The sequence below is a fragment of the Chelativorans petroleitrophicus genome, assembly GCF_025398195.1.
In the GTDB taxonomy this organism is placed as follows: domain Bacteria; phylum Pseudomonadota; class Alphaproteobacteria; order Rhizobiales; family Rhizobiaceae; genus Chelativorans; species Chelativorans petroleitrophicus.
Map to the genome: position 1 here is coordinate 1 of NZ_JAODNV010000004.1, position 56,124 is coordinate 56,124.

55 protein-coding genes (1 of these 55 only partly in view) are annotated in these 56,124 nt (G+C 62.2%); 19 read left to right on the plus strand and 36 right to left on the minus strand.

All coding sequences use genetic code 11. From position 1 onward, the window contains the following. Nucleotides 1-217: 217 nt before the first annotated feature. The 6 genes from NYR54_RS01850 to NYR54_RS01875 all read right to left on the minus strand — a co-directional run bounded on the left by NYR54_RS01850 (nt 218) and on the right by NYR54_RS01875 (nt 4,946). Nucleotides 218-1,180, minus strand: a complete 963-nt coding sequence (locus NYR54_RS01850; RefSeq protein WP_261513715.1) for a DNA-methyltransferase — start codon at nt 1,178-1,180, stop codon at nt 218-220. A 76-nt stretch (nt 1,181-1,256) separates the two neighbouring features. Continuing rightward, on the minus strand, nt 1,257-2,090 hold the full coding sequence (locus NYR54_RS01855) for an EcoRI family type II restriction endonuclease (protein WP_261513716.1): 834 nt from the start codon (nt 2,088-2,090) through the stop codon (nt 1,257-1,259). A 215-nt stretch (nt 2,091-2,305) separates the two neighbouring features. Then, entirely contained in the window at nt 2,306-2,521 is a 216-nt protein-coding gene (locus NYR54_RS01860) for a helix-turn-helix transcriptional regulator (protein ID WP_261513717.1), read from the minus strand. Nucleotides 2,522-2,872: 351 nt separating this feature from the next. Beyond that, nucleotides 2,873-3,349, minus strand: a complete 477-nt coding sequence (locus tag NYR54_RS01865) for a nuclear transport factor 2 family protein (RefSeq protein WP_261513719.1) — start codon at nt 3,347-3,349, stop codon at nt 2,873-2,875. Between the two features lie 159 nt (nt 3,350-3,508). Next, a complete protein-coding gene (locus NYR54_RS01870) occupies nt 3,509-4,321 on the minus strand; it encodes a DNA-binding transcriptional regulator (RefSeq protein ID WP_261513721.1) in 813 nt (270 codons plus the stop codon). A 226-nt stretch (nt 4,322-4,547) separates the two neighbouring features. Then, nucleotides 4,548-4,946 carry a lipocalin-like domain-containing protein gene (locus tag NYR54_RS01875; RefSeq protein ID WP_261513723.1) on the minus strand — a complete coding sequence of 133 codons (399 nt, stop codon included), beginning with the start codon at nt 4,944-4,946 and terminating at the stop codon, nt 4,548-4,550. A gap of 418 nt (nt 4,947-5,364) precedes the next feature. On the opposite strand from NYR54_RS01875, the gene NYR54_RS01880 reads away from it, so the two are divergent. Beyond that, a complete protein-coding gene (locus NYR54_RS01880; protein WP_261513724.1) occupies nt 5,365-6,174 on the plus strand; it encodes an amidohydrolase family protein in 810 nt (269 codons plus the stop codon). Nucleotides 6,175-6,235: 61 nt separating this feature from the next. On the opposite strand, the gene NYR54_RS01885 is transcribed toward NYR54_RS01880, so the two are convergent. The 4 genes from NYR54_RS01885 to NYR54_RS01900 all read right to left on the minus strand — a co-directional run bounded on the left by NYR54_RS01885 (nt 6,236) and on the right by NYR54_RS01900 (nt 9,935). Beyond that, on the minus strand, nt 6,236-7,210 hold the full coding sequence (locus tag NYR54_RS01885; protein WP_261513725.1) for a Bug family tripartite tricarboxylate transporter substrate binding protein: 975 nt from the start codon (nt 7,208-7,210) through the stop codon (nt 6,236-6,238). 100 nt (nt 7,211-7,310) lie between these two features. Continuing rightward, nucleotides 7,311-8,222 (minus strand): DUF6282 family protein, encoded by a 912-nt coding sequence (locus NYR54_RS01890; protein ID WP_261513726.1) that lies wholly within the window; start codon nt 8,220-8,222, stop codon nt 7,311-7,313. Between the two features lie 18 nt (nt 8,223-8,240). Next, on the minus strand, nt 8,241-9,074 hold the full coding sequence (locus tag NYR54_RS01895; RefSeq protein ID WP_261513727.1) for a cupin domain-containing protein: 834 nt from the start codon (nt 9,072-9,074) through the stop codon (nt 8,241-8,243). 90 nt (nt 9,075-9,164) lie between these two features. Beyond that, nucleotides 9,165-9,935: an HpcH/HpaI aldolase family protein gene (locus tag NYR54_RS01900; protein ID WP_261513728.1), complete on the minus strand. Its 771-nt coding sequence runs from the start codon at nt 9,933-9,935 to the stop codon at nt 9,165-9,167. 252 nt (nt 9,936-10,187) lie between these two features. Between NYR54_RS01900 and NYR54_RS01905 the strand changes: the two genes are divergently transcribed. Further along, nucleotides 10,188-10,613, plus strand: a complete 426-nt coding sequence (locus NYR54_RS01905) for a tripartite tricarboxylate transporter TctB family protein (protein WP_261513730.1) — start codon at nt 10,188-10,190, stop codon at nt 10,611-10,613. Between the two features lie 4 nt (nt 10,614-10,617). Beyond that, complete coding sequence (locus NYR54_RS01910) at nt 10,618-12,123, plus strand: tripartite tricarboxylate transporter permease (RefSeq protein ID WP_261513731.1); 1,506 nt, start codon at nt 10,618-10,620, stop codon at nt 12,121-12,123. Nucleotides 12,124-12,398: 275 nt separating this feature from the next. Here the strand turns inward: NYR54_RS01910 and NYR54_RS01915 are convergent, their stop codons facing one another. The 5 genes from NYR54_RS01915 to NYR54_RS01935 form a co-directional block, all read right to left on the minus strand. After that, nucleotides 12,399-13,910, minus strand: coding sequence for a tripartite tricarboxylate transporter permease (locus NYR54_RS01915; RefSeq protein ID WP_261513732.1), 1,512 nt, complete (start codon nt 13,908-13,910; stop codon nt 12,399-12,401). A gap of 3 nt (nt 13,911-13,913) precedes the next feature. Beyond that, nucleotides 13,914-14,372 carry a tripartite tricarboxylate transporter TctB family protein gene (locus NYR54_RS01920; protein WP_261513733.1) on the minus strand — a complete coding sequence of 153 codons (459 nt, stop codon included), beginning with the start codon at nt 14,370-14,372 and terminating at the stop codon, nt 13,914-13,916. Between the two features lie 127 nt (nt 14,373-14,499). Further along, nucleotides 14,500-15,405, minus strand: a complete 906-nt coding sequence (locus NYR54_RS01925) for an SMP-30/gluconolactonase/LRE family protein (RefSeq protein WP_261513735.1) — start codon at nt 15,403-15,405, stop codon at nt 14,500-14,502. A gap of 55 nt (nt 15,406-15,460) precedes the next feature. Beyond that, nucleotides 15,461-16,444 carry a tripartite tricarboxylate transporter substrate binding protein gene (locus NYR54_RS01930; protein WP_261513736.1) on the minus strand — a complete coding sequence of 328 codons (984 nt, stop codon included), beginning with the start codon at nt 16,442-16,444 and terminating at the stop codon, nt 15,461-15,463. Between the two features lie 147 nt (nt 16,445-16,591). After that, nucleotides 16,592-17,584, minus strand: coding sequence for an alpha/beta hydrolase (locus tag NYR54_RS01935; protein ID WP_261513737.1), 993 nt, complete (start codon nt 17,582-17,584; stop codon nt 16,592-16,594). A 165-nt stretch (nt 17,585-17,749) separates the two neighbouring features. Here NYR54_RS01935 and NYR54_RS01940 point away from each other — a divergent pair, with 165 nt between their 5' ends. Further along, nucleotides 17,750-18,550 (plus strand): amidohydrolase family protein, encoded by an 801-nt coding sequence (locus tag NYR54_RS01940; RefSeq protein ID WP_261513739.1) that lies wholly within the window; start codon nt 17,750-17,752, stop codon nt 18,548-18,550. Nucleotides 18,551-18,569: 19 nt separating this feature from the next. On the opposite strand, the gene NYR54_RS01945 is transcribed toward NYR54_RS01940, so the two are convergent. Genes NYR54_RS01945 through NYR54_RS01955 form a run of 3 tightly spaced genes read right to left on the minus strand, consistent with a single transcriptional unit; the run spans nt 18,570 to nt 21,604 of the window. Next, the gene (locus tag NYR54_RS01945; RefSeq protein ID WP_261513740.1) at nt 18,570-19,883 is read right to left on the minus strand and encodes a TRAP transporter large permease; all 1,314 of its coding nucleotides are present in this window, start codon (nt 19,881-19,883) and stop codon (nt 18,570-18,572) included. Continuing rightward, nucleotides 19,880-20,419: a TRAP transporter small permease gene (locus NYR54_RS01950; protein ID WP_261513741.1), complete on the minus strand. Its 540-nt coding sequence runs from the start codon at nt 20,417-20,419 to the stop codon at nt 19,880-19,882. Before NYR54_RS01950 ends, NYR54_RS01945 begins: the two co-directional genes overlap by 4 nt. A gap of 54 nt (nt 20,420-20,473) precedes the next feature. Further along, the gene (locus NYR54_RS01955; RefSeq protein ID WP_261513742.1) at nt 20,474-21,604 is read right to left on the minus strand and encodes a C4-dicarboxylate TRAP transporter substrate-binding protein; all 1,131 of its coding nucleotides are present in this window, start codon (nt 21,602-21,604) and stop codon (nt 20,474-20,476) included. A 105-nt stretch (nt 21,605-21,709) separates the two neighbouring features. On the opposite strand from NYR54_RS01955, the gene NYR54_RS01960 reads away from it, so the two are divergent. Beyond that, nucleotides 21,710-22,447 (plus strand): SDR family NAD(P)-dependent oxidoreductase, encoded by a 738-nt coding sequence (locus NYR54_RS01960; RefSeq protein WP_261513743.1) that lies wholly within the window; start codon nt 21,710-21,712, stop codon nt 22,445-22,447. An 83-nt stretch (nt 22,448-22,530) separates the two neighbouring features. On the opposite strand, the gene NYR54_RS01965 is transcribed toward NYR54_RS01960, so the two are convergent. The 3 genes from NYR54_RS01965 to NYR54_RS01975 are packed head-to-tail and all read right to left on the minus strand — an operon-like array spanning nt 22,531 to nt 25,471. Then, on the minus strand, nt 22,531-23,877 hold the full coding sequence (locus NYR54_RS01965) for an MmgE/PrpD family protein (RefSeq protein ID WP_261513744.1): 1,347 nt from the start codon (nt 23,875-23,877) through the stop codon (nt 22,531-22,533). Next, nucleotides 23,874-24,656: an SDR family NAD(P)-dependent oxidoreductase gene (locus NYR54_RS01970; RefSeq protein WP_261513745.1), complete on the minus strand. Its 783-nt coding sequence runs from the start codon at nt 24,654-24,656 to the stop codon at nt 23,874-23,876. The genes NYR54_RS01965 and NYR54_RS01970 overlap by 4 nt, the downstream gene beginning before the upstream one ends. Then, complete coding sequence (locus NYR54_RS01975; RefSeq protein ID WP_261513746.1) at nt 24,653-25,471, minus strand: N-acyl homoserine lactonase family protein; 819 nt, start codon at nt 25,469-25,471, stop codon at nt 24,653-24,655. Before NYR54_RS01975 ends, NYR54_RS01970 begins: the two co-directional genes overlap by 4 nt. Nucleotides 25,472-25,653: 182 nt before the next feature. Between NYR54_RS01975 and NYR54_RS01980 the strand changes: the two genes are divergently transcribed. The 3 genes from NYR54_RS01980 (at nt 25,654) to NYR54_RS01990 (ending at nt 28,809) form a co-directional block, all read left to right on the plus strand. Next, entirely contained in the window at nt 25,654-27,546 is a 1,893-nt protein-coding gene (locus tag NYR54_RS01980) for a flavin-containing monooxygenase (protein WP_261513747.1), read from the plus strand. Nucleotides 27,547-27,626: 80 nt separating this feature from the next. Beyond that, entirely contained in the window at nt 27,627-28,376 is a 750-nt protein-coding gene (locus NYR54_RS01985) for an SDR family NAD(P)-dependent oxidoreductase (RefSeq protein WP_261513748.1), read from the plus strand. Between the two features lie 52 nt (nt 28,377-28,428). Continuing rightward, nucleotides 28,429-28,809 (plus strand): carboxymuconolactone decarboxylase family protein, encoded by a 381-nt coding sequence (locus tag NYR54_RS01990; RefSeq protein WP_261513749.1) that lies wholly within the window; start codon nt 28,429-28,431, stop codon nt 28,807-28,809. A gap of 117 nt (nt 28,810-28,926) precedes the next feature. Here NYR54_RS01990 and NYR54_RS01995 read toward each other — a convergent pair whose 3' ends face one another. The 6 genes from NYR54_RS01995 to NYR54_RS02020 all read right to left on the minus strand — a co-directional run bounded on the left by NYR54_RS01995 (nt 28,927) and on the right by NYR54_RS02020 (nt 35,604). Continuing rightward, nucleotides 28,927-29,574: a GntR family transcriptional regulator gene (locus tag NYR54_RS01995; RefSeq protein WP_261513750.1), complete on the minus strand. Its 648-nt coding sequence runs from the start codon at nt 29,572-29,574 to the stop codon at nt 28,927-28,929. A 164-nt stretch (nt 29,575-29,738) separates the two neighbouring features. Beyond that, the gene (locus NYR54_RS02000) at nt 29,739-30,446 is read right to left on the minus strand and encodes an ABC transporter ATP-binding protein (protein WP_261513751.1); all 708 of its coding nucleotides are present in this window, start codon (nt 30,444-30,446) and stop codon (nt 29,739-29,741) included. Continuing rightward, nucleotides 30,439-32,214, minus strand: coding sequence for a branched-chain amino acid ABC transporter ATP-binding protein/permease (locus NYR54_RS02005; RefSeq protein WP_261513752.1), 1,776 nt, complete (start codon nt 32,212-32,214; stop codon nt 30,439-30,441). Before NYR54_RS02005 ends, NYR54_RS02000 begins: the two co-directional genes overlap by 8 nt. Before the next feature lies 1 nt (nt 32,215). Beyond that, a complete protein-coding gene (locus NYR54_RS02010; RefSeq protein WP_261513753.1) occupies nt 32,216-33,175 on the minus strand; it encodes a branched-chain amino acid ABC transporter permease in 960 nt (319 codons plus the stop codon). Between the two features lie 112 nt (nt 33,176-33,287). Then, nucleotides 33,288-34,667, minus strand: a complete 1,380-nt coding sequence (locus NYR54_RS19250; RefSeq protein WP_261513754.1) for an MmgE/PrpD family protein — start codon at nt 34,665-34,667, stop codon at nt 33,288-33,290. A gap of 37 nt (nt 34,668-34,704) precedes the next feature. After that, nucleotides 34,705-35,604 (minus strand): NAD(P)-dependent oxidoreductase, encoded by a 900-nt coding sequence (locus NYR54_RS02020; protein WP_261514062.1) that lies wholly within the window; start codon nt 35,602-35,604, stop codon nt 34,705-34,707. Between the two features lie 240 nt (nt 35,605-35,844). On the opposite strand from NYR54_RS02020, the gene NYR54_RS02025 reads away from it, so the two are divergent. The 3 genes from NYR54_RS02025 to NYR54_RS02035 all read left to right on the plus strand — a co-directional run bounded on the left by NYR54_RS02025 (nt 35,845) and on the right by NYR54_RS02035 (nt 40,191). Further along, nucleotides 35,845-36,828, plus strand: a complete 984-nt coding sequence (locus NYR54_RS02025) for a LysR substrate-binding domain-containing protein (protein WP_261513755.1) — start codon at nt 35,845-35,847, stop codon at nt 36,826-36,828. A 200-nt stretch (nt 36,829-37,028) separates the two neighbouring features. Further along, nucleotides 37,029-38,918 (plus strand): flavin-containing monooxygenase, encoded by a 1,890-nt coding sequence (locus NYR54_RS02030; RefSeq protein ID WP_261513756.1) that lies wholly within the window; start codon nt 37,029-37,031, stop codon nt 38,916-38,918. A gap of 40 nt (nt 38,919-38,958) precedes the next feature. Then, nucleotides 38,959-40,191 carry an ABC transporter substrate-binding protein gene (locus NYR54_RS02035; protein WP_261513757.1) on the plus strand — a complete coding sequence of 411 codons (1,233 nt, stop codon included), beginning with the start codon at nt 38,959-38,961 and terminating at the stop codon, nt 40,189-40,191. 93 nt (nt 40,192-40,284) lie between these two features. Here NYR54_RS02035 and NYR54_RS02040 read toward each other — a convergent pair whose 3' ends face one another. Continuing rightward, a complete protein-coding gene (locus NYR54_RS02040; RefSeq protein WP_261513758.1) occupies nt 40,285-41,046 on the minus strand; it encodes an SDR family NAD(P)-dependent oxidoreductase in 762 nt (253 codons plus the stop codon). 175 nt (nt 41,047-41,221) lie between these two features. On the opposite strand from NYR54_RS02040, the gene NYR54_RS02045 reads away from it, so the two are divergent. Next, nucleotides 41,222-42,097, plus strand: a complete 876-nt coding sequence (locus tag NYR54_RS02045) for an IclR family transcriptional regulator (RefSeq protein WP_261513759.1) — start codon at nt 41,222-41,224, stop codon at nt 42,095-42,097. Nucleotides 42,098-42,118: 21 nt separating this feature from the next. Here NYR54_RS02045 and NYR54_RS02050 read toward each other — a convergent pair whose 3' ends face one another. Then, a complete protein-coding gene (locus NYR54_RS02050) occupies nt 42,119-42,766 on the minus strand; it encodes an FMN-dependent NADH-azoreductase (RefSeq protein ID WP_261513760.1) in 648 nt (215 codons plus the stop codon). A 131-nt stretch (nt 42,767-42,897) separates the two neighbouring features. Between NYR54_RS02050 and NYR54_RS02055 the strand changes: the two genes are divergently transcribed. Further along, nucleotides 42,898-43,857, plus strand: coding sequence for a LysR family transcriptional regulator (locus tag NYR54_RS02055; protein ID WP_261513761.1), 960 nt, complete (start codon nt 42,898-42,900; stop codon nt 43,855-43,857). 32 nt (nt 43,858-43,889) lie between these two features. Here NYR54_RS02055 and NYR54_RS02060 read toward each other — a convergent pair whose 3' ends face one another. After that, the gene (locus NYR54_RS02060) at nt 43,890-44,510 is read right to left on the minus strand and encodes a GNAT family acetyltransferase (RefSeq protein ID WP_261513762.1); all 621 of its coding nucleotides are present in this window, start codon (nt 44,508-44,510) and stop codon (nt 43,890-43,892) included. On the opposite strand from NYR54_RS02060, the gene NYR54_RS02065 reads away from it, so the two are divergent. The 3 genes from NYR54_RS02065 to NYR54_RS02075 all read left to right on the plus strand — a co-directional run bounded on the left by NYR54_RS02065 (nt 44,509) and on the right by NYR54_RS02075 (nt 48,048). Then, nucleotides 44,509-45,156 (plus strand): thiamine diphosphokinase, encoded by a 648-nt coding sequence (locus tag NYR54_RS02065; RefSeq protein ID WP_261513763.1) that lies wholly within the window; start codon nt 44,509-44,511, stop codon nt 45,154-45,156. The two genes, NYR54_RS02060 and NYR54_RS02065, sit on opposite strands and share 2 nt — an antisense overlap. A 1-nt stretch (nt 45,157) precedes the next feature. Next, nucleotides 45,158-46,987: an ABC-F family ATP-binding cassette domain-containing protein gene (locus tag NYR54_RS02070; protein WP_261513764.1), complete on the plus strand. Its 1,830-nt coding sequence runs from the start codon at nt 45,158-45,160 to the stop codon at nt 46,985-46,987. Nucleotides 46,988-47,097: 110 nt separating this feature from the next. After that, nucleotides 47,098-48,048, plus strand: a complete 951-nt coding sequence (locus NYR54_RS02075; protein ID WP_261514063.1) for a tyrosine recombinase XerC — start codon at nt 47,098-47,100, stop codon at nt 48,046-48,048. 246 nt (nt 48,049-48,294) lie between these two features. Here NYR54_RS02075 and NYR54_RS02080 read toward each other — a convergent pair whose 3' ends face one another. From NYR54_RS02080 to ccmA, 5 genes are all read right to left on the minus strand, one after another. Then, nucleotides 48,295-48,870, minus strand: coding sequence for a DsbE family thiol:disulfide interchange protein (locus NYR54_RS02080; protein ID WP_261513765.1), 576 nt, complete (start codon nt 48,868-48,870; stop codon nt 48,295-48,297). Next, nucleotides 48,867-49,043, minus strand: coding sequence for a heme exporter protein CcmD (ccmD, locus tag NYR54_RS02085; protein ID WP_261513766.1), 177 nt, complete (start codon nt 49,041-49,043; stop codon nt 48,867-48,869). Before ccmD ends, NYR54_RS02080 begins: the two co-directional genes overlap by 4 nt. Beyond that, nucleotides 49,040-49,819 carry a heme ABC transporter permease gene (locus tag NYR54_RS02090; protein WP_261513767.1) on the minus strand — a complete coding sequence of 260 codons (780 nt, stop codon included), beginning with the start codon at nt 49,817-49,819 and terminating at the stop codon, nt 49,040-49,042. The genes ccmD and NYR54_RS02090 overlap by 4 nt, the downstream gene beginning before the upstream one ends. A 113-nt stretch (nt 49,820-49,932) precedes the next feature. Further along, the gene (gene ccmB / locus NYR54_RS02095) at nt 49,933-50,595 is read right to left on the minus strand and encodes a heme exporter protein CcmB (RefSeq protein WP_261513768.1); all 663 of its coding nucleotides are present in this window, start codon (nt 50,593-50,595) and stop codon (nt 49,933-49,935) included. An 82-nt stretch (nt 50,596-50,677) separates the two neighbouring features. After that, a complete protein-coding gene (ccmA, locus tag NYR54_RS02100) occupies nt 50,678-51,286 on the minus strand; it encodes a heme ABC exporter ATP-binding protein CcmA (RefSeq protein ID WP_261513770.1) in 609 nt (202 codons plus the stop codon). A 269-nt stretch (nt 51,287-51,555) separates the two neighbouring features. Between ccmA and acnA the strand changes: the two genes are divergently transcribed. From acnA to NYR54_RS02115, 3 genes are all read left to right on the plus strand, one after another. Further along, complete coding sequence (acnA, locus tag NYR54_RS02105) at nt 51,556-54,246, plus strand: aconitate hydratase AcnA (protein ID WP_261513771.1); 2,691 nt, start codon at nt 51,556-51,558, stop codon at nt 54,244-54,246. 197 nt (nt 54,247-54,443) lie between these two features. Continuing rightward, nucleotides 54,444-55,181, plus strand: coding sequence for a DUF1223 domain-containing protein (locus tag NYR54_RS02110; RefSeq protein WP_261513773.1), 738 nt, complete (start codon nt 54,444-54,446; stop codon nt 55,179-55,181). A 375-nt stretch (nt 55,182-55,556) separates the two neighbouring features. Continuing rightward, nucleotides 55,557-55,943: a DUF2794 domain-containing protein gene (locus NYR54_RS02115; RefSeq protein ID WP_261513774.1), complete on the plus strand. Its 387-nt coding sequence runs from the start codon at nt 55,557-55,559 to the stop codon at nt 55,941-55,943. A gap of 23 nt (nt 55,944-55,966) precedes the next feature. Here NYR54_RS02115 and NYR54_RS02120 read toward each other — a convergent pair whose 3' ends face one another. Further along, nucleotides 55,967-56,124, minus strand: the end of a protein-coding gene (locus tag NYR54_RS02120; RefSeq protein WP_261513775.1) for a GNAT family N-acetyltransferase. 412 nt of this gene lie beyond the right edge of the window; only the last 158 of its 570 coding nucleotides appear in the window; its start codon lies off the right edge, out of view; the stop codon is at nt 55,967-55,969.

The window sequence follows — 56,124 nt, forward strand, 5'->3', positions numbered from 1 at the left end:
CGTGTCTTCATGCTGGATCGTCCTTTCCATCGGGCGATCCACCTTATGCCCCTGTCTCAGAAACCGGCACCACCTCTGTACGCGTTCTGCGCGTCCGTGAACTGCTATGCCTTCATCGCTTCCGCATCTCTTCCAGCCAGGAATGGCGCGGAAAACACTAACTCAATTCGCGGGCATTTGTGGGAGGCAGACCAGATAAAAAGAAGCTCCAATAAGCTTATTCGGCCGCCTTAAGCATGGGCTGCTGGAAGACCTCAAGGTGGCAAAGCCCTTCGAGCACCTTGTATTCGCGGATGCTGTCTAGCAGCCCATCATGCTGCAGAAACTGCATCTGCTTGGCTATGTAGCCACGGAAGGCGGGATCGGCGTCCGTGCAGATGCTGTTCCGCCCCTCCTGTATCGCGACGCGCGCCGTGACCCCGCTGCCTGCGAAGAAGTCCAGTACCGTCGACCCTGGGTAGGAGAGGGCGCGAACAAGGCGCTCGATCACCTGTGCGGGTTTCTGGGTCGGGTGGCCGACCCGTTCTAGCGAGTTGCCGTTCAAGCGAACCATCCTCCATACGTTCGTCGGGTTGCGACCCTTCGCCACGGATTCTGGATTGAGGCGCTTGTCCTTCATGTAGGCAGCCTTCGTCTCTTCATCGTAGGGCTCCCGGACCGAGTCAAGGTCGAAGTAGTATTTCTTCGTCTTCGCGAACCATGCGATCTCCTCATGCCTGTTGGCGAAGAAGCGTTGGGCGCTCATCCCATTCGGGTAGTTCCAGATGATGAGGTTGACGAGCAGCATCTTAGAGTGCTGCCGCATGTGCGAAATGATGGACAGCAGGTCGCCTGACCCTGCCTCGCCCTGATACTGCAGCCCACCGAAGATCGCAATGCTTCCGGTTGGCGCGAGGACGCGCTCCGCTTCCGCGAGCCACTTCGAGGCCCAGCGGATGTAATCCTGGTGGGAATCCCAGTCAGCCAGCAGGATGTTGTAGGGCGGGTCGCAGACTATCAGCTGGATGGACTCGTCGGGAATTCTTGCCAGCACGTCAAGGCAGTCGGCGACGTCGAACACGTGGTGGGTCTTGCCTGACACATCGGTCCTCAGCAGCGACTCCGAGGAGTGCTTCTGTCCCAACTTCCGGAGGGCGTTCATTGCCCGGTGGCCTGCGTTTCTATGAGATCTGTTAGCCATGTAATCTCTTCCAATTGCTAAAGCGGATCACACAATGGCCGGTTCGAATGCAGAAAGCCATAGCCCAAGCGCCTTTCTAACCGAAATCTAGGTCTTTGGAGATGATACTGATCGATGTCTTGGCCACGCCCAACATCACCTCGGCCATCTCCCCCGCCTTCCATGGCTCATGTTTACAGTAGAGAGAGGCGATTTGGCACATGTGCAGGATGTCGCCTGCAGTTATCACGATGTTCTCGCAATAGTTCTGGTTGATTTCCCGGGCCAGGCTGCTCGCCGTGACCCGGTCAATGCGGTTCAGCAGACCCGAGTTGTGGACGACCTTCACGATGCGCCCGTCCGGACGGACGACCTCGAATGACTCGGTCGCGAAGTTAGACCCCTGCAGGAAGACGACATATGGAAAGTGCCTCTCGTCGAGCATGAAGTTCCGGAGTTCCAGCACGTTCTTGTGCATCCGCTCGATGGCGTTCCCGGCCGCCATGAAGTCCTGGTCCTTGTTCTTACCCTGCATGATGCCAGCAACGATCTTTTCGATGTCGTTGCCCTGATGCTTCGATTCGCCGACGAGGACGATTCTCCACTTGCCGTGACGGTCCTTCACCTCGACTATACCGCCATCCGGCTTGATGCTGGCATTTTCGACGAAAAGGGTCTTGCCCAGTCGTTCGTCGAAGCTATTCAGCTTCTCGTTGATCTCCCGCTTCGTAATGGAGTCGCGCTTCCGGAACTCAAGGTTGGGGAACTCCTCGGCGAGCTTGGCCACAACGCCTGCGGTGACCTCACGTATCGACAGGTCGTGCTTCTGTGCGGCCTCGCCAAAGATGCTAAGCGGGCCACCGCCGAGTTCCTGCTGCATACTCAATCGAAGGGCCTGCCCTTTGCCCTTTAGTTCGACTTCCCCAGCCATTCCATTCCCCCACCGATTCGTCCGTCGGTAGGGTGGCAATTATTTGACGCCGGGAAAAGCCCTCGCGAGGTCTAGGCGGATCCGGTTTCCGAATTTTCCAATTAAGCCATCCGAGACGTGGAGTGGATTCAATCGAGATGGGTGTAGGGTCTGCAAGCAAGGGAGATGGCGGTATGGCGGCTGCGCTTCGGCCAACCGTTATTCTGGAGCTATAGTCACGCGCCCGCTTGCGCAGCCTGGCCAGGGTCAGAGGTGCTGGAGCGGACAATCGACTGCTCGTATTCCTCGACATCGGATAGGCGATAGACCACCCGGCCGCCGACCTTGAGGAACTTCGGCCCCTCACCGGTCAAACGCCACCGCTCAAGTGTGCGATGGCTGATCCTCCAGCGGACCGCCAGCTCAAGCTGGTTCAAATGCGTTTCCTTCATTTCCGTTTCCTTTCGTTCGTGCACGGCTGACTGCGACACGACGAAGGCGTGACCGGGAAACACTATCAAGGTAATAAATCCGGAGCACCAAAAACAGGGCGCGTTGCTTCCTGTGTTGGACAGAGAAGTTGTGCGGTCGCGAAGATTCACTTAAGAATACGGGGGCATTCTGGCCTTCTGTGAGGCATGCTTCGAGCGGGTTTGCCGAAGAGTCTACTCCCTCCGCCAAATTCCTACCGGTCCATTTTGATACCAATGCGCTGACTGCGAGGTCACCGCCTGCAGGGGCCATCAGCGCGGTGCAGCGTCGATGACGGTACAGCGATCCAGCAAGAATTAAGGCTCACAGCTTCAGCGCTGCCCCATTCGCTTCCGCATTTCTTCCCTATCCAGGCGCGTGACGGGAGTGTCTCCGCGAAAGAGCGTATGCCATCTGCGTCGGCGGCAGAGCCAGTTCCCGTCGTCCACACGCACGAAACTGTCCTCCACCCGGGAAATCGCGGCGGGGAGCGCCATGGGCTGCGGCGCCTCGCCATCGCGGGCGAAAAGCGTGCAGATCCATTCAGCCTCCGCGGTGTCTTGCGTCAGCGATTTCAGGTGGAAGTTTCCAACTAGATGAACGCACACGCGTGGGCCGCGCTGCTCCCTCCACGCATAGAATTCGCTGATCTGCTCGCGCCCTTCGTATCGCGCGTTCGCACTGACAAACACACCATCGGGCGTGTAATGCTCCGCCGCGTTGCGGCCCCAGTTGAAATCAACATCATGCCAGTAGGCGATGACCTTTTCCTCAAGGTGACGCCACAGGCGGCTATATGTTTCCGGCATATTTTGGTGGTCCTTTCTTAAGCGCCTTGGGCCCGCAGCCCGCAACCGTCAGTTGGCGAACCGATTCTTTTGTTCCCCCGGGGATTGTTTGAGTGCCTTTCGAAGAAAGTGTCGGGTACCCGCCCTGATCACCCAAACATTAGGAACTGTGCAGCCGGTTCACTGTACGCGAGTCGGCTGCGCATGCATGCTGGTGCGCAGGCGTTCCACATTCTCGCTTATGCCTTCCGCCGCGGCCTTAAGACTTGGAACGAAGCGTTCCAGAATGTCGCTTCGCTTCACCGCGGTGGCGTAATAGGTCATCCCGATTGTTGCGAGGACGCGGTTGCTTCCATTCTCATAGATCGGCACGGCAACGCTCGAAGACGCCTCGTCCTTGTAATGCTTGGTGCGCTCGGCAAACTGCTGGCGCCTCGTGATTTCGATCATGTGTTCTATGAGGTCGAGCGCGTACATCTGATCCGAATCAGGATGCTGGGTCGTTTGTAACAGCCTGAAAAGCAGGCGCCGTTCCTCTGGCGGGCAGAAGGCAAGATAGGCGCGCCCGAGCGCCTTGCTTACCAGTCCAAGGTGCTTGTAGGTCAGCGCGTGGTACGGCGCTATCGGACTTTCACCGCAAGTGGTGTAGCAAACCAGCATGGCGTTTCCATCCAGGACGGAGATTGCCACCGGCCAAGTATACATGCGGGTGAGCTCCTGCGCCCAAGCCCGTCCCGCCTCTACCACGAGGGGCGCTCCATGAAACCCGCAGGATAATGCGCTTACCTGAGAGGTAACCTGGTAGCCCTTTCCATCCGGAATGCGAGACACGAAACCCGCTGCTATGAGTGTTTCCAGCAGCCGCACAATTGTCGGCTTCGGCATACCCGTGGCCCGGTGAATATCATGTACCGTCGAGACGCATTGCTGGTTCAGTACGACCAGAACATCAAGCGATCGCATCACCGCGCTGACAGGTGCGTAAGACGCCATCATTTCCCTCCCGACTGACTGTCTGTCTGACAATATGTCATACGGAACCGGTTTCGTCACCTCCATGGACGAGGTGCATCATTTCCCCTTTGGCGGGCCCAGAAACAAACGATGGAAATGGCTTAACGCACCTAGATCAGACGCGAGAACCCGACGCATTCGGGAAGGCTCAACGGAATCCCGAAACAGGGCATCTGCTCGCAACAAGCGACAGGAATGCAGCGCCTTAAGCGATCTTTTCCCAGGTCAGCTCGCGATAATTCACCACACCGTTGATCTCCGCAGGAGGGGCGGTCAGAGTAACGCGATTGCCATCATGGAAGCGAGCGGGCCGCACCTGTCTGGTACCGATGCGCGACGGATTTGTGGGTGTGGAGCAGTCCACGTCCACATAAAGGGTCTTGCCATCGAAATGGTATGCGCCGGCATACGAAGTATATTCCCGCTCCCCCTCCTCCGGCGGGATTTCCGGACGCCCGTCGCACAGCACGACCATGCACCGGCCTTCCTCCGTGAACATGTAGATGCCCATCTTCTTGGGGCCATAGGATGAGCGCAGAAGATTGCCGTTCGCGTCCCTGTTGACTATGTCGACAAGGCGCCAGACGCCGACCAGATCATTCATACTTCTCTCCCAAGAGGTCGCTGTTGAGCCCGTCCCCGCGACGTCACCCCCGCGGGGGTATCGCCCATCGGCACTCGCTGCTCGACCCATAGCCACACCGTGAAAAAATCGCTTAAGGCATTGTGGCGCATTTCATAATGTGAAACGCACGAAGCGTGAGAAACTGCTCACCTGCGTCTGCCGACGCATATGCTGATTCTTGGTGCCGAAATGATAGAGGCGTTGGGCTCATTTTCGATCGGTTCTTGAGAACGGGCAGCTTCAGGCGATCCCAAGCAAAGCAGTATTGCATTTCAGATAATGAAAACCTGGAACGAAGTATTCGACGCAAGCAGATCACCTTCCCTAAGCGGGTCTGTCGACCGCAGTAAATGCTGCACAGGCTCGACATCGATGATCAACCGGAGAAGCAGCCCGTATGAACCTGGCGAACGCCCCGCTCGTTGATTCCCATTTCCATATCTATGAGCGGAGCATGCCGCTCACCGCTACTGCCTGGCACGAGCCGAAGGAAGATGCGTCCATCGAACGATGCCTGAAGACGCTGGACGAGCACGGCGTCAGCTTCGGCGTCATCTCCGCGGCCAGCCTCTACGGCACCTATAACGATTATGTCCGGCGCGCACTCCGCGCACACAAAAGGCTTCGCGGAACCGCGATGGTGGATCTCAACTGGGATCTGGACCAGCTCGAAAGACTTCGCGACGATGGCTTTGTCGGGATTCGGCTCCTGTGGCGCCCTCTCGACCAAACTCCCGATCTCGACGACGAAGCGTATCGGCGCCTGCTGCGCCGATGCGCTGACCTCGGCTGGCACATCCATCTGACCGACAGGGCGGAGCGGATCGAAAGGACGATCACCAAGATCGAAGCGGCGGGCGCCGCAGTGGTGATCGATCATCTGGGACTGATCGACACTGCGCAGGGCGTGAACGATCCCGGCTTCCAGGCCATTTTGAGGGCGATCGATCGCGGCCGCACTTGGGTGAAGCTTTCCGCAGGCTTTCGTTTCAAGACGCCCGGACTTGCCGATCTTTGCGCGCGCGCTCTTGTATCGGCCGGCGGCTGGGAGCGCCTGGTGTGGGCGAGTGACTGGCCGTTCGCGGGCTTCGAGGACAAGGTCACCTACGCGGACACCATCGACGCGCTTTTCCGCTGGGTACCGGATCCCGCCATGCGCTTCTGCATAACCGCGCGCACACCGATGCGGCTTTACTTCTTCTCCTGAATGAAAAGGGCGGCGCAGCGCACCGCCCGCACCGCCCTTTTTACGAGACCTTCGCCGGGAACTACTCCAGCTTGATGCCCGCCTTCTCGATGACGGGTCCCCAGGTCGCCAGTTCCTTCTCGATCGTCTCGGCGAGTCCCTCGGGCGTGGTCGGCTCTGGCGTAATGGAGAGCTTCGCCAGGGCCTCGGCAGTTTCCGGCAGGTTCAAATATTCGGTCACCGTCTGGTTGATGACCCTCACCGCCTCGGGGTCCATGCCCTTAGGGCCGAGAAGCGAGTACCAGATATAGGATTCGAAATCGATGCCGCTCTCCTTCAGCGTCGGCACGTCCTCGGGCATCAGCGGGTTGCGCTCGGCGCCGAGCTGCGCGAGGTAGCGGGCCTTGCCCTCCTGAACATAGGAAAGGTAGGACGGCATGCTGTCGCTCGATGCCTGGACATGGCCGGCAAGCAGGTCCGGAATGAGCGTGCCCGAACCCGTATAGGGAATGATCTTCAAATCGAGATCGAGCTCGTCCACCAGCCACTCCATGGCCACGTGCCCCAGCCCGCCGACGCCCGGATGCGCGACGGAAACTTCGCCAGGGTGCTCCTTGACGTAAGCGATGAACTCCTTGATGTCCTTGTAGGGCTGCTGCGCACCGGCGGCGATGACCATGGACGAGGTGCCGAGCTTCATGATCGGCGTCAACTCCTGAGGGTCGTAGGCCAGGTTGGGATAAAGCAGCTTGGCGTTCGCGGCATTGCCGTTCGTGGCAAACAGGATCGTGTAACCGTCAGGTTTCGCATTCGCCACGGCGGTGGCGCCGATCGTCCCCGATGCGCCCGGCCGGTTCTCCACGATGACCGGAACGCCGAGTTTCTTTTCCATATAATCGGCGATCATGCGCGTGAACACGTCGGCACCGCCGGGTGGAAAGCCGATCACGATGGTGATCTGGCGTTCCGGAAAGGCGGCGGACGCGTTGGCTGCCATCGACATGGCGCCCAGGCAAGCGACTGCGACGGTGGCCAGGAACTTTCTGACAGAGCTCATTGATTCCTCCCTGAGTTTCACAACAAACCGATCATGCTGGGGTACGCTCGCGTCTTTCTAATTCTCTCTGTGTGCATTCCACTGCTTGAAATCCTCGCCATCAGGAAAGATTCAGCATCCTGGAGCCGTTGGTGGAGATCATCGTGCGGATATCGGCCGCCTCCACTCCCAGATCGAGGAGATGGCCGACAAAGGTGCGATATCCCTCCACAGGCGGCAAGGCTCCCTGAAGTCCCAGATCTGAGCCAAATAAAGTGTTCTCCACACCGGCCACCTCGATGAGATGCAGTGCAAACTCCGGCTCGAACTTCTTGCCGCGTCCTTCGATGAACTGGGTGATGGAGTGCTCCATCTTCACCCCGATCGACACCATCTGCCGGATGTCTTCGTCCGTGCAGCCGACGACGTAAGTGGGATGGTTGACAAGCATCTTACGGACGCCGCGCCGCTTCGCCTCCTCGAAGAGCAGATGCAATTCGGCGGCGCCCAAATGGCCACTGGCCAAGATGATGTCGGCCGCCGCGATGATATCGAGTACTTTAAGCGTATCGTCGGTAAGCCGCCCGTTGGCATCCAGGACCGAGAGCGGTATCGCCTCCAGGGCTCCGGCAACTTTCGGAAACCCCTTCGCTTCCGTCGCCGTCTTGGCAATATGGTTTGCCGCGGAAAACGTCGGCATCCAGACGATCTTTGCGCCCAATTTGGCGGCATGATCGACCGCGTGAGGGTTGATGCCCCCGGAGGCATTGTTGAGCACAATGCCCGAATACATCCGCACCTTCAGGTCCGGGCACAGCTTATGCAGGATCATGCAGTGAGGTGTGCCCAGATAGTAATGATCCTTGGTCACAACTGCCTTAAATCCTGCCGCGTCGGCCGCAACCATCTGATCGTGATGGTCCAGAATACGAGGCATGACCGCCGGACCGCTATGGCAGTGCAGATCGACGGCTCCGACCAGCAGCTCGGCAATCTGCTGGTCGCGCACGTTCGTCGCTGAGCTTGAGCTCATAAGATATCTCCCATTCAATCAGGCCTGGGGCTCGGGATATTCGTCAGCATTGAGCACCCAACCCGGCTGGCGCGAGAAATCAGCTCTCGGAGGGCAGAATATGTCGATCAGCAGGTTGGTGCCGGTCCCCACGGCTTCAGACGTATGCAGCACTCCAGCCGGGATGATGGTGACCGAAGGCGCCCCGCAGGTCTCATGATCGTCCGAGCGCCATTCGTTAGCGTTCTTCGTCCAGGGCCAGCGCAGATGATGCACGTAGGTTCCTTCGAGACAAAGCGAGCATTGCTGAAAGTCGGCATGGGAATGCGGAGAAAGCTGGCTGCGATCGCGCGGCCCGTTGCGTGGGTAGATGTAATTGACCATGAAGTCGGACGAGCGGATCAACCGGCCGAACCTGCCTTCCTCCTGCGGCACGTCCATGGAATACCAGCGCACCTTGTGGCCTCCTACGGGATCGGGCCATGACACGAGAGGAGGAACATTCGGGTCGGCAGTGCCAATCTTGCAGCGAGCAACGATGTCGGAGACGCGGCGCGTGAACAGCCGTACCATGCGACCGCCCCTGTAAACCGTGATCCGGCTCGGCCCTGGTGGAACGATGACGACACTGTGACCGGCGCCTTCAGTCGTCGTTCCGTTCCATTCGATGGAAAGCCGTGTATCCGGATCGGGAAGGATGATGACGAATTCGTCCGGCTGCTCCGTTCGATCGAAAACGGCGCCGGCATCCATCTCGCTATACGCAACCACGAAGTTCGCCGCGCCGGCATACCAGGTACGCACGCTGTCCGAACGCTCGTCCGGGTCAGTCTCGTAGAACCGGGCATATGTGGCTGGCGCCGGAGCGCTCAAGACTTTCTTTCCGTCGTTCTCCGAGGGTACTTTCAGCCTGGAGCGTGGATCGGAATCGGGATACATTACCATGTCCTTCTGATATTCGGATTATTTCGGTCCGTGCGCCGTCAGCGCCTCCTGAGCTGCCCTGCGCAGAAATGCGAGATCGGAGCCGATCAAAAAGCTGGCAGCGCCGAGTTCGGCCATGGCGGCCTGGTCCGCAGGACTTTCGGCCAACATTATTAGCGTCTTGCCCACGGCCCGAGTGGCCCGTGCAACCGTCTCGACGGCGGCGCGCACGGCTGGCGCGGCGGTCGAAATCTCCCCCATAGCAACCGATAAATCGCCACGCCCGACGAAGACCGCATCGATACCTGGTACGGCAACAATGGCATCGATATTGTCGACACCGGCTGGCTCCTCGATCATTGCAATGCAGAGAATTTCCTCGTCCTGCCGAGCCAGATGCTCAGCGACACCAACCGCCCCGTAACCGCCAGCGCGGCCCGTCCGTGAAAAACCGCGCCGCCCGCCTCGATACCGACAGGCCATGGCTACCTCATGCGCCTTCTCAGGCGAGTCGACATGCGGGACCATGATGCCGGCCGCGCCGCAATCAAGCAGAGACAGGATATTGCCGTCCGACGCATCGCCAATGCGCACGATAGGCGCCACCCCATTGGCGCGCGCAGCCAGGATAACGACATCGATCGCACTCAGATCGAACGGTGCGTGTTCCTGATCGATGACAATGAAGTCAAACCCAATGCTGGACAGAACTTCCGTCGTATGGACCGTCGGAACCTTCACAAAGGTGCCGATGTGCCGTTCGCCTGCCCTGAGCCGGCTGGAAAAGCTGTTTGATCGTTCGGGCCCCATCCGTGCCGTCTCCGTGTATTCCAGTGGCTCGGGAGGCTAATGGGACAGGCTGTCTTAAAGGGACTTCTCTTTTGCTGCGTTTCACATCCTGAAACGCCACCAGTACGGGTTCGACATCGCTGTACAGCTTTCCTGTACTGCGCTGACCATAACTGTGAGAAGCTCACCACCGCATGGGAAATCGGCAGTGGGATTCACCGTGAAGGAGGGTATAACTTGACAGTTAGCCGCAAGGAAATCTCGGCAGGCGCGATGTTCATCGCATTTGGCCTCGCCTACGGATATCAATCGGCGTTCGGCCTGCAGGTGGGCACGGTAAGGAATATGGGACCAGGCCTGTTCCCACTTGCCCTGTCGATCATTCTCTTTGGGATCGGACTGGCGGTCGCGTTCAACGGATTGCAGGGAGATCGGCTCGCATCCAAGAGCGCAGGCATCCCCTGGCGGCCAATCTGTTTCATATCGGCAGCAACGGTCTGTTTCGCGCTGTTCGCCACGACGCTGGGCATGCTGCCGGTGACGTTTCTCATCACATTCATAGCCTCCTTCGCCCGCAAGCAGACGCGCGTCCTGCCGGCCTTGTTCATGTCGGCATGCATCGCGGTATTCTGCAGTCTGCTCTTCACCTATGGGTTGGGCCTGCCACTGCCGGTATTCGGCTCCCTGTTCAGGAGCTAGCACTATGGAATTTCTTTCCAACCTCGCCATCGGCTTCAGCGTCGTTGCACAGCCGACAAACCTTCTCTACTGCTTCATCGGAGTGTTCCTCGGAACTGCCATTGGCGTTCTTCCGGGAGTTGGGCCGCTTGCCACGATAGCAATGCTCCTTCCCATGACATTCGGGCTCTCGCCCGAGGGAGCGATCATCATGCTGGCCGGCATCTATTACGGTTCCCAATATGGCGGATCGACCACGGCCATTCTGATGAAGCTGCCCGGCGAGGCATCCTCGGTCGTCACCACGATAGACGGCTATCAGATGGCGCAGAAAGGCCGCGCGGGACCCGCACTTGCTGCCGCCGCTATCGGTTCCTTCGTTGCAGGGACGGTCGCGACGGTGTTGGTAGCCGTGGTGGCTACGCCGCTCACTCTGCTGGCTTTCCAATTCAGCCCTGCGGAGTATTTCTCCCTGATGGTCCTCGGCCTCGTCTTCTCGATCGCACTGGCTTCAGGCTCATTGCTGAAGGCGCTCGGAATGATCTGCCTTGGCCTGCTTCTCGGCCTGACAGGAACGGATATCTACACCGGAGCAACCCGCTTCACCTACGGCTTGCGAGAGCTCTTCGACGGCCTCGAATTCACGGCCGTTGCGGTCGGCATGTTCGGCATCAGCGAGATCATCCGGAACCTTGCCGGAAAAGACGAGCTCCGTGGGCCCGTGGCACGCATAGGCAGCCTTTGGCCGACGCGTGAGGACCGTCGCCGCATGATTGCACCAATCCTGCGCGGAACGGCGCTGGGTTCCTTGCTTGGCGTTCTCCCCGGGGGCGGCGCTTTGCTTGCCTCCTTCGTTTCCTACACGGTCGAGAAAAAGGTCTCCCCTCACGGGCATGAGATGGGCAATGGAGCCATCGAAGGCGTAGCCGCGCCGGAAGCAGCCAACAATGCCGGCGCGCAAACCTCCTTCATTCCCATGCTTTCGCTTGGAATTCCTTCGAATGTCGTCACCGCGCTCATCATCGGTGCGCTCATCATCCAGGGCATCGTGCCCGGGCCGGGAGTGATCTCGAAAAACCCGGAGCTGTTTTGGGGACTGATCGTGTCGATGTGGGTTGGCAATATGATGCTTCTTGCCCTCAACCTGCCCCTGATCGGAATGTGGGTGAAGCTGTTGCAAATACCCTACACCATATTGTTCCCGTTGATCATCGCCTTCTGCTGCATCGGCGTGTTCTCGATCGGCAACTCGTCCTTCCCGATCTACCAGCTGACGATCTTCGGCCTGCTCGGCTACGTGTTCGCGAGGCTTGATTGCGACCTGGCGCCGTTCATACTCGGTTTCATCCTCGGCCCGATGATCGAGGAGAATTTCAGGAGAGCTCTGCTGATATCCGGCGGCGATCTCAGCGTATTCGTCACACGACCGATCAGTGCAGGCCTCCTTGCCACTGCTGTCATAGCGCTCGTGGTGGTCTCCCTGCCTTTCATCAAGCGCAAGCGGGAAGACATTTTCGTAGAGGAGAGCTGACGCGACGTTCCCCAACCCGGCAGGACGGCGCGGAAACCGCACCGTCCTGCGCGAACTGCATCGAATCTTGTGGGGACCTCGAATTACCGTCGAGCTCAGACTTGAAAGACGGTACTCACCCCACCACGCCGCTGCGATGCGGTGAATGTGCTGAATTTGATAGGCGATGCCAGCCTTCTGCCCGGTCCCGCATCATGCAAGACATCGCTCTTCTCCCGTGGCAGATGCCTTGGTTCGAAACTTCTTCCTGCGTCCTTAGGGCGGCGGCAGACCGGTCACGAGGGCTGTTCGGACACAACGGCTCTGCGTGCCCTGTAGACGTTCCAGAGGCTCCACAGGAGCAGTGCAGCGGCCAGCAGCACAAACGCCGCGCTGACGGGGCGTGTCACGAAAATATCGAGGCTGCCACGTGACAGCAGCATGGCACGGCGGAACTGCTGCTCCATCATCGGCCCCAGGACAAATCCAAGGAGCAGTGGCGCTGCGGGGAAGCCCATCAGGCGCGCCCCGTAGCCGACGAGGCCGAAAAGCAGCGTCAGGAAGACATCGAACGTGCTGCCGCTAACGCTATACACACCGATGCAGATGAAGACCACGATGGCAGGATAAAGCACATGGTAGGGGATCGTCAGCAGCCTCACCCAGATCCCGATCATCGGAATGTTCAGGAGGACAAGGAGGATGTTGCCGATCCAGAAGCTCATTACCACGCCCCAGAAAAGGTCGGGCCTCTCCGCCATCATGGCCGGGCCGGGCGTGATGCCATGAATGATGAGCAGCCCCAGGATCAAGGCCATCGTGGCGCTGCCCGGAATGCCGAGCACCATGGTCGGGATGAAGGACGCCTGGTCAGAAGCATTGTTTGCGGTTTCGGGAGCGACCACGCCCTCGATCGCGCCTTTGCCGAAGCGCTCCGGCTCGCGCGAAACCTTCTTCTCGAGGGCATAGGAAAGAAAGGACGACACCGAAGGTCCCACGCCCGGCATGATACCAAAGAACGATCCGATTCCCGAAGCGCGGATCATCGGCATCCATGATCGGCGGATGTCTTCCCGTGTCGGCATCATCGATCGCAGCGAGACCCGGCCTATGTCGGTCACGGCAGCTTGGCGGACGCTCCACATCACTTCCGCGATGCCGAAGAAGCCCATTGCCAGCGCGACAAGACTTATACCGTCGACAAGCTCAACAATGCCGAAGATAAAACGGGCCTGGCCTGTCTGCACATCAAGCCCGACAACGCCTAGCAGAATACCGACCATCACCATCGCGATGCCTTTGATGGCCGATCCGTCCGAGATCACACAGGCGGCGATCAGCCCGACGATCATGAAGGAGAAGTACTCGGCTGGACCGAAGCTGAGGGCAACCTTCACCAGCGGCTGCGAGAACAACATCATCAGGACGATGCCGACGCTGGCTCCAAAGAAGCTCCCCGCAGTGGTCATGAACAGCGCCACGCCAGCACGGCCCTGCCGCGCCATCGGATAGCCGTCCAGGCAAACAACCGCGCTCGAGGGCGTGCCAGGCAGGTTGAGCAGGATGGCCGCTGTGGATCCTCCGTAAGAGCTTCCGTACCAGATGCCAGCAAGCATGATGATAGCCGTCGTGGGTTCGAGGTAAAACGTGATTGGGAAAAGCATCGACATGGTTGCCAGAGTCCCGAGTCCCGGCAGCACTCCGACAACCATTCCCAGCGTCACGCCGATCGCGCAGTAAATGAGATTCTCAACCGTGAGGGCGGTCGAAAGGCCCAGCGCGAGGTTGAGCAAAAGATCATTCAGCATGGTTCACCGCGGCCAATTGAAGGCGGACAGGGGTATGTTGAGTCCGACCTGGAAGATGAGGAATCCAATCATCGACAGGCTGCCGGCCAGCAGAACAATCCCCGCCAGCGATAACCTCGCGTCCGAACGGCTCGAGATGGCGACGACCGCGACTATTGCGGGCACGAAGCCGAAAGGCCTGATCAGGGCAGCAAACGCGATGACCGACAGGGAGATGAACAGCATCGAACGGTGATCGACCTCAATGCGCGGTCCGCTGCTGCGCAGGCCCCCGATCAGGATCACCGTTCCTAGAAGGGCTATGACGACGCCCACCGCTGCTGGAAACATGCCCGGCCCCATCTGCCAGACGGTACCGAGCCTGAGGGAGGTCACGGCATGGATCGCGGCAGAACTTCCAAGGACCAGAAGGAACCCCCCGCCGATGATGTCCCGGTATTCACGCATACCGATACCCGCCATCCCGGTCGTCAGAAGCGCACGTCACGACCAAGCCCACCCGGCTGCGGAAGTTACGGGCAAAATTCATGTTGGTCATTGGTGTCTCCCTCTGAATCGGGCCTGTCGCGTTTTCGTGCGGGCCAACGGTTCATCCTGCAAACGGTGGCTGAATAAAGCCGCTCACCGGTGAGTGGACGGCGAACAACGCTCCCGCCAGCGGTTGTTCGGCAAGCTGATGTTCCGTCAATTTTCCGGATGCCGTTGTGATGAACAGGGTACGCATGTCCGATCCCCCAAAAGCGACGCTAGTCACCTTTTCGACGGGCAGTTCGACGGACAGGTCGACCCGGCCTGTCGGATCGATCCGCACGACTCTCCAACCGCCAAAGCACGCGATCCATAGGCATCCTTCCACATCGATCGCCGCTCCGTCCGGCATGCCGGGGATGCCGTAAAAGTCGTGGAACCGACGCTGCGCCCCGAGGCCGCCCTCTATCGGATCCAGTTCTTGCGCCCATATGGTTCTGCGGCGGGAATCCGCAAAGTATACGGTGGTGTAGGAAGGGTCGAAGCAGATGCCGTTCGGGATCAGGAGTCCCCCCCGGACATTCCTGATGGTGCCGGCGGGATCAAGCAGATGTATCCCACCGGTCGGACTCTCACCGGAGCGTTCCATTGTCCCAATCCAGAGGCGACCCAGGCAATCGACCGCCGCTTCGTTTACGCGATGCGTCGCCTGACTTTCCGGCGGCGGAATTTCGGCGATCAGAGCGCCGACCCGCTCGAACCCGTATCGATGGAGGCCGCTGTCCAGAGCAACGACCGCTCCCCCTCCTTTCCGGGGGGCCCATCCGCCAACCGTCTTGCCGGGAAGCTGCCGAACCTCGTGCCGGCCAGTGGACATCTCAAGCGACTGCAGGCTGGCCCGCGAGACATCCAGCCACCAGATGCGGTCGCCCTCGGGGTCCCATACCGGCACCTCCCCCAGGATGTCTTTGCAGTTCAGGATGCACTCTGCCTTCACGCTTCGCGCCACATGCGGCAGGATCGCCACGTCGATGCTCCTCCGGCTTGGCGAGCGTAAAGTCCGCCCGCCACGCTCCGGGAAATCAATTGCTCTTGCTCTGATTGCCGCCCTCGAAGATGGCCCTGATCTGCTTGTCCCGCTGTTCGATCAGTTCGAGAACGCCCTCGGGGCCGCGGTTCAGAGCCCGGTTGTTGAACTGGACCATTAGCTCGGCGTAGCTTTCGGAGTTCACCGCTTCATCAATGACCTCCTCCAGACAGGTCCTGACCTCCGGATCAAGTTCCCGAGGTGCGATGAGCACCGTGACACTTTGGATCGGCAGGGCCGTCGCGCCCTGCTCCTCAAGTGTCGGGATGTCAGGGGCATAGGGGAGACGGTGCTCGGTCACCGACGCGATCAGCTTCATGTTGCCGGAGCGTAGCTCTCCAAGATGGGCAACACCCTGGATTGTCGCGTCCACATGCCCGCCAAGCGTCAGCATCATCGACTCTGATGATCCTTCGACAGGCACCGGCACGAGATTGATGTCGTACTGCTCCGCCAGCTGCTGGACGACTAGGGTTTGGTTGAAACCGGCAACGGCGACCGTCGCCATGCCCTTCTCACGCGTATATTCGACGAGGCCGGCGATATCGTCGAACGGCATCGATGAAAGAGCGGCAAAACTGTTCCAGCTGTCCATGGCGGAACCGAGGAAGTGGAACTCGCTATAGTGGAAACCCAGGTCGTCGGCTGTAGGGTTGTAGACCATCGTGTCACTGCTGCCGAGGCCGATGCTGTAGCCGTCAGGTTCGGCATTCAGCAGCGAGCGCGCCATAACAGCACTGGCGGCCCCCGGCCTGTTTTCGACGACGACGGTCCAGCCGTGCTGCTCCTCGATGGCCTTCGCCAGCATCCTCGCGATGGCATCCGTACCGCCGCCCGCGGCATAGCCGACGTAGAAGTTGACGGGCTTGCTTGGAAATCCGTCCGGACACGTCGCGGCCCGCGCATCCTGCATGTCCAGTGTCAGAACCGTTGCGGCCGACCAGAGAAGCACCCCCCTGAACGTTCCTCCCCTCGACATCTCCACATTCCTCCCTGGTGAGATTTCCGGACTGCCGAGCGGCGGTAATATCGCTGCAAGGCTGGCGCACTTTGTTGTGCGACCACCCCTGGCTCCAGACATTTCCCGCTGGTTTTCAATAGATGAAATGTCGAGGGCTGTGTGGGTTCACCGCAGAAATTCGTCGACGCGCGCCAAAAACTCGTTTCTGCCGCGTTCGGGACGGTCGAGCAGCAAATAGTGGGTGCAGTTGGCCGCCCGCCAGTGGATCACGCTTGGTGCATGATAGAGATCCTCACAGAAGACCTCCATGTCGGTATCGCGGCACAACGCATCGTATTCCGGATTGACGATGAAGACCGGGCAGTAGATCTGGCTGGCGTGGAACAGCTTCTGGCCCGTTGCGCCCATGATGTAGAGATCCTCCAGCATCCCGTTCGGACTGCGGTAGGTGGGCGGTGTGCGCGTCCGTGAGGTCGGATCGCCGTCAAGCAGGGCGTTCCTGAGGGCCGTCACCATTGCGGGATCCCGCCAGGCCGTCTTGTCCGCGATGGGGATCTGCTCGTCCCAGTGCTTTTCTAGGAGCTCGATCCCATTGAAAGTGTAGTTGCCAAACTTCTTCTGATTGAAACGTCCCGGGCGTTGCGGATCGTCCCACTGAGAGCCAATCCTGATGGTGGGGTGGTCGCCGGTGCCGCCATACACCATGCAATAGAGAACGAGGTGACTGACCTTCTCAGGATGAAGCGCGGCGTACATTGCCACACATGTAGCACCCACGCCCCAGCCCAGAAGGGCGACACGTCCACGGCCGGTCGCCCTGCGGAGGTGATCGACGGCGGCATCGACATCGCGCGTAATCTCGATCGTTCTGCACAGGGGACGCGTCGGCCGAGGAGGCAGATCCATTTCTGCAGGCCGGTCGGAGCGGCCATATCCCCGCGCATCGACGATGTAGCAGACATGACCCGCAGCGGCGAGGTCGGCGGCCAGCGAACCGTTCTCGACCGGCAGATCGAATTCGCTGAGGCCGGGGATGCGCGTCCCATGCATCAGAACCATGGGGACGCGCGCGGCATCGCCCCGCGGACGCACCTCTCTGATGGCGATCCTGACGCCGTCAGCCGTCCGAACGTGGAAATCGCGCCGCAAGATGTTCATGAGATGCCCTCCGCGGGGTGAAACCGTCGGAGGCCCCTACCGGATTGCTCCGGTTTTGTGAAAGGTAAACCCACCGGATTTCACTTTACGGAATGGAGCAAACGAGGCATTGCCCCACCGCGCGACAGCCTCACCCTTGTCCGGAAAGCACTCCGGAAAGAGATCATGGCGCCGCCGCTTGTAGATACGCATTTTCACATCTTCGACCGTTCCACCCCGCTCCTGAGCCACAGGTGGAATCCGAATGGCGAGGAGGCGAGGATCGAAGACATCCTAGTCTGCTTTGCCACCTATGGAGTGACCCACGGCGTCATCAGCACCGCCAGCATCTACGGGTTCTACAATGACGGCTTCCGCGATGCTCTGGCAAGATTTCCGAACCTGCGCGCGACGGCCAACATGCCTCTCGATGCCCCGCAACGACTGTTCGAACGAATGAGCAGCGAAGGCTTTGTCGGCATCCGCCTTCTGTGGCGACCGCTCGACGAGGTACCCGACCTCCATTCGGAGGAGTGGCAGAGATTGCTGCACCGGTGTGCGGACCATGGATGGCACGTTCACCTGACCGACAGGCCCGAGCGTATCGGCACGACAATCCAGACGCTGGAGGAAGCCGGCGTGCGGATCGTGGTCGATCACATGGGCATGACCGACACTGCGGCAGGCATCGACGACGAGGGCTTCCGCGAGATCCTGGCTGCAATCGATCGCGGGCGTACCTGGGTGAAGCTCTCGGGCGCGTTCCGCTACCGTTCGCCGGGTAACGCCGTTGCCGCCGCCCGTTCTCTCATCGATGCTGCCGGGTGGGAGAGGCTGATGTGGGGCAGCGACTGGCCGTTCGTGGGACACATGGAAACGATGACCTATCGCGAAGCCCTTGCCAGTTTGGACTGGATTACGGATTCCCAGATGCGTCGCCGCGTCGCCGCGGACACGGCGCTGGATTTCTATTTTCGCGATTCCTGATCCTGCATCCGCTCGTTTATCACGGCGCCCGCAACAAAGCCGGAAGATAGGTGATGAGCGCGGGGAAGAAGACGGCCAGTGCGACGACCACTAGGTCCGCCGCAATGAACCAGGTCGCGCCTTTGAAGATGGTGCCGAGGCGCACCTGATCGCCGACGACCCCCTTGATCACAAAGACGTTGAGGCCGATCGGCGGCGTGATCATCCCGATCTCGAGCACCTTGGCAAGGATGATGCCGAACCAGAGCAGCTCGTAACCCGCACCCTCCATCATGGGCAGGACAATCGGCAGCGTGATCAGCATGCCGCCAATGGGTTCGAGAAACATGCCCAGGGCAAGATAGAACAGGATGACACAGAGCAGCACGGCTGCAGGTGCAAGCTGGGTTTCCGTGACGAGATCGCCCAGGAATTGCCCCAGGCCGCTGATGGCAATAAAGCGCGCCAGCATGCTCGCGCCAATGGCGATGATGAAAATGCTTGTCGAGGTCACAACCGTTTCCAGCAAGGTGGCGCGGATGACCTTCCAAGTCAGCCTGCGCTTTGTGGCAGCAATGACGCAAGCGAGGAACGCACCGAGTGCGCCAGCTTCGGTCGGCGTCATCACGCCGGCGAACAACCCTCCCAGCACGCCGATCATCAAGGTGAGGATAGGCCATGTTTCGCTGAGGGACCTGAGCTTCTCGGCCATGCCTGCATGTTGGCCGCTTCTCGGCGCCAGCTCGGGATTGAGCCAGATGCGGACCATAATGAGGGCCATATAGAATGCGAGACTGAGAAGACCGATCGCAAGGCCCCCCATGAAAAGCGCGCCGATCTGCACATTGGCCATGATGCCATAGATGATGAGCAGGATCGACGGCGGGATGAGCGCGCCCAGCGTGCCGGCGGCGGCAAGCGCGCCTGTCGCGATGCCAGGATCGTAGCGCTGCTTCAGCATTTCGGGGATCGCCATGCGCCCCATCGCCGCCGCGCAGGCCACCGACGAGCCGGTGACGGCGGCAAATCCTGCCGCGCCGCAGACTGCGGAAATCGCCGTGCCTCCCGGTAGTCGCGACAGCCATGCCTTGGCGGCATCGAAGAGACCCTGGGTGAGCCCGGCGTGATAGCTGACATAGCCCATCAGCAGAAACATCGGGACCGAACTCAGCGTCCAGTTCGCTGCGAAGTTATATGGCACGGCGCGGAGTATGCCCCAGGCCGGCCGCTCTCCCAGAAGAAGCCAGATGCCGGCGAACGATACGCCGATGAGGCTGAGCCCGATGGGCATGCGGAGGGCGAGCAGCAGCACCAGGACGCCGATGCCCAGGAAACCGATTTCGATCGATGTCACGACTGTGTTTCCGGATTCTGACCTGCGGCACCATCGAGGCCGTTCGGCAGACGGAACAGATAGGCCGCGAACTTGTAGAAGAGAACGACGGCAATGAGGCCGCAACCGACAGGGAGAATGAAATAGCCGGGCCAGATGGGGACCGGAAGGTTGTTCTCAATCACCTTGGCGGACGTGTCGAATTTCGACATGGCTTCCAGCCAGGAGGCACGCGCCATCACGGCATAGATGATGCCGCCAACGAGATAGAACCACGACCGCAGATGGCGCTGGACGGCGGGTGCCAGACGCTCCGTAACGATCTCCACCGCGATGTGGCCGTCGGTACGCTCGGGCAGCGCCAAGGGCAGGAACACCACGAACAGCATGTAATAGTGGGACACAAAGGCGATGGTGGCGGGCAACGGTGAATTGAAGACATAACGCCCGACCACATCCACCGTGACCTGCAGCATCATGATGCAGACCGTGATGCCGGCGAGCAGCGCTGTCGCGTCGGTGAGGCGGTGGAGTAAGCGTCCGATAGCACGAAACATGTGTCAACTTTCGACGCCGGATGGGGGCGGCGAGCCGCCCCCACTCGCATTGGATCAATCAAGACCGTAGGTCGCAACATCAACCTTCGAAAAGACCTCGTTCCAGTAAATCTCCGCTAGCCCGGCCTCGGTTCCGTCCCAATCGGCGATGATGCCCTTCCATTTCTCGACGAGTTCGGTGACCTTGGCAATCTTCTCACTGACGTTCTTGAGGCCGAACTCTTCCGTAAACTGCTTCTCAATCACGGGCAGGTCGGCTTCGAGGAACGCTGCGGTTGCGGCGCGGATCTCGTCGCTGGCGGGAATGATCTCCACGCCCTTGCTGGGCGCGCTTTCGATATTGCGAAGGGCGTCGGCATAGTATTCGGCCGTTGCCCCGGCGGAGCCGGCCGCGGCAGCGCGCAGCAGGATGCGGCGCTGATCCTCGGTCAGCGAGGTCCAGGTCTCGCGGTTGAAATTCTGAGGATCGACGCCGGAATAGACGCCTCCCGGAATGTCGAGCATCGCGTAGTTGACGACCTCGGCCATCTTGTAGCCCGTCAGGTCTGACACCGAATTGGCGACGCAATCGGCCACGCCCTGCGCCACCGCCTCATACATCTCATTGGCCGGGATGGCGACCTGCACGCCGCCGTAATACTCCACGAAACGGCCGAAATTGGCGGCGCCGACGCGCACCTTGCGGCCCTTGAGATCGTCGGGCGAACGCACAGCCTCGCGGCAGAGCAGATCGAAGGTACCCGACGAAAGCGAGCCGAGATAAACCTGATTGTGGCTCTTGTATCCCTCCAGACACTCCTCGCAGTTGAAGAAGATGTATTCCGCCATCACGCCGGCCATCGCCGCACCCGGCGCCTTGGTCGGCGTGCCGTTGGTCATAAGCATCGTGAGATTAGCGGCAAGATTCGATTCCGGGAATTCCGAAGGGTAGTAGGGCGGCAGGATCACCCCGATATCGACAACACCGTCGCGCAGGCCGGCCGGAATCTCGGTGAATGCCAGCAGCGAGCCACTGTGATGCACCTGCACCGTCATATCTGAATTTTCGGTGAGGTACTTCACGAAAGCCTCGGTTGCCTTATAGGCAGGCGACGTTACCGGATAGCCGCTCGCCATGCGGAATTCCTGCGCGTCGGCAGGAACCGCCATTGCGGCCGCAATCGAGACCGCCAAAAGAAACTTCATCGACCGCATTCCTATTTCCTCCACTAGTGGCCATACTGACCTATTGTCAGACAGGCATATAACAATCACTGGGCTAGACGGAACCCTCTTGTCAAGGAGGCTGTAGTGGAAGACGGCAAGCGGCGCACCGCGATACTGACCGGGGCGGCCGGAGGAATCGGCCAGGTCTGCCTGGCGGAGCTATTGAAGGACGGCTGGCATGTGGTTGCGGCAGACCGCCAACCGCTTCCGTGGATACCGCAGGAAGCCGCCAGCCGGGTGCTGGAACTGCGTGTTGATATTTCGCTGCCAAACGCGGCGGCCCACATTGCAGAAGAGGCGGTGCGCTGGACTGGGCGGATCGATCTTCTGTGCAACAATGCGGGTATCGGCAATGCGGGGCCTGTTCACGAAACCAGCGATGCCGATCTCCTTCGCTTCATGAACGTCAATTTCGCAGCGGCCTTCCGCCTTTCACGCGTAGCTTTGCCTCACATGGAAAGCGGCGCATCGATCATCCATATCACCTCGGTGCTGGGCCTTCTCGGCACGCCCTCTACGGCGGCCTATGCCGCCAGCAAGGCGGCCCTGATCGGACTAACGCGGCAGATGGCGCGCGAATACGGTCCGCGCGGGATCCGCACCAATGCGGTGGCGCCGGGGCTGATCGACACGCAGCTGGTACGCGATCGCCTCAACAACGATGCTGCGTTTCGCCGGATCTGGAAGGATGGAACACCCTTCCCCCGTCTCGGCAAACCCGAGGACATTGCGAAGGCGGTGCGTTTCCTCGCTTCGGGCGATGCCGCCTTCGTCAATGGGCACGTGCTGGTGGTGGACGGCGGGTGGAGCGCTGCCGGATAGGCAGGCCGATCTGTTGATGGGCTTGGGACCTGACAGCTTCGAGCCCAGCGCGACGATAGCCGATTCGGGTGGATAGCTACCGCTCAGCGGCAGGAAAGCGCCGCAAGGATGCCGGCGTCCTCGACCGTGTCGATTTCCCACACGGCTTCGATCAGCCGCTGCCGGCGTTCACTCGGGATGCGTGATTTTGCCAGGGCATGGAATTTCGCCTCGATATCCGCTTCGACCATCGGAGCTTCGAGGCTGCCGCGGGCGGCCCGCACCTCCTCGCTCCAGGTCCGGCCGTCGCGCGCCGTCACCACGACGCGGGCGGCGCCCGTCGGCAGATCGGGGACGACGGCGACGCTGACGCGCCTGCGCAGCTCGGCAACTGCCGGATCCCGCACCGCCGCGTCGCTGAAATCCTCAAGCCCCGGCGCACCGCGAATGAGCGTTACCGCGGCGGCGTGCTGCGCGCTCACCTGCGAAAGGCGGCCGGTGGCTACCTCTGGCCGGTCAGTCCGGTCTGCCAGCAGCCGGTCGCCCTCGACCCGCACGGAAATGATCTCGGCGAGGTCCATATCGAACCTGCCGCGCAAGGCCAGGCAGGCGTCGATCACAGCATTCAGCACCACGCCGCAGGGATAGGGCTTGAACGTGTTGTTCGGCAGTTCCCAGCGCTCTCCCAGGGCTTTAATAACCCCCGGAGAAACGAGACCTTCGCCATAAAGGCGCAGGAAGCCGCGCTCGCCCTCCAGCGGCGCGGGCGGGCCGGATACCCCTGCCTGAGCCATCAGCGCAGCCAGCAGCCCATTCCGCGCGGCATTGCCCACCGCAACGCTCTTGGCATGGGTGCCGAGAAGCTCCACCATGCCAGCGCTCTGGCCCGCCGCGATCGCCAGCGCCCAAACCAACTGCTGTTGCGATAGACCGAGCAGCCGGCCGGCGGCCAGCGCCGCGCCGAAGATGCCGCAGGTGGCCGTGATGTGCCAGCCACGCCGGTAATGATGCGGATGGAGTGCGTTGCCCAGCCGGCATTCGACCTCGATCCCAATGCCAAGGGCGGCCAGAAAGTCGCGTCCCGAAACCTTCCGGGTTTCCGCCAGTGCCAGCAGCGCCGGCGCCACGGGCGCGGTGGGATGGATGATCGTCGGAATATGTGTGTCGTCGAAATCGAACACATTGGCGCTGGCGGCATTGAGAAATGCCGCCGTCGGCGCATCGAACCGCTGGCCGCTGCCGATCACCGTCGCGTCCGGCGCCCCCGAAAAACGCGTCAGCACAGTTCGGCAGGCTACAATGGCGGGATCTTCGCACCCCACGATCGCCGTGGCAAACATGTTGAGAAGCGAGCGCCGCGCCATCGCAGCGACATGCGGCGGGAGCTCGGCGGACGGAAACGTGGCGGCAAAGCCGGCGAGCGCCTGCGAGATCGCGCCATCGCTGCTCATGCGGCGGCCCATCCAGCGTCAACCGGGATGGCGGCGCCGTTGATGTCAGCCATTCCGGGCCGGCACAGGAAGACGACGAGGTCGGTCACGGCCGCGAGCGAAATGAAGCGCCCGCTCGGCTGGCGGGCCGACAGATATTCGCGCGTCGCCGTCTCGACATCCTTGCCTTCCTCCGCCGCGATGCGCGCGATTCGCGCCTCGATGTCGGGGGTCGGAAGCGTGCCGGGACAGATGGCGTTGCAGGAAATGTCGGTGCCGGCGACCTCCAGCGCCACGGTCCGCGTCAGGCCCAAGATGGCTGTCTTGGCTGTCACGTAGTCGACCCTGCGCGCCGCAGCACGGAAGCTGTAAATCGAGGCGTAGTTGACGATGCGGCCGAAGCCGCGTTGGCGCATACCGGGAAGTACGAGCCGGATGGCATGAAACGGCGCGGAAAGGTTGACCGACAGGGCACGCTCCCAATCCTCGGCGGCCAACTCCTCTACATGCGCGAAATTGCGCGTCACGGCATTGTTCACCAGTATGTCGATGGCGCCGGCCCGCGCGACCGCCGCCTCGATCATGCTTGCTACGCCCTCGGGCGAGGCAAGGTCCGCCTGCACGTAATGCGCGGAGACACCGAAGCGGGAGGCAAGGTCCTGCGCGATCCTCTCGCCCTCTTCCTGTCCCATCAGACCATGGAGGACAACATCGTGGCTCGCGCGTGCGAGCGCCTCGGCGGTGGCAAGCCCAAGCCCCGCGGTCGAGCCGGTAACGATCGCTGTTTTCCGTGAACTCATTTCACCGGCGCCTCGTCAAGCCGCACGACCACGCCTTCAAGATCGGGGGCCGGAGCGCGATAGCGGGACATGACCAGCGGATCATGCCCCGGAATGATGTGATCGGGCGAATCCGCCAGCTCGTGAAGGGTTCGGAAGCCCTCCATCATCTCGATCACGCTGCTCAGCACCGGGAACGGCCGCTGCTCTTCGAAATTCGCGTAAAGATGCGAGGCATCCGAAGCAACAACGACCCAGCCGCGCTTCGTCCAAACTCGCACCACCTGCAGGCCGGCGCTGTGGCCACCGATATGGTGCACCGACAAACCGTCTGCCAGTTCGGCCGATCCGTCATGGAAGTGCACGCGCCCGCAATACAGGCAGCGCACGAAATGGACGATGTTCTCGACATCGTAAGGGTGGTTCAGTGCATGATGGCACATGCAGCGGCCAGTGGCATAGGACACCTCGACATCCTGCACATGGAGCCTTGCCCGCGGGAAATCCTCTAGCGTGCCCGCATGGTCGTAATGCAGGTGCGTAAGGATGATGTCGTCAATGTGAGCCGCGTCGAGACCGAACCGGGCAAGGAGGGGCGCGGGTCGGGAGATCAGCGTACGCTTGCGCCTCGCCGCGGCTTCCTCGCCGAAGCCCGTATCGATGACGAAGCTGCGGTCTCCGCGCCGCGCGACCCAGACGAAATAATCGAGATCGGACGCCGTCTCGTGCGCGTCGCCGAGAATGAAGTTATCGCTCGCCTTCCGGCCGCTGTGGTTCGCATAGCGGATGGCAAAGAGCTCGAAAGGCTCGATAGGCTGCGTTCCCGTCCGCGGCATTTCCACCTCCTTCGAAAAGTGCCGGCAGGGGAAGCGATTTTAGCGCCGCCTGTCAAGCCGGTCATTCTGACTTGTGGTAAGATTGACTGACAGCCCGACAGAAAGGTTGCCCATTCGCAGGGACCGTGCTAATCGCCCTCAAAGACGCTCCGCGCTGCGCAGCGCCGATAACGGGTGGTTCGATGAAACGCGACGAGATCAACCTTGAAGCGCTCACCACGGCGGATCCCTATCTGCTGACGACGACGCTGGCTCACCTCACGGGCGATCTGACGCTTGTGGACCAGGCATGGGACGCTTCGCAGAAGGTGGATCGCTCGGTCGAGGATTTTCCTCAGGGCACAAGGGCAGAAGCGATATCGCGGATGAGCGCATTCCTGCGCTCCGCAAATAAGCCCGTGGCGGTCACTCAGGATGTTCTCGCAAAACTCGTGCAGTTCTGTGCCGGCGAAGCGGTTCCAACCGAATATCTGCCGATGCTGCTCGAGGAATCAGGCATCGTCACTCGCGAACTCGACAAGGCGGGGCCTGTTGCCGTGGAACATGGGGATGCGAGCCTGCCCGAGGTGGCGATCATCGGCGCGGGCCTGTCGGGGATCGCAACGGCCATCTATCTCAAGAAAGCCGGCATACCGTTCACTCTCTATGAGAAAAACGCCAGCGTTGGCGGCACCTGGTACGATAACCGCTATCCCGGTGCGCAGGTCGATACGGCAAGCCATTTCTATGCCTATTCCTTCGCCATCAATCCCGCTTGGCCGCGCTATTTCGCGAAGCAGGGCGAGGTGCTCGCCTATATCCACCGCTGCGTGGAACAGTTCGGCCTCAAGGAGCACATCCGGTTCGGCTGCACCATCGATCGGGCCGCGTGGGACGACAATGCTTTGCGCTGGCGCTGTCGGGTCACGCCGGCCGAAGGCACGCCGTTCGAGATCACGCCCAGCGTACTGGTGAGCGCCGTCGGGCAGCTCAACGTTCCCGCAATCCCCTCGATCCCGGGTCTTGACCGGTTTGAAGGCAAGGTCGTGCACACGGCACGCTGGACGCCCGACGCCGACTACCGTGGAAAGCGGGTGGCTCTTATCGGAACGGGAGCCAGCGGCGTGCAGGTCGGGCCCACCATGGCGTGCGAGGCAAAGCGGCTTTTCGTCTTCCAGCGCTCGGCGCAGTGGCTGTCGCACCGGCCGAACTACCATCTGCCGGTGCCTGAGGATCAGCTTTGGCTGTTCGGGAACGTGCCCTTCTTCGCCAATTGGCACCGGCTCCAGATCATCTGGCAGTTCGGCGACCGGCTCTATCCGGCTCTCCTGAAGGACGAGAACGGGGAGGTGTCGGCGGCAAACGTCAAGCTCAGGCAGCAATGGACCGAATACATCGAGCGTAAGCTCGCCTCCCGGCCCGACCTGCTGGCGAAGGCAATGCCTGATTATCCGCCGCTCGCCAAGCGCGTGCCGGTCGATTTCGGCTGGTTCGACATGCTGCTGCGCGACAATGTCGAACTTGTCCGGACGGCCATCGACCGGGTCGAGAGCGGCGCCATCGTCACCCGCGACGGGGAACGGCGCGAGGTGGACCTGATCGTGCTGGCGACGGGCTTCCAGGCCACGCGCATGCTGCACACGATAGACATTTGCGGGCGCGGCGGGCGCAACCTGCGCGATCTGTGGGGCGAGGACGATCCCCGCGCCTACCTCGGCATTACGGTGCCCGGCTTCCCCAATTTCTTCATCATGTACGGCCCGAACACCAATCTCGGGCACGGCGGCAGCCTCATCTTCCAGGGCGAATGCCAGGCACGCTACATCGCCCAGGCGGTGCGCCACCTCGCCCAGTCCCAGGCGGCTGCGATCGAGGTCGATCAGCGGGTCTTCGAGGCCTACAACAGGGAAGTGGACGAGCAGCTGTCCCGAATGGTGTGGGGCGCGCCCGGCGTCTCCAACTGGTTCAAGAACAGCAAAGGCCGGATCGTCACCAATTCGCCCTGGCGGGTTGTCGATTACTGGCAGCGCACCCGCACATTCTCCCCCGCCGACTATCGCGAACTGTCTGACTGCGCGATGCGGCAGGCAGGCTGAGGCGGCGATTTACGACCGGGGCGCCAGCGGAGGCGCCCTCGAGATCCCGAACCCTGTTCATGGGAAATGAGGAGGAACGAATGAGCAAACTCGCCGGAAAGTCCTGCGTCGTAACCGGTGCGGGCGGCGGCATCGGTTATGCGATCGCTGCGCGCTTCGCCGAAGAGGGCGCACATGTCGCCATGCTCGACATAAAGGAAGACATGGTGAAGGAGGCAGCGGCGAAGCTGCCCGGGGGCCGGGGCCACGCCTATGTGACGGACGTCTCCGACCGGAAAGCGGTCAAGCAGGCGATCGACGATTTTGCCGAGAAGCAGGGCGGCCTCGACGTGCTCGTCAACAACGCGGTGATGTTCTACTACGCGCCGCTGACGGATATGCCCGAAGATATCGTCGACAGGATGCTCGATGTGGGCATCAAGGGCACGTTCTGGGCCCTTCAGGCGGCGACCCCGCATTTGATCCGGCGCGGCGGCGGCTCCGTGATCAATCTTTCCTCGGTTGCCGTCTCCTTCGCGGTCAAGCATGCCGCCGTCTACAGCTCCATCAAGGGAGCGCTCGACGCTCTGACGCGCCAGCAGGCCGTCGAGCTTGGCGCTCACGGCATCCGCGTAAACGCGCTCGCGCCCGGGCCCGTCTCAACGCCCGGCGCCAACTCGGTCATCGATCCGGAAGGCTGGAAGAACCGGCAGGCGCGGACGCCGCTGCGGCGCCTGGCGACGGCCGAAGAGATCGGCGCGGCCGCGCTCTTCCTCGTCTCGGACGAAGCTGCCTCAATTGCCGGCGTCACCCTCAAGATCGATGCCGGAATCACCGTCGCGGGGCCGTGATTTTTCGGTCTGTCTCGACATCCCATCTCCCACCACAGCAAGGTAACCGACTATGGCAAAAGAAGTATTCGATCGCGGCCTTTCCATTCGCAAGAAGGTGCTGGGGGCAGAATTCGTCGAAGCCTCTTTCAAGAGCGCCGACGAATTCAACATGCCGATGCAGGAACTCGTAACCGAGTATTGCTGGGGCGCCGTGTGGGGACGCGAGGAACTCAGCCACAAGACGCGCTCGATGCTCAACATCGCCATGCTGGCGACCCTCAACCGCCCGCATGAGCTGAAGATGCACATTCGCGGGGCGTTGCGGAACGGTGTTACGAAGGCGGAGATCCGCGAAGTTCTGCTGCAGGTCGCGATCTATGCGGGCGTCCCGGCCGGCGTGGACGCATTCCGCATCGCCCGTGAAGCCATCGAGGCACACGAGGCGGCGTAACACTTATTGCAACTGCCGGCGGTAAGGGCTCCCGCCGGCAGTTGGCTGCTCCCGCAGAAGGCACGGCGGCTGTTGCAAACTTGCGAGACGAGGCGGCCGGCCTGCCTGCTTTTTCCTTCAGAGTGAGCTCAGCGCAGTCTTTCCGGCGTTCTCGACATGCCGGCGGCTTGCCGCCGCCGCAGCGCGTGGATCACGGCGCTTCAGCGCATCGACGAGTTCCTCGATCTCCTTGATGCTGACCTTGCGCCTGGCCTCGGATGAAAGGCACACGACGCGGAGCCGGGTAACACGGGCGTTGAGCGTGCGCAGCACCTCGGCGATGATGTGGTTGCCCGATCCGCGAAACAGAACATCATAAAAATCGCGCTTGGCAACGATGATATCGGCGACCTCGCCGGTTTCATAAACTTGGCGAAGCTTTGCCGCTGCCGCATCGAGTTCGGCCATGTGAGCCTCGCTCGCATTCTGGGTGAAAAGCTTGGCGGCGAGTGCCTCAAGCGCCCCGCGCACCTGATAGATGCTGGCGGCATCCTCCGCCGTGAGTTCCGTGACCACCGGCCCTCGATTAGGTATCGAGGAGATGAGGCCCTCCGTTTCGAGTTCGCGCAGCGCCTCGCGCAGCGATGGACGGCTGACCCCGAGGGTCTGGCACAGGTCGCGCTCCACGAGGCGCTGGCCGGGCGCCAGTCGACCGCTCATGATGGCGCTGCGCAAGGTCTCCACGACCTGCATCCGGACAGGCGCGGCGATAGTGACGACCCGCAAATCTTCCAAGGCAGAAGGATCTCGCATCGTTTGTTTTCACAGGTTGAGACAATCGACGCGCGAAGCCTAGTGAATGTCAGCTAACAAGACAAGACGACAGGCAGGCTGAAAACATAGGCCGCAGACTTTGCCCGCGGCCGATGCAATTGCCGACCATGTGCGCTTTACATTCCGAGATAGGCAAGCCGGACGCGATCGTCCGCCTGAAGGGTTTCGCTGGTTCCCTCCAGCACAACCCTCCCCGCCTCGAGAACATAGGCGTGATCGGCCGTCTGAAGCGCTTCGGCCACGCGCTGCTCGACGAGCAGGATCGTCAGATTCGTCTGGCTGCGAATCTCGGCCAGCTTGTCGAAGATGAAGTCGGCTATGGCGGGAGCAAGGCCCATCGAAGGCTCGTCCAGCATCAGCAACTTCGGCGAGGAGGCAAGCCCGCGGCCGATCGCCACCATCTGTTGTTCGCCGCCGGACAGGGTGCCGGCGAGCTGGTTGCGTCGTTCCGCCAGGACCGGCATCCAGGTCAGGATCTTCTCCAGATTCTCCTTCCAGTCGCCTCGGCCTGCCTCGGTATAGGCGCCCATTTCCAGGTTCTCCATCACCGAAAGCGAGGGGAAGACCTGCCGCCCTTCCGGAACGTGCGCGATGCCCATATGCGCCCGCTGCGGCGGCGGTACCGCGAGCACGTCCCTGCCTTCGAAGCGGATTTTTCCGCTCAGCGGTGTAACGATGCCCGATATCGTCTTGAACAGCGTCGACTTGCCCGCCCCGTTCGGGCCGACGATGGACACGAACTGCCCCGCCCCGACTCGGATGGTGACGTTCTCCAGCACCGGCACGTGCGTATAGGCGGCGGTCAGACCTTCGATCTCAAGCATGGGCGGCGCTCCATTTCGCACCGAGATAGGCTTCAACGACCCGCGGATCGCGGGTGACGGACTCCGGCTCGCCCTCGACGAGCATTTCGCCGTGATCGAGCACGAGGAAATGATCCACAAGCTGCACCATCGCCTTCATAGTATGCTCGATGATGACGATGGTCGCACCCTCCTCGGCCAGGCTGCGGATGACGGCCATGACCTCGCCGACTTCAGCAGGACCCAGCCCGGCCAAGGTCTCGTCGAGCAGAAGGATGCGCGGTCGGCCCGCGAGGGCACGCGCCAGCTCCATGAGTCGCAGTTCCTTGGTGGTGAGGTTGCCGGCGATCTTGTCCTGGATGGCGGCGAGGCCGACGCGCTCGATCGCCTGACCGGCACGGGCTCGCGCCTCCGCGTCGGTGGCGGCATGGACGTAGGCGCCAACCACCACATTGTCCGCGACGCTCATGCGCGCGAAAGGCCGCATCACCTGGAAGGTCCGGCCGAGGCCGGCGGCGCACATGACGTGCGGCGGCTTGCCGGCCATGTTGACGCCGTCCAGCAGCACCTCGCCCGAATCGGGCCGAACGAACCCGCAAAGCAGGTTGAAAAGCGTGGTCTTGCCGGCGCCATTCGGCCCGATGATGCCGAGAATTTGCCCCTCCTTCACGGAAAAGGTCACATTCTGGACCGCCTTTAGCCCGCCGAAAGCCTTCGATAGGCCGCGCACCTCCAGGATCGGCTTTCCCTCGGGAGCGCGCCTCGCCGGCGCGGCGGTTGCCGGAAGGGGAGCCGCGGCCGCCGGTGCTCTCCTGGACACGGCTCTGGCGGTTTCGGCCCGCTCGCGATGCTTCAGCACGAAATCGCGCGCTTTCCAGAAAATGCCTTCCGGCGCGACGAGGATCACCACCACGATCGCGAGGCCGTAGATGACGCCCTGTATGCCGGGAAGCCAGGACCCTATCTCCGCATGCAGCGTCTCGCTGAGTGGAATCAGGATCAGCGAGCCGATGACCGGCCCCCACACCGTGCCCACACCCCCAAACATGGCGACGGTGAGCGCCTGGGCCGAGACCAGCACGCCAAACACGGCCTGCGGCGTGACCACCAGCAACACGACCGTGTAGAACGCGCCGACAGCGCCGGCGATCCCCGCCGAGAGCATCATCGCACGCAGTTTCCAGCGGGTGGTGTCGATGCCGGCTGCCTCCGCCGCTGCCTCGTTCTGCTTGATGGCGAGCAGCGCCATGCCGAAGCGGGAGCGCTCGACCATGCGGGTGATCACGATGACTGCGAATGCAAGGGCGAGCGCCAGCCAGGTATAGATCCGCTGATCCTCGAACTGCATATAAAGCAGCTGATGGTCGCGCTCCATCGGAACGGACACTTCCTGATAGCCCAGCCACTCGAAGACGTAGAGAAGCGCCAACGGATAGGCGAGCATGGACAAGGCGAAGTAGTGGCCGCGCAGCCGGAAGGTCGGAATACCGACAACCAGACCCGCCACGGCCCCGAGAGCACCAGCAAGCGGGATAGCAAGCCAGGGCGAGAGGCCGAAATGAACATGACCGAGCACGCTGAAATAGGCACCTAGCCCGAAGAAGGCCGCATGGCCGAAGGACATGAGCCCGGTGTAGCCGCTCAGCATGTTCCAGGAGAGGCCCATGACGGTCCACACCAGCACCAAGGTCATCATCAGCTGGTAGTAGGAGTTGGTGACCAGTAGCGAAATGACGAAGTAGACGGCGACGAACAGGATCGCCGGTGCCAGAGAGCGAAGAAAGGCCATGTCAGGTCCTCTCTGCCGAACGGCCGAGGAACCCCTGCGGCCTGAAGAACACGATCACCAGGAAGATGACGAAGATCGCTGTGTTCTGCAGCTGCGTGGGCAGGACCAGCGTCGACATCTGCTGAATGAGGCCGATGGTCATGCCGCCCCAGAAGGCGCCCATGATGGACCCCATACCGCCGAGCACCACCCCGGCATACATCACGATCACATATTCGAGCCCGACATAGGGATGGAACGAATAGTTGGTGGCAAGCAGGCCGCCTGCGATCGCCGTGATGGCGATACCGAGGCCGAAGGCAATGCGATGGCTGCGGTCGACGTCGATGCCCATGTAGATGGCCGCGGTCGGATTGTCGGCCGAAGCGCGCAGCGCCTTGCCGAGTCGCGACCTTGCAACCAGCCAGCCGAGCGCCGCTATGGTTGCGACCGAGATCAGGGCCGAGACCGTGCGCGACTTGTTGACGAATACGGACACCCTGTCACCCCACAGCGGCCCGATCTCCCAGGCGCTGATGGCAAGCGGCGAACGGACCGAGAAAGGCTGCGAACCGAACAGGATCATGGCGCCATTCGTGAGAATCAGCGCAAGGCCGAGCGTGAGAATGAGCTGCGCGTAATGGCCCTCGCCTTCGAGAGTGGCGGTATTTGTGCCGCTCACGCGCGAGACGAGGAAGAGATGGACGAGATAACCCGCCACGAACAGGACGGGACCTGCCAGGATGGCGGCCACATAGGGCCCCACGACATTTCCAAAGAGGGCGGAAATGCCGAATGGGCCGAAGATAAAGAAGGCGCAGTACATGCCCGCCATCATGAAATCGCCCTGGGCGAAATTGATGACGCGCATGATGCCGAAAATCAGCGCAAGCCCCACGCACATGAGGCCGTAGATGGCGCCGATCAGAAGTCCTGCGACGAGTGCCTGCAGGATGTTTTCGATCAGGATCGCGGCCGTCATGGGCGCGCGCCCCTGTGCGCGGTCTCTCCCGCTGCGCCGTCGCGCAAGTGGCGGTCGATCATCATCAAGAGCATCCTCCCCTCCTGCCGTCGATACGGCTTGCGTCGCGGCGTCACGTCAGGCCCGTTGGCCCCGCGCTGTTTCTTGTCGGCGCACAAAGGCCCGCCAGCCTTCCCGCGTTCGGCTGTTTTTCGATATTGTCGATGAAGTCCTCGATCACCTTCGCGCGCCTCGCGCCGAGCACGGCGCCCGATGCTTCGCGGAAGCGGAAGCGAATCTCGGCTTCCGTCGCGGGCGTAACGTCGGCAAGGCTGATCCGCGGGCGCCGCCCGTTGGCCAGTTCCAGCTCCAGCTCCGCGCCCTGCGCGGCAGGAAAAGCCGCGCTCAATTCGTCCGAGCTTTCCAGCCGCGAGACCTCAATGAGGCGCAACACCTCGGGATCGTCCAGTCTGGCATAGTTCGACTCTGCGATCCTGCGGTTGGCAAGCACGGCCGCAACGCCGAACTGAATGCTCATCTTCGCCTGAAGGGGCCGCTCGAAGGGTCCGGTGAAATCGCAGCCCGGATAGTAGGCGGCGGCACGTGGCACTCTTATGTGCACAGCATTGATCATGGTGCCTTCGGGAAGGTCCACCGCCAGGCGCAGCGCCGCCTGGCAGGCCGTCTGCGCGAAATTGCACGCTGGAGCCGGCTTGTTGTAGACATTGAGGATGTCGGCCTGCCCGTCGGGAAACAGCGCGATGGCGCCCGGTGCAGGGCGCCGGGCGAAGGCCGCAAAAAGCCCCGCCTCGCCCTCGAAGATGTCGCGGGAGCCATAGGCGCCCTGCTGTGCAAGCAACACGGCCGTGACAGCGGAGCGGGCGGCATGACCGGGATGGAAATACATGTCCGAGCCGCCGCTGTGAGGCCATTGGTTGAGCCCGCCCGAGGCATTGGCAGCAAGCGCAAGCGCCGAGGCGATCTGCCTTTGATCGAGCGCGAGCAGATATGCGCCGCCCGCGGCCGCACCGATGGGTCCTACGAGCCCTGTGGGGCGGAAAAGCCGGGCAAGCTCCGCATCGAAAAGCGCCCGACCGATACGGCACCCCACTTCGTAGCCGATGATGGCGGCCTCAATGAGTCGCGATCCAGTGACGCGCTGCCTTTCGGCCAGTGCAAGGAGCGTCGGCCAGACCACGACGCCGTGATGCGAGATCGAGGCTGCGTGCATGTCCTCACGCACCAGGCCGTGGCCGGCGACCGCATTGACGAAGGCCGCGTCCGCCGCCGACGCGGTCTTGGCCGCGCCGATAACATGCGCCTCGCCACCCATTCCGATCACCGCGCGCGCCTGCCGGCTCCACTCGAGGTCGATCGCCTCGAAGGCGCAGGAGAGGAAATCCAGCAGGCAGACCTTCCCCTTGTCTGCAGGCGTGCGGCCAAGCGCGCTGAGGTCGATGCCCGCGATCACCTGACCTATCGCCTGGGCATGAGTCGGAACGATGCTGCCCACCGTGTGCCTCCTCCCTGTACCTTACCGGCCTGCAGACTTACTTCCTGCTTCTGATCTCCACCCCGGCCCATTCCTCAATGATCCGCACCATGTTGGTGAAATCGGAGTCCGGACCGTATTTGGCATTGGTAACGGCCAGCATCTGGCGCACCAGCGATCCGCCCACCATGGGAACGCCCAGCGCTTCACCCTCGTCGACGCACAGGCCGACATCTTTGTAGGAAAGGGCGGTCGCAAAGCCGAAATCGAACGTGCCCGGAAGCACTGCGCGGGGAAACTTGTCCTGCGTCGCGCTATTGCGCCCGCTCGAAGCATTGATGATTTCGCACATCACTGCCGGATCGATTCCGGCTTTCACACCCATAGCGAGCGCCTCGGCCGAAAGCAGGATCACGCCCGCAGCAATCATATTGTTGCCGAGCTTCACCACCTGCGCGGCACCCGCCTGCTCACCGCAGTTGAACACCTTGCCGAAATTCTTGATGAGGGGCTCGATCTCCGCGATAGCCGCGGCGGGGCCGGACACCATGACCGCGAGAGTGCCCGTGGATGCACCCTTGATGCCGCCGGAGACCGGAGCGTCTACCCAGGCGATGTTGCGCGGCGCGAGGGCCGCGGCCACGGTGTTCGCCATGCTGGGGCCGGTCGTCGACAGATCGACGAGGATGCGCACCTTGCTCCCCTCAGCCACGCCACCTGCTTCGAGCGCAACCTGATGAACGATCTTCGGGTTCGGCAGGCTGCAGAAGACAATCTCTGCCGCATCGGCCACCGCCGCGGGAGAATCGGCCGGCTGTGCCCCCGCAGCCACCACATGTTCCACCGCCTCCGCCCGCGCGTCGAATACGACAAGCGAATGGCCCGCCTCTATCAGTCTGCGGGCCATCGGGGCACCCATGCGTCCCAATCCGATGAAGCCCACCACGGTCGTGGTCATGAAGGTACCTCTCAAGATACAAACATCCTACGTGGCAGCTTTCAGCCACCGCGCTTTCCACTGCATTCTAGGGACCTCGTCCCGCTGCTGTAAGTGACGCATTGCGCATATCAGGTTTACACACCTCACCCGGGCGGCGGTGCGCGGACGCAGACTGCTTTTCGAGGTTTGGACACAGCTTGACAACCCGCTACTTTGATCATTCAAGGATGTCCGCAGGCTGTCTGTTCGTCTGGCAGGATGACAGGCCTATGTTACAATGGCTGCGACGACCATGTTTCGTTCGCCTCGGGTATGATGTTCGACTTCAAGCAGCTCAAGCTCTTCGCCACGGTCGCTGAATTCGGCAGCCTCTCTCGCGCCGCCGTGTCGCTCTCCATGACGCAGCCTGCACTCAGCCGCCAGATCAAGGCTTTGGAAACGGAACTCGGCGTGGAGCTCTTCTACCGCAACGGCCGCGGCGTGGTGCTTACGGAAGCCGGCAAGCTCCTCGACGGCTATGCGAAGGGCATATTGGAGCAGGCAGCCCGCGCGGCGAGCGAGATCGAGGCTTTGCGGTCTGATCCGCGCGGCACCATCGTCATCGGCATGCCCCCCTCCGTCGGCGTGGTGCTGACGGCGCCGCTCGTCCAGGTGTTTCGGCAATCCTTCCCGCGCATTTCCATGCGGGTGGTCGAGGGCTTCAGCGGCCATATCCTCGAGTGGCTGGTTACCGGGAAAATCGACGTCGCAGTGCTCTACAATGCCCCGCGCATGAGCAATCTGCTTTCCGAACCCCTCCTGCGCGACGAACTTTTCCTTCTCGGTGCAGTGAAAGACCCCAACCGCCTGCCTTCCGGAACGGTGCAGGGGTGCCAGCTCACCAAGCTGCCGATGATCCTGCCCAGCCGCCCGCACGGCCTAAGGCTTGTGGTCGATCATGCGATGGCGGCCGCCGGGATCACGCCGCGCATCGAAATGGAAGTGGAAGCCATGCCGTCGACGCTGAAGCTCGTCGAAAACGGTGTCGGCTACACGATCCTTTCCTACTCTAGCGTCCATCACCTCGTCGCCGCCGGACGCATACGCTACTGGCGCATCGAGAAGCCTTCGCTCCACCGCGAGCTTCTGCTGGCCACCTCGACCCAGCGGCCGACCACCACGGCCATCCGCGCCTTGACGGAGTGTGTCCGCAAAGAGGTGAACAACCTTCGCAAACAAGGCGTCTGGGCGCCGCCTGCCTGACAGTCAGCGATTCCGATCCCGGCGCCGCAAATCACGTATGTGATTTGCCCGCTGCGAACAGCACGATTATTATAAAAATATCTAAGCATCCTGTGTTTATCACAGATGCAGAAGACTATCTCAATCTCATATAAGAAAAAGCTTTGCTCATGCTGCGAACTCTGCCCAATGAACAGCATAAACGACTGCATGATGCAACCGTGATCGCGGAAATGCTCAGCGAAGCTGATATCGTCCCGCTGCTCATGTCGCTCGTTCAGCTTACATGTGATCGCGAATTGCTTGAGGAAGCAGCGCCATATATTCATGGTGCATGGAATTTCCAGGAGGCAATTCCGGCGCCGCTGCGGCGGACGATCATTGATCGGCTGGCGGCCATTCTCGCACGCGGTGAAGACCTTCAGGCAGCACCGCTGTCCCGTGAACTGCTCCGCCGGATGATCGACGTCGCGGCCGGCGAAAAGGTGGCGGAGGAGTTCGTTCCCCTCCTGCTGGAAGAATCAGGTCTGGAGCCGGCCGAAGACCGTGGTCTCGTCTGGCGCAAGCAGCCCGACAAGGAGACGCTCGCGGCCTTCCACGTCATCATCGTCGGGGCTGGCCTTTCCGGCATCTGCATGGGAATCCGCCTGAAACAGGCCGGGGTGCCGTTTACCATCATCGAGAAAAACCGGCATCTCGGCGGCACCTGGTACGAGAATACCTACCCGGACTGCCGCGTCGACACGCCGAGCCATTTCTACTGCTTCTCCTTCGCTCCCAACGACTGGTCGCGCCACTTCTCCGATCAACGCGAGGTTCTGGCCTATCTAGAGCGCTGCGCGCGCGATTTCCGCATCCTGGAGCACATACGGTTCCAAACGGAGGCGACTGAGGCTGTCTACGAGGCGGGTGAGGCGCGCTGGCGGGTAACCTTGCGCGATGCGCAAGGGCAGACCGAGGAGGTGCGCTGCAACATTCTTGTCCCTGCTGTTGGCCAGCTGACGCATGCAGCCTTTCCGGACGTTCCGGGCCTTCAGACTTTTGCCGGCGCCCTCATGCATTCAAGCCGCTGGAACGCGGACGTACAGCTTGAGGGTAAGCGCGTAGTCATGGTCGGTACTGGCGCGAGCGGAATCCAGATCGGACCGGCGGTCGCTGAAAAGGCGGCGCACTTCACCGTCATCCAGCGAACGCCCCACTGGGTGATGCACAACCCGAATTACCATCTGCCCATCACGTCGGGCAGCCGCTGGGCATACCACAACGTGCCCTATTATCGGCAGTGGATCCGTTTCCAGCTCTTCTGGGCGACGGGAGACCGCATCCACGACACGCTGCGCAAGGATCCGAACTGGCCCCATGCTGACGTTTCGCTCAATGCCAGAAACCATGAAATGCGCGAGGCGCTCATTGCCTATGCCCGCAGCAAAGTGGGGCACCGCCCGGACCTCTTGGAGAAGGTGATCCCCTCCTACCCGCCTTATGGCAAGCGCATGCTGCGGGACAACCATTGGTTCGACATGCTGCTCAAGCCGCATGTCAGCCTTTACAATGACGAGATTGCCGAGGTGCTTCCCGACCGGGTGCGCCTGAACGGAGGCGAGGAGATCGAAGCCGACGTCCTCATCTTCGCCACCGGCTTCCAAGCGGCACGGATGATCGTATCGCCTGCGATCATCAATGCTTCCGGCACGAGCCTGCGCTACATCTGGGGCGATGAAGAGCCGCGCGCCTTCCTCGGAGTTGCGGTCCCCGAATTCCCGAACATGTTCATCCTCTACGGTCCCAACACCAATGTCGGGCACGGGGGCAGCGTGATTTACCAGGTCGAGTGCCAGGTCCGATACATCCTGCGATGCATCCGCGAAATGATCGAAGGCGGCTATTCCTCGATCGAATGTACGCGGGAAGCCTTCGAAGACTACAACCGACGCGTCGACGAAGAGCACGCCCAGCTCGTGTGGACCCATCCCGGCAAGAAGAATTGGTACCAGAACAGCAAGGGGAGAGTGGTGACGAATACACCTTGGAGGCTAGTCGACTACTGGCAATTCACGCGTGAGCTGAAGACATCAGATTTCACGTTTGGCCCCGGGCGCGCGGAACACTGAGGCTCAGGGCCCGGATTGATCAGTCAAAAGGGAGGAAAATATGTTCTCAATCTCAAGACGGCGCATCGTGGCGGGAGTAACCGCCCTTTCGTTGGCGCTCTCCGCACCCTTGAGCGCGGTGGCCCAGGATCATCCCGACACCGTCAAGATCGGTATGCTGCTGACGCTTTCCGGCATCTGGGCCCGCCCCGGCCAGAGCGAGCTCTACGGTGCGGAACTTGCCGTCAAGCATATCAACGAGGCGGGCGGTATCAAGGCGCTCGGCGGCGCAAAGCTCGAGCTGGTGGTGATGGACGTCGGCGACAATGTCGAGCGCGCCAAGAATGCGGCTCAGCGCCTCATTGCGGAGGAGCCGGACCTCGTCGCGGCGAGCGGCGCAGTAATCAGCTCGTTGACGCTTGCCGCCAGCGAGGTGACCGAGCGCGCAAAGCTGCCGCTGTTGACGCTGTCCTATTCGGACCAGATCACCGATCGCGGGTTCCAATACATCTTCCAGACTTCAGCCACCGGCGAGACGCAGGCGAGGCTTGCCATGCCCGAGCTGATGAAGCTTGCCGAATCCGCTGGCAAGACGCCGAAGACGGTCGGCATCATCATGGACAATACGGCGGCGAACTATGCCTTCGTCGAGCCCATGAAGAATGGCATTTTCGCCGAGCACGGGCTGGAACTCGTGCTTGACGAGGTCTACACACCACCGCTCTCCGACGCGACGCCCATTGTCCAGAAACTGCGGTCCGCGCGGCCCGACGTGCTCCTCTTGCTCGCCATTGCAGTCTCCGACGTGAAGCTGCTTTTGGAGAAGATGAGCGAGTTCGGGTTGGGCCAGGGCAAGATCCCCATCATCTCCAACGGCAACGGCATCGCCGAGCCCAACGTGCTCGATAACATGGACGCGGCCCTCACCGAAGGTGTGATGAGCGTTATCGGCAATTTCGGCGGCAAGGGCCAGGAAAAGCTCGCCGAGGAGCTGAAGGTAGTCTATAACGAGCCATGGGTGGTGCAAGGTCCGGTGTCCGGCTACGGCACTGTGATGATCATCAAGGAAGCGCTCGAAATGGCAGGCAAAGCCGATCGCGAGGCCGTGGCCGAGGCGCTGAGGACGATGGATCTGACGGACGGGCCGGCCTTCTATTTCCCCGGCGGACGCGTCAAGTTCGACGAGAAGGGGCGACGAGTCGACGCAGGTCTCGTTATCGTGCAGTGGCAGAACGGGGTTCCGGTTACAGTCTATCCGCCGGAACTTGCGGTGGCGAAGGCATTCTGGCCGTAAGCCATAATCAATGAAACGAAAGAGCCCGGAGCGGTCCGCTTCGGGCTTCTTGTTTTCACGAAGCCGGCGGTCTGGATTCCGGCCGCGACTCATTCAGTCGAGATGAAGGCCTCCGTTGAGGTCGAGTATCTCGCCCGTGATGAAGCCCGACAGTGGGGCGATCAGGAAGGCCACGCAGTGGGCGAACTCTTCCGGTTGGCAGAAGCGGCCGACCGGTATCTGGCGACACACCGCCTCGAGCTGCTCCGGCGAGAGGCCTTCGGTGATCATGGGGCCTTCCACATAGGCGGGGGCAATGGCATTGACGGTGATGCCGAACGGAGCGCATTCGCGCGCAAGCGAAAAGGTGAAGGCGCCGAGCGCGCCCTTGGAGACGGCATAGGCCGTGCCGGCGGTAAGCCCGCCATTCTTCATCGCCATCGAACCGACATTGACGATTCGGCCGAAGCGCCGGCTCTTCATGCCCGGCACAACCAGGCGGGACAGGTAGAAGGAGGAATCGAGATTGACCGAGAGAACGCGACGCCACTCGGCATCCGTAGTCTGCTCCAGTTTCGCAGGCGTGAAAATGCCCGCATTGTTGATCAGTATCTCGACAGGCCCACAGCCTGCTTCGCACTTGGCGACCGCCTGTGCGGCACCGTCGGGCGTGGAGAGATCGGCGGCTATGGCGATGTGGTCTCCACCGAGCTCCGCTGCCAGCCGTTCCACGGCCTCGGCATTGCGGTCGACCAAAGCAAGCCTGTAACCTTCCGCCGCCAGCTTCCGTGCCGTCGCCTCGCCCATCCGTCCGCCCGCGCCGGTTAGCATGGCCACCCGACCTTTCGCGGGTGGGCCTTCCTTGTCATCCTTCATCGCGACCACCTCAAAGCACTGGGATATCACCTACTGACATACTCTTGCAGTGGGCGCGCGGGCATACCACTGCCCGCATATCAGCAATACGGGTGGAAGCAGGGACTGGCAGGTGGAGCGCCCACACTGTTAAAATCAACGAGAGTTGTCCAAGCCCAAGCTGGAAGACCGCGCGATGAGGACGAAGGGCAGGGAGCGCACGCTGGTCAAGTCGGCGGTGCGGGTCGTGGAAATCCTCGAACTGTTTTCGAGGGAACGGCGCCCTTTGACGCTGAGCGAGATCATCGAGGCGCTGGGCTACCCCCAGTCGAGCACCACGGTGATGCTAAAGAGCCTGCTGGCTATCGGCTATCTGAACTACAACATCCATACGCGCACGTATCTGCCAAACATTGCCGTCGCCAAGCTGGGGGACTGGATCGAAGAGGCCGACATCGTGAACGGTCCCATCCAGGACCTTATGCGCGACCTCAACGCACGCACGACGGAATCGGTCTCGGTCGGCGTGCAGAACGATATCAACATCCACTTTCTCACGGTGCTCAACTCGGAGCACAAAATCAAGTTCTTCATTCCCCCGAGTGGCCAGCGCACGCTCCTCCAGTCCAATCTCGGCTGGATGCTGCTCAGCACCCATACCGACAAGGAGATTGCGGTTATCTACGAGCGCATCAGGCAAAGCGCCGCCCACCGAATGGTCGAGTTCGACACGCTGATGACGACGATGCGGGAGGTAAGGCAGAAAGGATATTGCTTCGTGCCCGACCTGCCCGTGGCCGGCGCTGCGTCGGTAGCAATGCTGCTACCGACGCGTTTCCACGGCCAGCCGATGGCGATCGGGATCGGCGGATATGTCCCGCGGCTCGCAGCCAATCTGGACAGGATCGTCAAGGAGATGCGCACTGCAATGGCCGATTACGAACGGGAGACGGCAACGCGCTGTCGGAATGAGCCTGCATCGAAAGCCGTCAACGGAGGGGTTGCCCAGGGCGCTCGCGAAGAGCCGCATGGCGGTCAAGAACAAGGCACAGCCGGACGATCGCCATCCTGAAGTGCGGCGACGCCGAGCGCATCAGGCTGCGACGGGCTCGATGCCGGAACGGCGGGCAGCGAAAGCCAGCTCCCTCACCCGGGCCTGAGCCGAGGCCACGGCCTTCTGAGTCGCCTCGGGACCGAAGGCCAGGCCTTCGACATAAATGACCTCCACATCGGTCATCCCCATGAAGCCGAGAATAGTCTTCAGATAGGGGACGGCATGGTTCATGCTTATGGCGGCACCTTCCGAATAAACGCCGCCGCATGCCACGACGAGGTAGACCTTCTTGCCCGTGGCAAGACCCACCGGGCCGTCTTCCGTGTAGCGGAAGGTGAGGCCGGCCCGGGCGACGCTATCAATCCAGCTCTTCAATGTGGACGTGATGCTGAAATTGATGAGCCCAGTGGCGATCACGACCGTATCGGCGGCCAGGAGTTCGCCGACGAGCCGGTCGGAATATTCGACAGCGGCCGCCTCTTCCGCACTGCGGGCCTCAGCCGGCTTGCGAATCGCTGCCATGGTCACCGGATCGAGATGCGGGATCGGATAGGTCCCGACATCGCGGTGAATAAGCGAGGCCCCGTCCGTTTCGGACTTTAGCCTGTTCGCCAGATCGATCGCTATTTTGTTGGAGACCGATTCCTCGCCGCGCGGGCTGGATGTGACGAGCAGAATGGTGGACATGCTCTTCTCCTTGTCGTCAGGTCGGATAAGGGGCAGATGCCCCGTGGCGCGGCGCGTAAGTAGGGATGGACGAAAATCCAGAAAACCGATAAAAAATCGAAGGATTCAATCGAATTTTTGGATAACCTGGCTTGGACGCGAACCCGACCCTTGACCAGCTGCAGGTCTTTCTCGCGGTGGCCGAGACCGGCAGTTTTTCGGCGGCTGCACGGGCGCTGAACCGCGCCCAATCCGTGGTGAGCTACACCATCGCCAATCTCGAGGCGCAGCTTGAAGTGCAGCTTTTCGAGCGCGGAGGTTCACGACAGTCGAAGCTGACGGAGGCGGGCAAGGCCATGCTAACGGACGCCCGCCGGATCATCGCCGACCTGGAGGCGATGCGCGCCCGGGCCAAGAGCATCAAACAGGGCGTCGAGGCGGAGATTTCACTCGCCACCAGTGTCATGGTGCCATCGGAGGCCGTCGTCGCCTCGCTGCGCGCTTTCCGGGAAAAGTTTCCGGCCGTATCGCTCAAGCTCACCGTCGGCGAGCTCGGCATGGTCGTCGACCTGGTGCTGAGCGGGAAAGCGGATGTGGGCCTGAGCGGCTCGCTCTTGAAACAGGACGACCGCATCACCGCGGAAAAGATCGGACGCTCCTTCATGGTGCCAGTGGCCGCCGTCGATCATCCCTTGGGGCGGATCAAGCGGCCCCTGACAATCGCTGACGTGCGTGAAGAGGTGCAGATCGTGGTGACGGACACCTCGGGCATCACGAGGGGACGCAACTTCAACGTCCTTTCCTACAAAACCTGGCACGTTGGAGACCTCGCCACCAAGTACCAGCTCGTTCGGGGCGGTCTTGGATGGGGCGGGCTGCCGGCTGCCCTGGTCAAAAAGGACATCGCGAAAGGCAAGCTCGTTCCCTTGAAGCTCGACGCCTATGAGGGGGGTGAATATCCGCTTTACGTGCTTCGCAGATCGGCCAACCCGCCCGGTCCGGCAGCAGGCTGGCTGATCGAGGCTTTCCGGCAAAAGCTGTCTGCCTGCCCTGACGAGGCACCTGCCTACGTCGCCGGCAAGCGAATGCCCGTTTCGGTGGGCTGCTCCTGAAGAAGGGGCCGTGGGCTCGCGTTTCCCGGCTTTCAGGCGGGCGGTTGAGGAAAATCGTCGCCCCCGCGCTCAACGCTGCTCGAAAGCCACTGGTAGGCCCCAAGCGCAACGAGCGCCAGCATCGCCGAGGCGAACAGGGCTGCCGGGTAGATGACGGCGGGGATCGCCTCGCGGCCGGTCTTGAAGACCATCACCAACGCCTCCAGACTGGCCGCAATGACGATGATGGTGATGAACTTGGTGATCGAGCGCCGCGATTCGCGCGTGGAGCGCAGCTCCCTCTTGCGGATGAGTTCCTCCTCGGCAATGAACGTGCCCGCCTCCACCACGGCAAAGCCGATGATCATCAGGCCGACGCCGTCCAGCGCGCTGCGCACTCGGTTCACCGAGTTGAGATCCGTTGCCAGGATCCCGCCGGCGATTTCCCACAGCGCATAGCCCATCAGCACGAAGGCGGAAATGAGCAGGCTTACCGTGGCGATCAGGAAGTAGGCGAAAGCGGCCGTTTCGTAGAGCTTCTTCATGGTGCGCGTCCGTGCAAATCGATATTTCCGGCAGGCGATGCAGCGGATGGTGCGCCAGCCCATGGCCGCGGATGCAAGAACCGACTCTCCTACCCATTGTTCCCCGGGCATGCTAATGCCGCGCCTCATGAGCCGATTCACCATCCTGCTTGGCGGTGACATCCACCGCACACCCGACCTTTTGGCCCAGGTGGCCGGAACGCGGGTCATAGCCGCGGATTCGGGCATGCGCCACGCGGCCCTGCTTGGCCTTACGCCGGAATTGTGGGTCGGGGATTTCGATTCGGTTTCTGACGAGCTCCGGAAAGCCAATTCGCATGTCAGACAAGAGGTCTTTCCGCGGGACAAGGACAGGACGGACGGCGAGCTGGCCGTCGAGGCGGCCCTCCGACTTGGAGCGACCGCGATAGTGGCTGTCGGGGCTTTCGGCGGCGAACGGCCTGACCATGCGCATCTCCACCTCACCCAGGCGGTCCGGCTTTCCGAAAAGGGCATAGAGGTTCTTTTGACAAGCGGCCGCCATGAGGGCACGCCGCTGATAGCTGGCCGGCGACACGCCTTCGACTATCCCGACGGCACACTCTTCAGCATTCTTGCCTTCGACGCGCTGTCGGGCCTCACCGTCACCGGCGCTAAATGGCCGCTCGATGCGGTGGAAGTTCCCTTCGGCGCGTCTTTGACGATTTCCAACGAGGTGCTCGGACGGCTTGCGATCACGCTTGCCCGGGGCCGCGCGCTTGTTTTGGCTGATCGTTTCGGCGACAGAGGACACTGACGTGGCACCGCCGCTTCTTAATCTCGAAGGCATCCGGCTCACCTTCGGCGGCACGCCGCTGTTCGAGGGCGCGTCGCTCACGGTCGGGCCGGGCGAGCGCATCGCACTCGTGGGGCGCAACGGCTCCGGCAAATCGACCCTGCTCAAGATTGCAGCGGGACTTGTCGAGCCGCAGGAAGGCGAAGTCTTCCGCCAGCCTGCCGCCACCTTGCGCTATCTGCCGCAGTCGCCCGACTGGCAGGGCTACGCAACCGTGCGCGCCTATGTGGAAGCAGGGCTTGGTCCGGCGGACGACATCGGCCGCATTTCACTGGTTCTCGACCAGCTTGGCCTTACGGGAGATGAAGCTCCCGCCACGCTTTCGGGCGGGCAGGCCCGCCGCGCCGCACTCGCCCGGGTGCTGGCGCCCGAGCCGGACATCCTGCTTCTCGACGAGCCTACGAACCATCTCGATCTCACCACCATCGAATGGCTGGAAGATGAGCTCATCCGCTCGAAATCGGCCATTGTGGTCATCTCGCACGACCGGCGCTTTCTGGAGCGCGTCAGCCGCACGACCGTGTGGCTCGACCGAGGCATCACCCGCAAGCTCGACAGGGGCTTCGCCCATTTCGAGGAATGGCGGGACAAGCTGTTCGAGGAGGAAGAGCGCGAACAGGAGAGGCTGAAGAGCCGGATTGCCCGCGAGGAGCATTGGCTGCGCTACGGCGTCACTGCGCGGCGCAGGCGCAATGTGCGGCGGCTTGCCGAACTGCAGGCGCTGAGAGAGCGCCGGCGCAATTACCAGGCGGCGGAGGGGCTCGCGACTATGGCCGCGAGCGACGCCCGCCTTTCCGGCAAGCTGGTGATCGAGGGGAGGAACCTGGAAAAGCGTTACGGCGAGCTCACCGTCGTCCGCGATTTTTCCACGCGCATCCTGCGCGGCGACCGGCTGGGCATCGTGGGGCCCAACGGGGCGGGCAAGACGACGCTTCTTAAGATGCTGACCGGCCAGCTTGAGCCCGACGCCGGCTCCGTGCGGCTTGGCGCCAATCTCGAGATCGCCACGCTGGACCAGAACCGGGCGGCTCTCGACCGGGAGGAGACCCTTGCCCATTTCCTCACCGATGGTCGGGGCGAGTCGCTGGTCGTCAACGGGCAGGAGCGGCATGTCGTCTCCTACATGAAGGATTTCCTCTTCAAGCCCGAACAGGCACGCACGCCGGTGCGTAATCTTTCAGGCGGGGAGAGGGCGCGGCTCGTGCTTGCCCGGCTGCTTTCACGCCCGGCCAATCTGCTGGTGCTAGACGAGCCCACCAACGATCTTGACATGGAGACGCTAGATCTTCTCCAGGAGCTGATCGAGGGCTTTCCGGGCACGGTCATTCTCGTGAGCCATGACCGCGACTTTCTGGACCGCACCGTGACCAGCACCATCGCGCCGGAGGGAGACGGGCGCTGGATCGAGTATGCGGGCGGGTTCTCCGACATGATGGCGCAGCGTAAGGGCGAGGCCCTGCGGCGACGCGAGAAATCCGCCGGCTCCGCTCCGCGCGGGGAAGGCGCAGGCCGCGAGGCGGCGCAGACGGATGCGCGGCAGGGCGCCCGAAAGCTCTCGTACAAGCAGAAATACGCGCTTGAAACCCTTCCCCGTCGGATCGAGGAGCTCAACGGCAAGATCGCGCTTCTGGAAAAAAAGCTTGCCGACACGACGCTCTATGCACGGGATCCGGACGCTTTCTCCCGCTTCACGAAGGAGCTGGATGAGAAGCGCGCCGAGCGCGACCGGCTGGAAGAGGAATGGCTGGAACTCGAAATCCTGCGCGAGGAGATTGAGGCGGGGCAGGCATAGCGCCGGCCGAGGCCAAGGCCCCGCCCACCTGACGACGCCCCGCGTGCAGCAGGTACATCTTCACCCGATGCTAACCACGAGGGGCGATGCTTGCGGGCAAGCACAGCAGGATGCTTCCCGTGGCCGAAGAGTTCCTCATTTCCGCAACACCCGAACTCCAGAAGGCGCGTGCCGAATGGCTCGCTGCGCTCAGCCGGGAGCGGCGGCTTGCCCGGATGACGGTGGAGGCCTATGAGCGCGACACGCGCCAGTTCCTGCAGTTCCTCACCGGCCATTGCGGCGGAGCGCCCAGCATCGGCGACATCGCCGAGCTCAGGCCTGCCGATCTGCGCGCCTTCCTCGCCGCGCGCCGGGCCGAGGGCGTGGGCCAGCGAACCCTGGGCCGGTCGCTTGCGGGCATCCGGTCCTTCCTGCGCTTTCTGGAAAGACGCGGCCTTGCGAACGCCGCGGGCGCCGGCGCGCTGCGTGCGCCGCGCGCGCCGAAAGCGCTGCCGAAGCCTCTTTCGCCAGACGACGCCCGACGCGTCGCCTCAGGCGAAGGGCAGCTTGCCGAGGAACCGTGGATCGCTGCCCGCAATGCGGCCCTTTTCGCACTGCTTTACGGCTCCGGCCTGCGCATCGGCGAGGCGCTTGGGCTGAACGGGGCAGATATTGCTGCCATTCGCGCGGGCACGCTCCGGGTAACAGGCAAGGGCGGCAAAACGCGGGTGGTGCCGGTTCTGCCCGTAGTGGCGGAAGCCGTGTTGGAATACCAGCGGCTCTGCCCCTATCATCTTTCCGCGGAAGGTCCGCTGTTCCGCGGCGCAAAAGGCGGAGCGCTGCAGCCAGCCATCATCCAGCGCGAGATGAAGAAGATGCGCTCGGCCCTCAACCTGCCCGAGACGGCGACGCCGCACGCGCTGCGCCATTCCTTCGCCACCCACCTGCTTGGCCGCGGCGGCGATCTCAGGGCGATCCAAGAGCTTTTGGGTCACGCAAGCCTTTCCACCACGCAGATCTATACGGCGGTGGATACGGCCCGCCTGCTGAACATCTACGACAAGGCGCATCCGCGCGCCTGACGGCCCGACTGTAGGTTTGATTGCAGGCTTACTGGCGCATCTTGTCCTCTGACGGATACTCGTTCTCTGAGATGAGGAGGGCGTTGTGGGTCACAGTGCCCCTTTGTCATCCCGGAAAGCCGCGTAGCGGCTATCCAGGACCCGGTAGCGCTACCTCCACTGTCTCTTCGGGTCCGGGTCTCGTTCACTGGCCCGTGATGACGTCGGAAAAGCGCCCAGCGCCGCGTCATCCTAAAGCCGCCGCCCCTAAAAATCGGCCAGCGCCTTCTCGATTTCCGGCAGGAGTTCGCGGCTCAGGCTGATCTGCGAGAACGGGCCAACATGCTTGTAGCGGATGGTACCGTCCGGCCCGACGACGAAGGTTTCCGGCACGCCGTACACACCCCATTCGATCGCCGCGCGGCCGCTTGCGTCAACGCCGATCGCATCAAAGGGATTGCCGAGCTCGCCCAGGAAGCGGCGAGCGTTTTCCGGCTTATCCTTGTAATTAAGCCCGACCACGCGGACGCGCCCGTCTTCGGCAAGCTGCATTAAAAGCGGGTGCTCCTCGCGGCAGGGCAGGCACCAGGAGCCCCACACATTCACCACGCTCACCCGGCCCATGAAAGCCGCGGGATCGAGTCCGGGCAAGTCCAGCCCTTCCAGCGGCGGAAGCTTGGTTTGCGGCGCAGGCTCGCCGATCAGCGCCGACGGCACGTAGGAGGAATCCCGACCCGAGATGAGTTGCAGGAGGAAAATCCCCGACAGGGAAAGAAAGGCCAGAAGCGGCAGGATAAGTAAAAGCCGGCGGCGGCCAGGCGAGCCTTTCTCGGCCATGCTCATCGCGGGCTTTCCCCAGCCCGCCGGCTTTCGGAGCGGCGGCGGATGCCGCGGGCTTCCAGCTCCTCGAGCGCACGTTTCTGGGTCCGTTGGTCAAGCAAAATCCATGCGGCGAGGCCCGCGATCCCCAATGCCGCAACCAGATAGGCGGCAATCACATAGGCCGTATGGGTCATGAGACGTGGCCCTTGGCTGGCCGCACTTCGGCGACGCGCGCCGACATGCGTCGCATGGCGGCAACGCGCCGGCGCCAGATTTCCGCCCGCATAGCCATGATATGCAGCGAAAGGAACAGCAGCGTGAAGCCCAGCGCGCAGACAAGAAGCGGCCAGAGCAGGCTCGGATGGATCGTTGGCCCGTCCAGCCGGAAGACGGAGGCCGGTTGATGCAGCGTGTTCCACCAATCGACCGAGAATTTGATGATCGGGATGTTGACGAAGCCCACCAGCGTCAGGATTGCCGCCGACCGCGCGGAGCGGCCCGGATCGTCCAGAGCGCGCGTGAGCGCGATGATGCCGAGATACATGAGAAACAGCACAAAGACGGAGGTGAGCCGCGCGTCCCACACCCACCAGGTGCCCCACATGGGTTTGCCCCAGATGGAGCCGGTGGCAAGCGCGAGTGCCGTGAAGGCAGCGCCTATCGGGGCTGCGGCCTTGAGGGACACGTCCGCCAGCGGATGGCGCCACACCAGCGTGCCGAGCGCTGAAGCCGCCATCATCGTGTAGCAGAACATGGAGAGCCACGCGAGGGGCACGTGGATATACATGATCCTGACCGTGATGCCCTGCTGGTAGTCCTCCGGCGCGGCAAAAGCGAGGATGAGACCCGCCGAAAGAAGAAGTACCGCCGCCCCTGTCAGCCAGGGCAGCATGCTGCCGGCAAGCGCCAGGAAGCGCGTCGGATTTGCAAGCGCCGTCAGGCGTTCGGTGAGCTTTGCGATCTCGGTCATCGCTGCCTTACATAAACCCCGCACCCCTCCGCGGCAATTCATGCAGATTGCCGCATGAGTGCCAGCCGCTCACATTCCCGTGCACCGGCAACGTCCCGGCCCTGGCCGACCGCCTAGTCGACATGCCGCAGCGCCAGCGCCGCTGCGGCCGGGCCTATGACAGAGAAAAAGAGCGTCAAGGCGCAGAGGATTAGAAAAGGCTGCAGGAACGGGTCGGGCTCGGCCACCGCGCCGCGGCTTGCCGCAACGCCGAAGATGAGCACCGGTATCGTCAGGGGCAGGACGAGCACGGAAACGAGCAGGCCCCCCCGCGGCAGGGCCACCACGAGGGCTGCCCCCACGGCGCCGATGAAGGTGATGGCGGGTGTGCCGGCCAGAAGTGTCAGCGTCGCAGCGGCAAGCCCGGCCGGCTCCACATTCATGAAAAGGCCGAGCAGAGGCGCGACCGCCACCAGCGGCAACACGCCCGCCGTCCAGTGTGCAAGGCATTTCACGAAGACGGTGAAGGCTAGCATGTGGCGCGCATCCGCCATTACGAGAAGATCGAGCGTGCCGTCCTCGCGGTCGGCTTGAAACAGGCGCTCGAGTCCGAGCAGGCTGGCGAGCAGCGCGCTGATCCATAGTACGGCGGGCCCGATACGCGACAGGAGGTTGAGATCGGGTCCCACGCCGAACGGCATGACCGCGACCACAGCCAGGAAAAAGAGCACGCCCGTCAGCGCACCGGTGCCAGCCCGCAGGCCGAGCTTCACCTCCCGCAGGTAGAGCGCGAGCATCAGGCGGCACTCCGTATCGTGCCGCGGCCGCCATTTCCGCTCATTGCTGCAGCACGCGCTGGTAGCGAAGAATGGGTATTTCTCATTGCCGCTTCCCCATTCTCAGCTCCTCCACCGTCTCGAAGCCGAGCGGCAGGTGAGTCGCGGCAACGATGATGCCGCCTGCGGCCAGATGCTCACGCATCAATGCCGAAAACCGGGACGCGGAGGCCTGGTCGAGGCCCGCCGTCGGCTCGTCGAGCAACCAGACGGGGCGGTGCGAAACCAGAAGCCGGGCAATGGCCGTGCGCCTGCGCTGGCCGGCGGAAAGATAGGCAAAGGGCAGATGACCGATTCCACCAAGGCCGACCGCCTCCAGCGCCTCCTGTGGGAAAAGGCCGGTGGCGCCCAGAAAAGCGCGCCAGAAAGCGAGATTTTCCTCCACCGTGAGCGCCGCTTTCATGGCGTTAAGATGACCGAGATAATGGCAGGCCCCCGCGACGCCCGGCCAGCGCTCCTCGTCGCCCGACAGCGTCACCCTCCCCTCCGCGGCTGGCAACAGGCCGGCGATGATCCTCAGCAGCGTCGTCTTGCCCGCGCCGTTCGGCCCGGTCACGGCCAGAGCCCTTCCGCTCTCCAGCTCGAAGGAGATTCCCGAAAAGATGCGCTCTCCGCCACGCTCGCCGCTCAAGCCCTCGGCAGCAAGCCGCATGATCTTTCCGCTTTCCGGCAACGGGTTCCCCGATCCCTCTCGAAACGCACCAAATGCTTCGCGCACTCTGGACCCCTTCTACGAAATTCTCTATATGCCGGACAACCACGCCAGCGGTCGGCGTGGACACCCTTGTGCCGAACCAGCGCACGCGCCGCCTTGACCGGCCGGACGCAGGGGGCGGACGCGGAAATGATCGCACCCGCATTCAGATCCTGTCGCAGGACGTCCGCTCCCGTTCGGGTAGAACAGAGCCAGGATGGGACGCCTTGACGACTTCTCTCGATAGCTACAAATGCCGCCGCACCCTCAAGGTGGGGGACCGCGAATACACATATTTTGACCTGAAGAAGGCAGAAAAGAACGGCCTTCCGGGCATTTCGCGCCTGCCTTTTTCCATGAAGGTGCTTCTCGAAAACCTCCTGCGGAAGGAGGACGGCCGCTCGGTCACCAAGGAAAGCATCGAGGCGGTGGCCGCCTGGCTGCAGGATAAGGGCACGGCGGGCGTGGAGATCGCCTATTCGCCGGCCCGTGTGCTGATGCAGGACTTCACCGGCGTGCCGGCCGTGGTCGATCTGGCCGCCATGCGCGACGCCATGGCTGCTCTCGGCGGTGACCCGGAGAAGATCAACCCGCTGGTGCCGGTGGATCTGGTCATCGACCATTCGGTGATCGTGGACGAGTTTGGCTCGCCCATGGCCTTCAAGCGCAATGTGGAGCTTGAATACAAGCGCAATGGCGAGCGCTACCGCTTCCTGAAATGGGGCCAGCAGGCATTCCGGAACTTCCGCGTCGTTCCGCCTGGCACCGGCATCTGCCACCAGGTCAACCTCGAATATCTCGGCCAAGTGGTCTGGACCAACGAGGAGAACGGCGAAACGCTGGCCTATCCCGACACCTGCGTCGGCACCGACTCCCACACCACCATGATCAACGGCCTTGGAGTGCTCGGCTGGGGCGTGGGTGGCATCGAGGCGGAGGCGGCCATGCTCGGCCAGCCTGTTTCGATGCTTCTGCCGGAGGTGATCGGCTTCAAGCTGACCGGCAAGCTCAACGAGGGCGTGACCGCCACCGACCTGGTGCTCACCGTCACGCAGATGCTTCGGCAAAAAGGCGTTGTGGGCAAGTTCGTCGAGTTCTTTGGCCCTGGCCTCGATCATTTGACGCTGGCCGACCGGGCAACGATCGGCAACATGGCGCCCGAATATGGCGCCACCTGCGGCTTCTTCCCCGTGGACGACGAGACGCTGAAGTATCTGAGGACCTCGGGCCGCGACGAAGAGCGCATCGCGCTCGTCGAGGCCTATACGCAGGCGCAGGGCCTGTGGCGCGAATCGGGCGCAGCGGAGCCGGTTTTCACCGACACGCTGGAGCTTGATCTGGGCGATGTCGTGCCCTCGATGGCCGGCCCGAAGCGGCCCGAAGGCCGCATGCCGCTCAGCAGCATCGCCTCGGGCTTCGAGGAGGCCCTGGGCAAGGAGTATCGCAAGACGGTCGATACGGAGAAGCGCTATCCCGTGGAGGGCACCGATTACGAGATCGGCCATGGCGACGTGGCGATCGCCGCCATCACCTCCTGCACCAACACGTCCAACCCGTCCGTGCTGATCGCGGCGGGACTGCTTGCCCGCAACGCCAATCGCCTCGGGCTCAAGCAGAAGCCCTGGGTGAAGACCTCTCTCGCGCCCGGCAGCCAGGTCGTGGCCGAATATCTGGAGCGGTCCGGCCTGCAGAAGGAACTCGACCAGCTCGGATTCAACCTGGTAGGCTTCGGCTGCACCACCTGCATCGGCAATTCCGGCCCGCTGGCAGAGCCCATCTCGAAGGTCATCAACGAGAAGGGCCTGATCGTCGCCTCGGTGCTCTCGGGCAACCGCAACTTCGAGGGCCGCGTCTCGCCCGACGTGCAGGCGAACTATCTCGCCTCGCCGCCGCTGGTGGTGGCCTATGCGCTCGCCGGCACGGTGAGGAAGGATCTGACCCGCGAACCCATCGGCGAGGACAGGGACGGCAATCCCGTCTACCTGAAGGACATCTGGCCGTCCAACCACGAGGTCCAGGACTTCATCGCCAAGCACGTCACGCGCGAGCTTTTCGAGAAGAAGTATGCGGATGTCTTCAAGGGCGACGAGCTGTGGCAGCAGGTCCAGGCGCCTTCCGGCCAGACCTATGCGTGGGATCCCGAGTCCACCTACGTGCAGAACCCGCCCTATTTCGAGGGCATGGACCGCACGCCACGGCCTGCCGGAGACATCAAGGGGGCGCGCATCCTCGGCCTGTTCGGCGATAAAATCACCACGGACCACATTTCGCCCGCCGGTTCCATCAAGGCCGCCTCGCCCGCTGGCAAGTACCTCCTGGAGCACGGCGTGGACGTGGTGGACTTCAACCAGTACGGCACACGGCGCGGCAATCATGAGGTGATGATGCGGGGCACCTTCGCCAATATCCGCATCCGCAACCACATGCTGGGCGAGAACGGCAAAGAGGGCGGCTACACGATCCACTATCCCTCCAAGGAGGAGATGTCGATTTACGACGCGGCCATGCGGTACAAGGCCGAAGGCGTGCCGCTCGTCGTCTTCGCCGGGGTGGAATACGGCAACGGCTCCTCGCGCGATTGGGCGGCCAAGGGCACCAACCTACTCGGCGTACGCGCGGTCATCGCCCGCTCCTTTGAGCGCATCCACCGCTCCAATCTCGTTGGCATGGGTGTCATCCCCTTCGTCTTCGCCGAAGATACGAGCTGGCAGGAACTCGGCCTCAAGGGCGACGAGACGGTAACCATCGAGGGGCTGGCAGATCTCAAGCCGCGCGCCCGGATGACCGCAAGGATCACCTATGCGGACGGCTCGGTGAAGGAAGTGCCGCTCATCTGCCGCATCGATACGCTCGACGAGCTCGAATACTTCAAGAACGGCGGCATCCTGCAATACGTGCTGCGCGACCTCGCCGCATAGAGGCTGCGCCGGACAGACAGGAAAGCCGCCGTCCGCCGACGGCGGCTTTCTTTTGGGAGGCGCGTGAAGCCCACGGCAAAGTTTCACCGCAACGTGACTTCCGATTGACGCGGGGCCGCCTCTACGATTTCCTCCCGATATGTGGCAGATGGCAAACTCATCCGCCCATAACTGAAACCACGGACGAACGGAGCAAAATGTCCATTCTGGCCACGCGCAGATGCCTGCTGAAGCTCGGACTCCTGCTCGTGCCGATGCCGCTTCGCGCGCGCGCCCAGGAAAAGCCTGCCGCGGTGGTAGAGCTTTTCACGAGCCAGGGCTGTAGCTCCTGTCCGCCGGCGGACGCTCTCTTTGTCGAGCTCGCCGAGCGCGACGATCTCGTCGTGCTCACCTATCACGTGGACTACTGGGACTATCTCGGCTGGAAGGACTATCTTGCCACGCCTGAGAACACCGCCCGGCAGCGCGCATATGGCGAGGTTTTCGAAAACACCGTCTACACCCCGCAGGCGGTGGTGAACGGACACCTGAACGTGGTGGGCTCGGACCGCGACACGCTTTATGAGGCGCTTGCGCGGAATTCAGGCAAGCTCGCCGTCGATGTGGCGCTGTCCTATCCAGGCCGCAGCATCGTCATCGAGATAGGCAGTGCTGCGGCTTCCGCCGACGCTCATGTCATTCTCGCCTTCTACGAACCACGCAAGGTCGTCGACATCCGCGGCGGAGAAAACAGCGGTCGCACGATCGATTATCGAAACATCGTCACAAGCTTCCAGATCATGGGCATGTGGCATGGCGATGCCATGCGCATGGAACTGCCGATGAGCGAGATTGCCCGAAAAGGCGGGCATTGCGCCGTTCTGCTGCAGGCCGTGGATGCGGCAGGCCGCCCCGGCCGGATCTTAGGCGCGGCGCGCGCTTCGGCGTCCTGGTAGCCAGGCAAAACAAAAAACCGATACGGGCGAAGAGCCCATATCGGCGCTGGCAGAAGAAAGCATTGAAAACTAAGTACCGAAGACGCCCTACGCGTCCAGAGTTGGTTCGATCCGGCAACGACCCCGTGGGCGGGGGGGCTTGGGGTACGGAGCCGCTCCGGATCGAACCGTCTCAGGCAACGGTCGAATGGTCGCCGTAAAATCGGGCGCAAGCTTGGAAATAAGACGGCAAGAATAGGGCAGACGATCACCATATCCGACACGCGGTCTTTATGCGTGAGTAAGCGGCTGATTAGTCCAGATCGCCTCCGGGGTTGCTTTTCCCGTCCCGGCACGCCACCTTTGATTAATGCCGGTGTCGAGGGTGATAGCGGAATGACAGATTTTGCAGGTTCAGGGGAGGATGGGGACGGGTACGCAAATCTCGTCTCGCTGGGCGAGGCACGAAAGGCAAGGCTGGGCCTGCCCGTGACCTTCAACCGGCGGGAGCTGGACCAGATCCTCCGGCTTTACGGCCGAATGGTGGCAGCGGGCGAGTGGCGCGACTACGCCATAGACCATACTCCGGACGGGGCCATTTTCTCCGTTTTCCGCCGCACGAGCGAAGTACCTCTCTACCAGATCGTGAAGAATCCGAAGCTGGCACGACGGCAGGGCGCCTACAGCGTGGTCACGGCAACCGGCCTCATCCTCAAGCGCGGCCATGAGCTCGATCGCGTGCTGTCCGTCTTCGACAAGAAGTTCAGGCTGGTGGGAACATAAGCGCCGCCGCATTCGCAGCGATTTCACAATCCCTCGCGAAAGAGCCGTTCGGGCAGCGACTCAGGATCGGGCGGCCTTGCGCTGCCGCCATTGAGCGAAAGCTGCATGAATACGGTGTCGAGCCAGCGGCCGTGCTTGTAGCCGCTTGCATGGAGCGCGCCTGCGTGGCGGAAGCCGAGCG

Excerpts from the sequence above, each read along its gene's own strand:
- NYR54_RS01850 (WP_261513715.1), bottom strand. The coding sequence starts at position 1,180 with ATGGCTAACAGATCTCATAGAAACGCAGGCCACCGGGCAATGAACGCC.
- NYR54_RS01855 (WP_261513716.1), bottom strand. The coding sequence starts at position 2,090 with ATGGCTGGGGAAGTCGAACTAAAGGGCAAAGGGCAGGCCCTTCGATTG.
- NYR54_RS01860 (WP_261513717.1), bottom strand. The coding sequence starts at position 2,521 with ATGAAGGAAACGCATTTGAACCAGCTTGAGCTGGCGGTCCGCTGGAGG.
- NYR54_RS01865 (WP_261513719.1), bottom strand. The coding sequence starts at position 3,349 with ATGCCGGAAACATATAGCCGCCTGTGGCGTCACCTTGAGGAAAAGGTC.
- NYR54_RS01870 (WP_261513721.1), bottom strand. The coding sequence starts at position 4,321 with ATGGCGTCTTACGCACCTGTCAGCGCGGTGATGCGATCGCTTGATGTT.
- NYR54_RS01875 (WP_261513723.1), bottom strand. The coding sequence starts at position 4,946 with ATGAATGATCTGGTCGGCGTCTGGCGCCTTGTCGACATAGTCAACAGG.
- NYR54_RS01880 (WP_261513724.1), top strand. The coding sequence starts at position 5,365 with ATGAACCTGGCGAACGCCCCGCTCGTTGATTCCCATTTCCATATCTAT.
- NYR54_RS01885 (WP_261513725.1), bottom strand. The coding sequence starts at position 7,210 with ATGAGCTCTGTCAGAAAGTTCCTGGCCACCGTCGCAGTCGCTTGCCTG.
- NYR54_RS01890 (WP_261513726.1), bottom strand. The coding sequence starts at position 8,222 with ATGAGCTCAAGCTCAGCGACGAACGTGCGCGACCAGCAGATTGCCGAG.
- NYR54_RS01900 (WP_261513728.1), bottom strand. The coding sequence starts at position 9,935 with ATGGGGCCCGAACGATCAAACAGCTTTTCCAGCCGGCTCAGGGCAGGC.
- NYR54_RS01905 (WP_261513730.1), top strand. The coding sequence starts at position 10,188 with ATGTTCATCGCATTTGGCCTCGCCTACGGATATCAATCGGCGTTCGGC.
- NYR54_RS01910 (WP_261513731.1), top strand. The coding sequence starts at position 10,618 with ATGGAATTTCTTTCCAACCTCGCCATCGGCTTCAGCGTCGTTGCACAG.
- NYR54_RS01915 (WP_261513732.1), bottom strand. The coding sequence starts at position 13,910 with ATGCTGAATGATCTTTTGCTCAACCTCGCGCTGGGCCTTTCGACCGCC.
- NYR54_RS01920 (WP_261513733.1), bottom strand. The coding sequence starts at position 14,372 with ATGGCGGGTATCGGTATGCGTGAATACCGGGACATCATCGGCGGGGGG.
- NYR54_RS01930 (WP_261513736.1), bottom strand. The coding sequence starts at position 16,444 with ATGTCGAGGGGAGGAACGTTCAGGGGGGTGCTTCTCTGGTCGGCCGCA.
- NYR54_RS01935 (WP_261513737.1), bottom strand. The coding sequence starts at position 17,584 with ATGAACATCTTGCGGCGCGATTTCCACGTTCGGACGGCTGACGGCGTC.
- NYR54_RS01940 (WP_261513739.1), top strand. The coding sequence starts at position 17,750 with ATGGCGCCGCCGCTTGTAGATACGCATTTTCACATCTTCGACCGTTCC.
- NYR54_RS01950 (WP_261513741.1), bottom strand. The coding sequence starts at position 20,419 with ATGTTTCGTGCTATCGGACGCTTACTCCACCGCCTCACCGACGCGACA.
- NYR54_RS01955 (WP_261513742.1), bottom strand. The coding sequence starts at position 21,604 with ATGAAGTTTCTTTTGGCGGTCTCGATTGCGGCCGCAATGGCGGTTCCT.
- NYR54_RS01965 (WP_261513744.1), bottom strand. The coding sequence starts at position 23,877 with ATGAGCAGCGATGGCGCGATCTCGCAGGCGCTCGCCGGCTTTGCCGCC.
- NYR54_RS01970 (WP_261513745.1), bottom strand. The coding sequence starts at position 24,656 with ATGAGTTCACGGAAAACAGCGATCGTTACCGGCTCGACCGCGGGGCTT.
- NYR54_RS01975 (WP_261513746.1), bottom strand. The coding sequence starts at position 25,471 with ATGCCGCGGACGGGAACGCAGCCTATCGAGCCTTTCGAGCTCTTTGCC.
- NYR54_RS01980 (WP_261513747.1), top strand. The coding sequence starts at position 25,654 with ATGAAACGCGACGAGATCAACCTTGAAGCGCTCACCACGGCGGATCCC.
- NYR54_RS01985 (WP_261513748.1), top strand. The coding sequence starts at position 27,627 with ATGAGCAAACTCGCCGGAAAGTCCTGCGTCGTAACCGGTGCGGGCGGC.
- NYR54_RS01990 (WP_261513749.1), top strand. The coding sequence starts at position 28,429 with ATGGCAAAAGAAGTATTCGATCGCGGCCTTTCCATTCGCAAGAAGGTG.
- NYR54_RS02000 (WP_261513751.1), bottom strand. The coding sequence starts at position 30,446 with ATGCTTGAGATCGAAGGTCTGACCGCCGCCTATACGCACGTGCCGGTG.
- NYR54_RS02005 (WP_261513752.1), bottom strand. The coding sequence starts at position 32,214 with ATGGCCTTTCTTCGCTCTCTGGCACCGGCGATCCTGTTCGTCGCCGTC.
- NYR54_RS02010 (WP_261513753.1), bottom strand. The coding sequence starts at position 33,175 with ATGACGGCCGCGATCCTGATCGAAAACATCCTGCAGGCACTCGTCGCA.
- NYR54_RS02020 (WP_261514062.1), bottom strand. The coding sequence starts at position 35,604 with ATGACCACGACCGTGGTGGGCTTCATCGGATTGGGACGCATGGGTGCC.
- NYR54_RS02025 (WP_261513755.1), top strand. The coding sequence starts at position 35,845 with ATGACAGGCCTATGTTACAATGGCTGCGACGACCATGTTTCGTTCGCC.
- NYR54_RS02035 (WP_261513757.1), top strand. The coding sequence starts at position 38,959 with ATGTTCTCAATCTCAAGACGGCGCATCGTGGCGGGAGTAACCGCCCTT.
- NYR54_RS02040 (WP_261513758.1), bottom strand. The coding sequence starts at position 41,046 with ATGAAGGATGACAAGGAAGGCCCACCCGCGAAAGGTCGGGTGGCCATG.
- NYR54_RS02045 (WP_261513759.1), top strand. The coding sequence starts at position 41,222 with ATGAGGACGAAGGGCAGGGAGCGCACGCTGGTCAAGTCGGCGGTGCGG.
- NYR54_RS02050 (WP_261513760.1), bottom strand. The coding sequence starts at position 42,766 with ATGTCCACCATTCTGCTCGTCACATCCAGCCCGCGCGGCGAGGAATCG.
- NYR54_RS02065 (WP_261513763.1), top strand. The coding sequence starts at position 44,509 with ATGAGCCGATTCACCATCCTGCTTGGCGGTGACATCCACCGCACACCC.
- NYR54_RS02060 (WP_261513762.1), bottom strand. The coding sequence starts at position 44,510 with ATGAGGCGCGGCATTAGCATGCCCGGGGAACAATGGGTAGGAGAGTCG.
- NYR54_RS02075 (WP_261514063.1), top strand. The coding sequence starts at position 47,098 with ATGCTTCCCGTGGCCGAAGAGTTCCTCATTTCCGCAACACCCGAACTC.
- NYR54_RS02080 (WP_261513765.1), bottom strand. The coding sequence starts at position 48,870 with ATGAGCATGGCCGAGAAAGGCTCGCCTGGCCGCCGCCGGCTTTTACTT.
- ccmD (WP_261513766.1), bottom strand. The coding sequence starts at position 49,043 with ATGACCCATACGGCCTATGTGATTGCCGCCTATCTGGTTGCGGCATTG.
- NYR54_RS02090 (WP_261513767.1), bottom strand. The coding sequence starts at position 49,819 with ATGACCGAGATCGCAAAGCTCACCGAACGCCTGACGGCGCTTGCAAAT.
- ccmB (WP_261513768.1), bottom strand. The coding sequence starts at position 50,595 with ATGCTCGCGCTCTACCTGCGGGAGGTGAAGCTCGGCCTGCGGGCTGGC.
- ccmA (WP_261513770.1), bottom strand. The coding sequence starts at position 51,286 with ATGCGGCTTGCTGCCGAGGGCTTGAGCGGCGAGCGTGGCGGAGAGCGC.
- NYR54_RS02110 (WP_261513773.1), top strand. The coding sequence starts at position 54,444 with ATGTCCATTCTGGCCACGCGCAGATGCCTGCTGAAGCTCGGACTCCTG.
- NYR54_RS02115 (WP_261513774.1), top strand. The coding sequence starts at position 55,557 with ATGACAGATTTTGCAGGTTCAGGGGAGGATGGGGACGGGTACGCAAAT.